Origin of the sequence: Saccharothrix sp. AJ9571, assembly GCF_021725495.1 — a bacterium.
Taxonomy (GTDB): domain Bacteria; phylum Actinomycetota; class Actinomycetes; order Mycobacteriales; family Pseudonocardiaceae; genus Amycolatopsis; species Amycolatopsis magusensis.
Window position 1 is genome coordinate 6413620 of record NZ_CP091382.1, and the last position, 56053, is coordinate 6469672.

Sequence of the window (56053 nt, forward strand, 5' to 3'; positions counted from 1 at the left end):
CCGAAGGGCGATCGTCCCGCCGCGGTGCCTGCACAACGGTCATGTGTGCGTTACCCGACGATCTTCTTGGCGCCGTCGACGAGCTGCTGCCACCCCTGCGCCGCCGGGGTGCCCTGCTCCACGGCCTGCAGCGCGGGCGTGCTCACGTTCTCCTGGATCTGGCCGTCGCCGGGGCCCTTGTACTGCGGCTTGGCGATCTTGCGGGCCTGCGCGGCGAAGAGCTCCCCGGTCTTGGGGTCACCGGCGAAGAACGGCTCGGTCTGCGCGGCCAGTTCCGGTGAGGCGAGCGCCTCGGTCTGGCTGGGGAAGGTGCCCTTGGCCTGGAAGGCCTTCAGCTGCTGGGCAGGCGCGGTGAGCCAGGCGGCCAGTTCGGCGGCCTCCTTCGGGTGCTGCGACTGGGTCGGCACGGTGAGGTAGGAGCCACCCCAGTTGCCGCCACCGCCGGGGAAGGCGTCGGTGACCGCCCACTTGCCGCGATTTTCCACCCCGCTCTGCTCCTTGATCACGCCGATCATCCACGCCGGGCAGGCCTTGGTGGCGAAGGCGCCTTCCTTGAAGCCGCTGTTCCACTCGTTGCTGAACGCGGTCAGCTTCGCCGACTGCCCCTGCTCGACCGCGGCGGTGACCTGGTCCCACGAGCGCTTGATGCCGGGGTTGGCGTCCAGCGTCAGCTTGTCCTCGCGGTTGAGGTAGCCGACCTCCTGCTGGTTCACCATCGCGTTGAAGTTCTGCGCCGCGGAGTCGAACCAGGGCTTGCCCCCGGAGGCCCGCACGTACTCCTGCCCGGCCTGGAAGTAGCTCTCCCAGGTGGCGAACAGCGGTTTGACGCTCTGCGGGTCCGACGGCATGTTGGCCGCCTCCAGCAGGTCCTTGCGGTAGCACATGGCCAGGGGGCCGCTGTCGGTGCCGTAGCCGATCAGCTTGCCGTCCTTGCTCTTGCCCATCTCGAACTTCCACGGCAGCCAGCGGTCGGCACCGGCGTCGGCCGGCCCGATCTGGCTGAGGTCGTTGAACCGGGAGGCCTTGTCCAGCACGTTGGACAGGTGGCCCTCCTCGACCGCCTCGATGTCGGCGAGGCCGGAGCCCGCGCCGAGCTTGGCGATCAGGTTCTGGTGGTGCGGGCCCGCCTTGCCCGACTTGCGCTCGGTGACCTTGATGTTCGGGTGTGCCGCCTCGTACTCCTCCAGCAACCTCTCGTAGCCGAATTCGCCGAAGGTGGCGATCGTCAGTTCGATCGGCCCGCCTGAATCCGCCGGTTCGCCACTGCCGGACGTACCGCACGCGCCGGCCAGCAGGGCCGTCGTCGCCAGCATCGTCGTCAGGGTGAGTAATCTTCTTGGCCGGTTTCGCACTTGCTGCCCCTATTTCCGGATGGGTTTGTTCGCTCGTATGGCGGAGCACTCATGGGAGCGCTCCCAGTGCAGGCGAGTGTGTCCCCGGTCTCGTCGGGTGTCAAGAATCCGTTTCCCGAGCGTTACCCCGCGGCCACCCGGTGGAAGCCTGGGGTCAGGCGGACTCGCGGGTGACCAGCTCGGTGGGCAGGATGACCGGGCTGAGCCGCGTCTCCGGCTCGCGGATCTGCGCGATGAGCAGTTTCGCCAGCTCACGGCCCATCTGCTGGACCGGCTGCGCGACGCTGGTGAGCATCGGATCGATGTTGCGGGCGATGTCGGAGTCGTCGAAGCCGATCACCGCGACGTCGTCCGGCACGCGCCTGCCCGCCGCGCGCAGCGCGCGCAGGGCGCCCGCGGCCATCAGGTCGCTGGCGGCGAACACCGCGTCGACCTGTGGGTCCTTTTCCAGCAGCTCGCGCATCGCGGCTTCACCGCTGGCCTGGCCGAAATCGCCCTGGGCGACCAGGCGGGCGCCACCGCGGCGCCCGCGCAGCGCCGAGCGGTAGCCGCTGAGGCGGTCGATGCCCACGGCCATGTCCTGCGGCCCGGTGATGGTGGCGATGCGGCGGCGGCCCTGCTGGTACAGGTACTCGGTGGCGGCCTTGGCGCCGGAGAGGTTGTCGGCGTCGACGTAGGGCACGGTGCCGATGTCGGAGATCGGCCTGCCGTTGAGCGCCACCGGTGCGCCCGCGGCCACCAGGTTGCGGGGGAGCGGGTCGTCCCCGTGCAGGGAGATCAGCGCGACCCCGTCGACGTGTCCGTTGCGCACCAATTGTTCCACCCGATCGTGTTGCCGGGCGGTGCTCGCCATCATCAACTGCAGTTGCAGCGGGGTGGTCGAGAGTTCCTGGCTCAGCCCGCGGACCAGGCTGCCGAAGAACGGTTCGCCGAACACCCGCGCCTCGGACTCGGAGACCACCAGCAGCACGGTGTCGCTGCGCCGGGTGACCAGGCTGCGCGCGGCGTGGTTGGGGACGTAGCCGAGTTTCTGGATCGCTTCCTGGACGGCCTTGAGCGCGCGCGGGCTCACTTCGAGCGAGCCGTTCACCACCCGGGAGACGGTGCCGCGGGACACGCCGGCCTCCACCGCCACCTGTTCCAGGGTGGGGCGCCCGCTCGTCCGGGCTCGACCAGTACTCGTCATGTTGTGACTCCCCGACTCCGCTTGGGTTCCCGCTGCTGCCCAGCATGATACTGGGAACCCTCCCAGCGCGGTCCGCCTTGACACCCAGCGGAAGGGAAGCCACACTGAAGCGGCTTTGGGAGCGCTCCCATCCTAGTCCCGCCGAGACACTCGGAGGTATGGATGGCGATCAGCAAGCGGCTTGCCGCGGCAGGCGCACTCGCGTGCGCCGCCGTGGTGGCGGTTCCCGGTGGCTCCGCCGCGCAGGCGGAGTCGGCGTTCTATGTGGACCCCGGCACCAACGCGGCCCAGTGGGTGGCGGCGAACCCGGGAGACTCGAGGACACCGGCGATCCGGGACCGGATAGCGAGTGTTCCCCAGGCGCGGTGGTTCACGACCACCAACACGGGCACGGTGCGATCCCAGGTGGACACTTTCGTCGGCGCCGCGGCGGCGGCGGGCAAGGTGCCCATCCTGGTGGTCTACAACGTGCCGAACCGGGACTGCGGCGGCGCGAGTGGTGGCGGTGCGCCGTCGCACCCGGCTTACCGGCAGTGGGTGGACGAGGTGGCGGCCGGCCTGGCCGGGCGCCCGGCGGCGATCGTGCTCGAGCCGGACGTGCTGCCGTTGATGACCAGCTGCCAGACACCGGCCCAGCAGGCCGAAACCAGCGCCTCGATGGCGTATGCCGGAAAGGCGCTGAAAGCCGGCTCGGGGCAGGCGAAGGTCTACTTCGACATCGGGCATTCGGCGTGGCTGGCACCGGGTGAAGCGGCCGCGCGGTTGAAAGCGGCCGACATTTCCGCGAGCGCGGACGGAATCTCGACGAATGTTTCGAACTACCGGAACACCTCCGATGAGATCAATTTCGCGAAGTCCGTTCTTTCCGCGATCGGCGACAGCAGGCTGCGCGCGGTGATCGACACTTCCCGCAACGGCAATGGGCCGGCGGGCAGTGAATGGTGCGACCCGCCGGGACGGGCGGTCGGCACGCCGAGCACCACCGACACCGGAGATGGGCAGATAGCGGCTTTCCTGTGGGTCAAGCTGCCCGGGGAGGCCGACGGCTGCATCGCCGCGGCCGGCCAGTTCGTGCCGCAGCGGGCCTACGAACTCGCCACCGGCTGAGGTCTGAACGCTATGAATGGGGCATTACTTGCAATGACCGCAAGTAATGCCCCATTCATAGCGTTGAAGGGTCCTCGCGTGGTGGGTGCGGTGTTCGCCGTGGGAAATTCCCTCGCTCGGCCTAGTTTAGGCCAAAGGGCTTCCGGATCCAGGCCCGCACGGGTTAGAGTCCTCGTTCTGGGAGCGTTCCCAGGCTCTCCCTGAAGATCATGACAAAGGAGTCATCATGCGTTCTGCCTTCGCTAGAGGCACACCACGCAAACGGCTGATCCGTGGCCTGGCCGCGGCGGTCTCGCTCGCGTCGGCCTCGTTGGTGGTCACCGGTGTCGGGGGTGCGTCGGCGGGAGCCGAGCAGGCCCCGGCGCCCCGGGTGGACAATCCCTACGCCGGTGCCAAGGTGTACGTGAACCCCGAGTGGTCGGCCAAGGCCAACGCCGAGCCCGGTGGGAGCCGGATCGCCAACCAGCCCACCGGTGTCTGGCTGGACCGGATCGCCGCGATCGAAGGCGTCAACGGTGGCATGGGCCTGCGCGATCACCTGGACGCCGCCGTGCAGCAGTCCGGCGGGCAGCCCCTGGTGATCCAGCTGGTGGTCTACGACCTCCCCGGCCGTGACTGCGCGGCGCTGGCCTCCAACGGCGAACTGGGCCCGGAGGACCTCCCGCGCTACAAGGCGGAGTTCATCGACCCGATCGCCTCGATCGTGGCCGACCCGGCGTATGCGAACCTGCGCATCGTGACCACGGTGGAGATCGACTCGCTGCCGAACCTGGTGACCAACACCGGCAGCCGCCCGACCGCCGTGCCCGCGTGCGACAAGATGAAGCAGAACGGCAACTACGTCAAGGGTGTCGGCTACGCGCTGGCCAAGCTCGGCGCGGTCGAGAACGTCTACAACTACATCGACGCCGGCCACCACGGCTGGATCGGGTGGGACGACAACTTCAACGCCTCGGCGCAGCTGTTCCTCGAGGCCGCCAAGGCCGAGGGCAGCACGCCGGCGAACGTGCACGGGTTCATCGCCAACACGGCGAACTACTCGGCGTTGAAGGAGAACAACTTCACCATCAACGACTCGGTCAACGGCACCTCGGTGCGCCAGTCCAAGTGGGTCGACTGGAACCGGTACGTCGATGAGCTCTCCTTCGCCCAGGCGTTCCGCCAGGAGGCGGTCAAGGTCGGCTTCCCGTCCAACGTCGGCATGCTGATCGACACCTCCCGCAACGGCTGGGGCGGCAGCGCCCGCCCGGCAGGCCCGGGCCCGCAGACCAACGTGGACGCCTACGTCAACGGCGGCCGGTACGACCGCCGCATCCACCCCGGCAACTGGTGCAACCAGTCCGGTGCCGGACTCGGCGAGCGGCCGACCGCGGCCCCGGCCTCGGGCATCGACGCCTACGTCTGGATGAAGCCGCCGGGTGAGTCCGACGGTGCCAGCAAGGAGATCCCGAACGAGGAGGGCAAGGGCTTCGACGAGATGTGCGACCCCGCCTACCAGGGCAACGTGCGCAACGGCAACAACCCGTCCGGTGCGCTGGCGGACTCCCCGCTGGCCGGGCACTGGTTCCCCGCGCAGTTCCAGCAGCTGATGCAGAACGCGTATCCGCCGCTGTAGCCACACCCGCGGCCGGGCGGGCCACTGTCCACAGTGGCCCGCCCGGTCCCGTCCCCGCCGGAAGGAGAAGATCGTGTCCACCCGACTTCGCGCCGCCGCACTGGCTTCGGCCTCGGCGCTGCTGCTGACCGGTGCCGCCGGTGTCGCCGCCGCGCACGGCTCGGCCATCGACCCGCCGTCACGCAACTACGGTTGCTGGGACCGCTGGGGTGACGACTTCCAGAACCCAGCCATGGCCACCCAGGACCCGATGTGCTGGCAGGCCTGGCAGGCCAACACGAACGCGATGTGGAACTGGAACGGCCTTTACCGCGAGGGGGTGAAGGGCAACCACCAGGGCGCCATCCCGGACGGGCAGCTGTGCAGCGGCGGGCGCGCCGAAGGCGGCCGGTACAACGCGATGGACGCGGTCGGGAACTGGAAGGCGGCGGACAAGCCGAACAACTTCAAGGTCAACGTCTACGACCAGGCCCTGCACGGTGGCGACTACTACAAGGTCTACCTCACCAAGCAGGGCTTCAACCCGATCACGCAGCCACTGGGCTGGGGCAACCTGGAACTGGTGAAGGAGGTCGGCAAGACCGCGCCGGCCAGCAACACGCTGATCGACGTGAACGCGGGTTCGCGCTCCGGGCGCCACATCGTCTACACCATCTGGCAGGCCAGCCACTCCGACCAGTCGTACTACTTCTGCAGCGATGTGAACTTCACGGGCTGAGGGTGACCCCGGCGGCGCGCAGGTCCCCGAGGACGGGGTGCTCGCCGCCGGTCACCGGGTTCGCGTACGCGGTGGCGCCGAGCGGGACGGTGACCTGGTAACCCAGGCGCACCGCGTCCCGCGCGGTGGCCGCCACGCAGATGTCGGTGGCGATGCCCACGACGGTGACGGACCGCGCCCCGGTCCGGGCGAGCAGCCCGGCGAGCGGGCCGAGTCCGCCACCGCCGTGTCCCTCCTGCGGTTCGAGCACCGGGGCCAGCAGGAACCCGGAGAACCCGCCGCGCTTGCCGGGTCCCTTGTCCACCACCGTGCCCCGCACGTCCAGCCCGGGGTGCAGGGCGAGACGGCCTTCGGGATCGCCCTCGGGCAGGTCGATCGGGGCGTAGTCGCGGGTGTAGAACACCGGCGCGCCCCGATCGGCGGCTTCGGCCACGTACCGGTTGACCTCGGCCAGCACCCCGGGTCCCGCGGGCCCGACGAAGTCGACGAACAGGTTCTGCATGTCCACCACGATCACTGCTTCGCTCATACCGCGACGGTAGGAGCTCCAGCGCGGTGGAGGTCAATCCGCGAGTCGGTCCGGGATGGGCGCCAGCGGGTAGGTCCGCCAGAAGAAGGCGTCCGCGGCGTGCTGGTCCCCGGCGAAGTTGATCGCCTCGGCGATCTTGCGCCCCCGGATCCGGAACGCCAGCGCCCAGGTGATGTCCAGCCCGGCCGGCTGGGTGCTCCAGCCCCGGTGCAGGTCGACCACCCAGTCGCCGTCCGCGGCCAGGAAGATCGGCTGTGCCTGGAAACCCGCGCGGTTCAACTGGGTGAAGAAGGCCAGCACCTCGTCGATCCCGGTCTTGGTACCGGCGAGCGGGTGGTGGCCGGGGATGGTCCAGCGGATGTCCTCGGCGAAGAAGGTGCTCAGCTTCGCCAGGTCCCCGGCCCCGTAGGCGGCGTAGTAGTCCTGGATCAGCTTGACGTTCGGGTGCGTCCGGCTCGGCGCCGCGGTGGCGGTGCCGCCTGCCAGCAGCGAACCCGCCGCGGCCAGGCCCACACCACGCAGCACGTTCGCCCGGGAAATCTCGGTCATCGGTACTCCTGTCGATAGCGCACCCTTGAAGAAGACACCGGATCTTCACCCCGGTCCAAGACCTGTGCCCATAAGCTGAGCGCATAGCTCGAGCTGGAGGGACCAGGATTGGCCGGCGTAGACATCGACACCCGTGTCCTGCGGTACTTCCTCGCCGTGGCCGAGGACCTGAGCTTCACCCGCGCCGCCGAGCGGCTCTACGTCTCGCAACCCGCGCTGAGCAGGCAGATCCGCCAGCTGGAGGCCGACCTGCAGATCCTGCTGTTCGAGCGCACCAGCCGCGAAGTGCGGCTGACGCTGGCCGGTGAGGCGCTGCTGCCCTCGGCGCGGCGGCTCGTCGCGGACTGGCAGACGGCCCAGCGCACCGTGCGCAGCGTGGCCGCCGCCGAACTGCGGGTGCTGCGCCTCGGGTTCGAAGCCACCGGTGCGGGCCCGCTCAGCGCGAAGGCACGCACGCTGTTCACCGAGCGCCACCCCGACGTCACCGTCGAGCCCAAGCGGTTCGACTGGGGCGGCGAGGTGGCCGCCCTGCGCGAGGGCCTGGTCGACATCGCCTTCCTGTGGCTGCCCGCCGACACCACCGGCCTGCACGCGGAGATCGTCGCGGTGGAACCGCGCATGGTCGGCTTCGCCACCGGGCACCGCCTGGCCGCCCAGGAGACGGTGACCATCGGCGACCTGGCCGACGAACCGCTGATGTGGACCAGGAAGGCGCCCCGGCACTGGGTCGACTGGTGGGCGGTCAACCCGCGCCCGGACGGCTCGGAACCCCGGTGGGGCCCGGAGAACGACAACGTCGAGGAGATGCTGGAGAACGTGGCCGGGGGCGCGGCGGTGTGCATCGGCCCGCGCTCGATGGCCACCTACTACGCCCGCCCGGACCTCGGCTGGCGCCCGATCGTCGACGTCGAGCCGCTGCGGATAGCCTTCGCCTGGCCCGCGGCGAGCAACAACCCGCTGGTGGCCGATTTCGCGAAGGTGGTCAGGGAGCTGGCGGCCGCGCAAGCCTGAGCTGGGGCGTGCCCTGGAGCCCGTTCGCGAGGATGACGTCCCGGTAGAACTTCGCGCTCAGCTTCGGCACGCGTTCCTGGGTCGCGTAGTCCACGAACACCAGGCCGAAGCGCTTGCGGTACCCCTCGGCCCACTCGAAGTTGTCGAGCAGCGACCAGAGGAAGTATCCGCGCAGGTCCACACCGGCGGCGATGGCGTCGTGCGCGGCCCGCAGGTGCTCGTCCAGGTAGTCGATCCGGTCGTGGTCGAGCACCTGCCCACCGGTCGGCTCGTCCTCGTACGCGGCCCCGTTTTCGGTGATGTACAAGGGGATCGGCGGGTAGTCGCGGGCCAGCCGGGTGAGCACCCTGGTCAGCCCGGCGCCTTCGACGCTCCAGCCCATGCTCGTCCGCCGCTCGGTGTGCCGGAACCCGAGCCGGGTCAGGCCGAGGTGGGTCGAGGGCGGTTCCACCGGCGGCGCGTCCGGGGTGCCGTAGACGGTCTGCGGGGCGTAGTAGTTGACGCCGAGGAAGTCGATCGGCTGGTGGATCACGCCCAGATCGCCGTCGGCGACGAAACCGAACTTGGTGATGGGGCTCAGGTCCTCCACCACATCGGCCGGGTAGTGCCCGCGCAGCAACGGATCCAGGTACAGCCGGTTGTGCAGCCCGTCGACCCGGCGGGCGGCCTCGGTGTCGTCGGGGTGGCCGGTCGCCGCCGCGGTCGGCGCGAGGTTCAGCGTGATCCCGATTTCGGCGGGCCCGATCGACCGCATGGCCTCCAGTGCCAGCCCGTGCCCGAGCAGCAGGTGGTGCGTGGCGCGGATCGCGGCGGCCGGTTCGGTGCGGCCGGGGGCGTGCAGCCCGCTCGCGTAGCCGAGGAACGCCGAGCACCACGGTTCGTTCAGCGTGATGAACCGCTTGACCCGGTCGGCGAGGAAGTGGTGCACCCCGGCGGCGAAGTCGGCGAAGCGCAGCGCGGTGTCGCGGGCGGGCCAGCCACCGGAGTCCTCCACCGGCTGCGGCAGATCCCAATGGTACAGCGTCACCCACGGCTCGATGCCGCGATCGAGCAGGCCGTCCACGATCCGCGAGTAGAAGTCGATCCCGCGCTGGTTGAGCGGCCCGCGTCCGGCGTGCTGCAGGCGCGCCCAGGACACCGAGAACCGGTAGGCGCCGACGCCGAGCGCGTGGAGCAGCTGCAGGTCCTCGGGGTAGCGGTGGTAGTGGTCGCAGGCGACGTCGCCGTTGTCCCCGTCCGCCGTGCGTCCCGGCTGCGCGGCGAAGGTGTCCCAGATGGACGGTCCGCGTGCGCCGGGTGGCCCGGCGCCTTCGATCTGGTAGGCCGCGGTCGCGGTGCCCCAGACGAAGCCGGGCGGAAACCGGACCTGGTCGCTGCGTGCTGTGGCCATGGCGCGGCGTTCCTCCTTGGACGCGAGGGACAGCTGAACTGGTTCAGTGATCGGCGCTGACTACTGTGTCCCCTGTGCACAACGTAGGCAGCTGATTGCGTTCTAGTCAATGAAAGCGCTTGCTTACCCGGTTAAGTACGCGTTGCTAGACTCGCCGCAGCACGAGCGGGAGGTCTGCTTGAAACGTCCGACCATCGCCGACATCGCCAAGGCGGCCGGGGTGTCCAAGGGGGCGGTGTCCTACGCCCTGAACAACCGTCCGGGGGTCTCGGCCGCCACCCGCAGCCGGATCACCGGCATCGCCGCCGAACTGGGCTGGGCGCCGAGCACCGCCGCGCGGGCGCTGTCCGACGGCCGCGCCGGCGCGTTCGGCCTGGTGATCGACCGCCCGGCGGAAACGCTGGCCGCGGAGCCGTTCTTCATCCGGCTGATCGCGGGTATCCAGGACGAACTCGGCAGCGGCCCGGCCTCGCTGGTGCTGCAGGTGTCCCCGAACCACGACACCGAACTGGAGATCTACCGGCGCTGGCACGCCGAGCGCCGCGTCGACGGTGTGCTGATGATCGACCTGCGTGACGACGACGACCGGGTGGACGCGGTGGCGTCGATGGGCCTGCCCGCGGTGATCATCGGCGGCCCGCTCGGGCGTCCTGGCCTGCCGTGCGCGTGGATCGACGACGTGGCCGCGATCGACGAGGTGCTGGACTACCTGGCCGCGCTGGGGCACCGCCGGATCGTCCGGGTCGCCGGGCCGCGGGAGTTCATGCACACCCGTGTGCGGTCCGAGGCGTTCGAGCGGGCGGCGGAGCGGCTCGGCTTCGAGAGCGCGGAAGTCGTCTACACCGACTACTCGGACGAGGCGGGCGCGAGCGCCGCGCGCCGGGTGCTGGTGTCGCGGTGGCCGCCGACCGCGCTGGTCTTCGACAACGACGTGATGGCGGTGGCCGCGCTGGGTGTCGCCCACGAACTCGGCATCTCCGTGCCGGGAGACATCTCCTTGATCGCCTGGGACGATTCGGTGCTCTGCCGCCTGGTCCGCCCGGCATTGAGCGCGGTGCGGCGGCCGATCGCGGAGTTCGGTGCCTTGGCGGCTTCGCTGCTGCGGCGGGTCGTCGAGGGGGAGACGGTCGCGGACGAGAGCACCGCGCTGCCCATGCTCGTCACCCGTGCCAGCAGCGGCCCGGCTTAGCGCCCCCGGAGCCGGCGTACGCCCTCGAGCAATTCGCCGGGGTCGGCCGCGGCGGCGAAGCTGAGGCGCAGGTAGTCACCGGAGGGCTCGGCCGGGAAGTAGTCGCGACCGTGGCCGACCGCCACCCCGGCGGGCGGGGTGACCGGCCCGGGCAGCCGGACCCACAGGTGGAGCCCGCCGCGGGGGACCCGGTCGACCGTCCACTCCGGAATCTCGCGGTCCAGTGCGGTGGCCAGGGTGGCGCAGCGGTCCCGCAGCGCGGTGGACAGGGCACGCAGGTGCCGTTCCCAGGCCGGGTTGCTGAGCAGTTCGATCGCCGCCTCCTGGAGCGGGCGGGCGATGAAGAAGTCGTCGACCAGGCGCATCGCGCGAAGGCGCTCGGACACCGGCCCGCGGGCCACCAGCGCCCCGATCCGCAGGCTCGGCGAGGCCGGTTTCGTCAGCGAGGTCAGGTACACGACCGTGCCGTCGCGGTCGTCGGCGGCCAGCGGGCGCGGCATCGGAGCGCCGTGGCCGAGGTGGCGGGCGAAGTCGTCCTCGAGCACGAAGGCACCACCGGCGCGGGCCACCGCGACCACCTGCTCCCGCCGGTCGGCCGAGAGGACCGCGCCGGTCGGGTTGTGGAAGGTGGGCTGGCAGTACAGCAGCCGCGCGCCGGTCATCGCGAAGGCCTCGGCGAGCAGGTCCGGGCGGATCCCGTCGGCGTCCATCGGCACGGGGACCGGGCGCAGACCGGCCGCGCGGGCGGCGGCGAGCGCGCCGGGGTAGGTGGGGGATTCGACCAGCACCGGCGAACCCGGCGCGCCGATGGCCCGGAACGCCATCGCCAGCGCGCCCTGCCCGCCCCCGGTGATCAGCACGTCGTCCGGGCTCGCCCCGGCCATCCGCGCGAAGATCGCCCGCAGCGGTGCCAGGCCAGCGGTCGGTGCCCGGTGCCAGGCATCGGGCCGCCTGGCCGCCCTGGCGAGCGCGGCGCCGAGCGCTTTTCCTGGCCACAGCGAGGAATGCGGGTAACCGCCCGCCAGCGGGATCGCGTCCTCGGGTGGTGGACCGTGCAGGCCCGCCACCGAACCGGCCTCCACGCTCCGATCGCCGAGCGCCACCGACTGCCACGAGGTGTCCGGAGCCTCGTCCGCCCGCGCACGGCGTGGCGCGGCGAAGGTGCCGCTGCCGGGCCGCGTGACCACCACACCCTCGGCGGCGAGCCGCGCGATGGCCCTGGTGACCGTCACCGGGCTCACGCCGTGGCGCCGCACCAGTTCGCGGCTGCTCGGCAGCCGCTCGCCCGGGGATGACCCGGCGACCTCGGCCGCGAGGGTCGTCACCAACGCGTCAATACTGCTACTCTCGGACATGAAGCAACAGAGTAGCGCTTTCGCGCGTTCCGCAGAACCGTTCCTCGACATCGCCGCCCTGCGTGCCGACACCCCGGGCGCCGAATCGGTCATCCACTTCAACAACGCCGGGTGCGGGCTGCTCGCCCGGCCGGTGCTGCGAACCGTGGTCGACCACCTGAACCTGGAAGCGAACATCGGCGGCTACGAGGCGTCAGCGCGCAGAGCCGAGCAGGTACGCGACTTCCACGCCGCGGTCGGCGACCTGATCAACTGCGCCCCGGAGAACATCGCGTTCGCCGGCAGCGCCACGCACGCCTACACCAAGGCGCTCTCGGCCATCCCGTTCGAACGCGGCGACGTCATCCTCACCACGCGCAACGACTTCATCTCCAACCAGATCGCGTTCCTGTCGCTGCGCAAGCGGTTCGGCGTGGAGATCCTGCACGCGCCGGACCGGCCGGACGGCGGGGTGGACGTGGAGGTGATGGCCGCGCTGATGCGTTCCCGGCGGCCGCGCCTGGTGGCCGCCACCCACGTGCCGACCAATTCCGGCCTCGTGCAGCCGATCGCCGAGATCGGCCGCCACTGCCGCGAACTGGGCCTGCTCTACCTGGTCGACGCGTGCCAGTCGGTGGGCCAGTTCCCGATCGACGTCGAGGAGATCGGCTGCGACCTGCTGACCGCGACGTGCCGGAAGTTCCTGCGCGGGCCGCGCGGCTCCGGCTTCCTGTACGTCTCCGACCGCGTGCTGCGCGAAGGCTACGAGCCGATGTTCGTCGACATGCACGGTGCCCGGTGGACCGAACCACGCGCCTACCGGTTGCAGGACACCGCCGCCCGGTTCGAAGAGTGGGAATTCCCGTACGCCACGGTGCTGGGCTGTGCGGCGGCGGTCCGCTACGCGCTCGAAGTGGGTATCGAGCCGGTGTCCCGGCGGACTCCCGCGCTGGCGGCGGATTTGCGGGCCCGCCTCGGTGAACTGCCCGGTGTGCGGACCTTCGACCGCGGCCCGAACCCGGCCGCACTGGTCACGTTCGCGCCGTCCGGCGGACAACCGCAGGCGTTGAAGCGAGCCCTCGACGAGCGCGGGATCAATTCCGCGTTGAGCTTCCGCGAGTTCGCGCAGTTCGACTTCGGCGACAAGGACGTCGACTGGTGCCTGCGTCTGTCTCCGCACTACTACAACACCGAGGAAGAGGTGGACAGCGTGGTGGCAGTGGTGGCATCGATCGCCGAAATCATTCCAACGGCCCAGTGACACCGGCGGTCCCGGCTGACTACTGTCCGGAACACGTCTGGGAGCGCTCCCAAGGCGCCCTCCCGACGCTGTGAGGAGTTCCGGTGCGAAAACTGCTCGTGGCAGTGCTGCTCGTGTTCGCCGCCGTGGTGGTGCCGTCCGGATCGGCGCCACCACCGGCGGCCGCCGCCACCGCCGACTGGCTGCACACCGAAGGCAACCGGATCGTCGACGCCGACGGCGACGAGGTGTGGCTCACCGGCGCCAACTGGTTCGGCTTCAACGCCGGGGAACGGGTGTTCCACGGCCTGTGGAGCGCGAACATCGAGCAGGTCACCCGCTCGATGGCCGAACGCGGGATCAACCTGGTGCGCGTGCCGATCTCCACCCAGCTGCTGCTGGAGTGGAAGGCCGGGCAGGCTGGCCAGGCCGGCGCGGTCAACACCTACGTCAACCCCGAGCTGACCGGCAAGACCACGCTCGAGGTGTTCGACCACTTCCTGGCGCTGTGCGAGAAGTACGGCCTCAAGGTGATGCTCGACGTGCACAGCGCCGAGGCGGACAACTCCGGGCACGTGCAGCCGGTGTGGTGGAAGGGCTCGATCACCCCGGAGCTGTTCTACCAGGGCTGGGAATGGGTCACCGCGCGGTACCGCGGCGACGACACCATCATCGCGATGGACGTCAAGAACGAACCGCACGGCACCGCCTCGACCACGCCGCGGGCCAAGTGGGATAGCTCGACCGACCAGGACAACTTCAAGCACGCCTGCGAAACCGCGGGCAAGCGCATCCTGGCGATCAACCCGGACGTGCTGATCCTCTGCGAGGGCAACGAGATCTACCCGAAGGACGGCAAGAACTGGAGTTCGGTCACCGGCACCGACTACCACGGCACGTGGTGGGGCGGGAACCTGCGCGGGGCCAAGGACCACCCGGTGAACCTGGGTGCGAACCAGGACCAGCTGGTGTACTCGCCGCACGACTACGGGCCGCTGGTGTTCGAGCAGCCGTGGTTCAAGAAGGAGTTCGACAAGACCACGCTCACCGACGACGTGTGGCGGCCGAACTGGTTCTACCTCCACGAGAACGGCACCGCGCCCTTGCTGCTCGGCGAGTGGGGCGGACGGCTGGGCCAGGACGCGCGGCAGGACCGGTGGATGACCGCCCTGCGTGACCTGATCACCGAAAACGGCCTGCACCAGACGTTCTGGTGCCTGAACCCGAACTCCGGCGACACCGGCGGCCTGCTGCTCGACGACTGGAAGACCTGGGACGAGACCAAGTACGCGCTGCTCAAGCCCGCGCTCTGGCAGCACGGCGGCAAGTTCGTCAGCCTCGACCACGAGGTGCCGCTGGGTGGCGCGGGCAGTACCACCGGCATCAGCCTGGGGGAGCGCTATGGCGGCGGTGGCGGCACGGACACGGAAGCCCCGGGCGTGCCCGGCGCGGTGGTGAGCACCGCGACCGGCTCGGCGAGCGTCACGCTCGGCTGGGGCGCGGCCACGGACAACGTGGGCGTGCGCGAGTACGACATCTACCGCGGTGGCACCAAGGTGGGCAGTTCCCCGGGCACGTCGTTCACCGACAACGGTCTCGTGCCGAACACCGACTACACCTACACCGTGCGTGCCAGGGACGCGGCGGGCAACGTGTCCGCGCCTTCCGCACCACTGACCGTGCGCACTTCGGCGGCGCCACCGGGCAGCCTGCAGGTGCTCTACCGCGACAACGACGCCAGTCCGTCGGACAACGCCATCCGGCCGGGCCTCCAGGTGGTCAACACCGGACAGTCCGCAGTGGATCTCAAGGGCGTGTCGGTGCGCTACTACTTCACCCGTGACGGTTCCGGAGCGGTCTCGTCCTACTGCGACTGGGCCGCCACCGGCTGCGCGAACCTGAGCACCGCGGTGCACGCAGCCGCGCCCGTGCCCGGCGCCGACGCCTACCTCGAGGTCGGCTTCACCACCGGCACCCTCGCCCCCGGCCAGTCGACCGGGGAGATCCAGCTGCGGCTGGGCAAGAGCGACTGGTCGAACTTCGACGAGACGAATGACCACAGCCACGGCGCGGCGGCCGCCTACACCGCCGCGCCCCGAATTCCCGCCTACCTCGGCGGGACCCGGACCTGGGGAGTCGAGCCATGAGGTGGCTGCTCGCGGCGGCACTGCTGATCCTGTCCACGCTGTCCGGCCCCGCCGCGGCGGCACCGGAACCCGCGGCGGCCACCTGGCGCAACGTGGAGATCGCGGGTGGCGGGTTCGTGCCCGGCATCGTGTTCAGCCCCGCCGAGAAGAACCTGATCTACGCGCGCACCGACATCGGCGGCGCGTACCGGTGGAACCAGGCGGCCGGCCGCTGGATCCCGCTACTGGACTGGGTGGGCTGGGACAAGTGGGGGTACAACGGCGTGGTCAGCATCGCGCCGGATCCGAAGAACGCCAACCGCGTGTACGCCGCGGCCGGTATGTACACCAACAGCTGGGACCCGAACAACGGCGCGATCCTGCGTTCATCGGACCGCGGGGCCACCTGGCAGGTCAGCCCGCTGCCGTTCAAGCTCGGCGGCAACATGCCGGGCCGCGGCATGGGGGAGCGGCTCGCCGTCGACCCGAACGACGGGCGCGTGCTCTACCTCGGCGCGCCCAGCGGCAACGGCCTGTGGCGCAGCACGGATTCCGGGGTGAGCTGGGCGAAGGTGACCGCGTTCCCGAACCCGGGCAACTACGTGGAGGACCCGGCGGACCCGAACGGCTACGCCAGCGACAACCAGGGCGTGGTCTGGGTGACCTACGATTCGCGCTCGGGCACCGCGGGCAGCCCCAGCAAGACCGTCTACGTCGGCGTGGCCGACAAGGAGAACACGGTCTACCGCAGCACCGACGCGGGCGTGACCTGGCAGCGCCTCCCCGGTCAGCCGACCGGCTACCTGGCGCACAAGGGCGTGCTGGACGAAGCGGGCGGCTTCCTCTACCTGGCCACCAACGACAAGGGCGGCCCGTACGACGGCGGCAAGGGTGACGTGTGGAAGTTCGACACCGCCACCGGCGCCTGGACGCGGATCAGCCCGATCCCGTCGGACAGCGGGGACAACCACTTCGGCTACAGCGGGCTGAGCGTGGACCGGCAGCACCCCGGCACGCTGATGGTGGCCACGCAGATCTCGTGGTGGCCGGACATCATCATCTTCCGCAGCACCGACGGCGGCGCGACCTGGACCCGGATCTGGGACTGGGGCAACTACCCCGAGCGGACCCTGCGCTACGAGATGGACATCTCCGCCGCGCCCTGGCTCACCTTCGGCGCGAACCCGGCGCCGCCGGAGACCTCGCCCAAACTGGGCTGGATGACCGAGTCGCTGGAGATCGACCCGTTCGACTCGAACCGGATGATGTACGGCACGGGCGCGACGATCTACGGGACGAAGAACCTCACCGCCTGGGACAGCGGCGGGAAGATCCGCCTCGAACCCACGGCGGGCGGGCTCGAGGAGACCGCGGTGCTGGACCTGATCAGCCCGCCGTCCGGGCCGCCGCTGGTCAGCGGGCTCGGGGACATCGGCGGTTTCCGGCACGACGACCTGGCGAAGGTGCCGTCGAAGATGTTCACCGGCCCGGTGTTCACTTCGACCACCAGCCTGGACTACGCCGAGCTGTCCCCGGGCACCATGGTGCGCGCGGGCAACACCGACCAGTCGCCGCGCGTGGCGTTCTCCACCGATGGCGGCGCGAACTGGTGGGGCGCGACCGAACCGGGTGGGGTGACCGGCGGTGGCACGGTCGCCGCGGCGGCGAACGGCAGCCGGTTCGTCTGGAGCCCGCAGGGCGCGGCCGTGCACTTCTCGGTCGGCTTCGGCAACTCGTGGACGCCGTCGGCGGGCCTCCCGGCCGGTGCGGTGGTCGAGGCGGACCGGGTGAACCCGATGAAGTTCTATGGCCTGTCCTCAGGACGGCTCTACGTGAGCACCGACGGCGGCGCGAACTTCACCGCCGCCGCGACGGTGGACGCGGCGAAGTTCCACGCCGTCCCCGGCCGCGAGGGCGACCTGTGGCTCGCCGGCGCGGGCGGGCTGTTCCACTCGGCCGACTCCGGTGCCACGGTGACCAGGCTGTCCGGTGTGGACAAGGTAGTCAACATCGGCTTCGGCAAGGCGGCGCCCGGCAAGGCCTACCCGGCGCTGTACCTGGTGCGGGAGAACGGGTTCTACCGCTCGGACGACACCGGTGCCACCTGGGTGCGGATCAACGACGACGCACACCAGTACGGCAACGCCGGGGAAGCGGTGACCGGCGATCCGCGGATTTACGGCCGCGTGTACGTCGGCACGAACGGGCGCGGCATCGTCTACGCCGACACCGCCTGATATTTCGGTGGCCCCTGCCAGGCCCGGCCTGGCAGGGTGACCGCCGTGTTCCTTTGGCTGTTCGGCCCGCCCGCGGCGGGCAAGACCTCCGTGGCGCGGGAAATCGCGCGTTCGCACCCCGAGTTCGCGCACCTCGACACCGACCAGATCGGGCTCTGCTACCCGGCCCCGGACGACGATCAGGCGAATCACGGGGTGAAATCCGCCGGCCTGGCCGCGTTGTGGCCGAACTTCCGGGATGCCGGGGCACGCGGCCTGGTGGTCTCCGGGAACCTGCTCACGGCCGAGGACTTCGCCCGCTACCGCATCGACGGAACCCCGATCATCCTGTGCCGCCTGCGCGCCGATCCCGAGGTGCACAAGGCGCGGTTCCTGCGCCGGGGCCGGTTCACCGACCTGGTCGACCGGTGTCTGGAGGAAGCCGCCGCGCTGGACCGCACCGATTTCGCCGACTACACCGTCGACACCACGAATCTGTCCACGACGGACTCGGCCGCGCTGGTGCTGGAGCGGACGGGGTTCGCCCGATGACCGAGGTGATCTGGCTCTACGACCCCGCCGAGCGCGAACAGTCCGCCGAGGCATGGGCGATCTACCGCGACCTGTTCACCAACGGCACCAAGGCGGGCTACATCGACCTGCACGACATCGGCTGGAACGGCGACGAGCGGCTCGTCCGGCGCAATTTCGAAGCGCTGTGGCGGATCTACGCGGCGGCGGGTGCCCGGCACCTGGTCGTCTTCGGGGGAGCGGCCGACGGCGCGGTCGCCCGCGAGTACGCCGAACTGGTGCCGGGCGCGAAGCTCACCGTCCGCCGGGGCGGACGGTGAGCCACCGGGTCTACGCCCACGCGGCGGCGACCGCCCAGCTCACGTCCTGCGCGTAGGACGCCGGGTTGTCGTAGGTGTGCGCGCCTCCGCTGGAAGCGACCCACACCTCGTCCGCGTAGTGCCGGACGTTCGTGCCCAGTTCGTTGATCGACGCCAGCCGCACGGTTCCGGCACCACTGCCCGGCTGCGCGCAGAAGGTCGCGTCACGGTCGAAGATCTCGGTGCCGTCGTCGGCGCCCAGCCGCACCCGGAAGCCCGAGTGCCGCAGGTACTGACCAGGCAGGTTCCGCGACTCCAGCGAGTAGCAGGACGAATCGGCCAGTCCACGCCGGATCACGAACGTCGCGTCCGACTTCAGCAGGGCCGGACTGCCCGCGGTGACCACGTCCGTCCTCGCCAGGCTGTCCTGGTGGCGCAGGTACCGGTCGGTGAACCCGGGCGTGCTCACCTGGAACGACCGCGCCTGGTCCACCGGCAGATCGGCACCGCTGCGCCACAACGGGATCGTCGCCGCCCAGGTGGTGTCCGCGGCGAAGCTGGCGCCGCCGTCCCACGGGTTCGCCCCGTTCGCCCGCGCCAGGTAGACCAGCTCCTGGTGGTGGCGGATGAAGGCGCCCGGCTGGTTGTGCGACTCGAGCGCCGAGGCACCCTGTCCCGCGCGGACGCAGAACGTGGCGTCCCCGGCGAACCCGGCTGATCCGTCGTTCGCGTCGGTCCGGATGCGCGAGCCGGCGTGCCGCAGGTACCGGCCCGGGAAGTTGCGCGATTCGAACGACACGCACGACGAATTCGCCAGCCCCGGCCGCGTCCAGAAGGTGGCGTCCTGCTTCACCAGGTCGTTCGCGGGCACGTCGGTGCGGGCGAGGCTGTCCTGGTGGCGCAGGTACCGGTCGGTGAACCCCGGCGTGGTCACCCGCAGCGAAACCGGTTCGCCGCGTGGGATCGCGGTGCCGGCGGCCAGCGCGAGCACCTGCTGGTTGACCTCCCGCACCCGGGACTCGGTCATCTTCAGCACCTGGCGGTCGTAGGTGTAGAAGCCGTTGATCTCGTTCTCCACGTCGTACGGCTCGGTGTAGACCGACGCGGACAGCCCGCGGGTCTGCACGAACCGGCCGACCTCACGGGTGATCTCGGTGTACCGGTTGGTCAGCGAGGTCTCGTCGGGGAACAGGTCCCCGTAGGCGAATCCCGCGCCCGGCTGCCACTCGTGCCCGGCGATCCGCCTGCCGAGCCCGCCGTACTCACCGAGCACCGCGACGCGGCTCGCCGTGGGCAGGCGGGTGCCCGACGACATCTGGTACGCGTGGTCGTCGAGCACGTCCCCGTTGGCGGGTTCGGGATCCGAGACGCAGCAGTTCGAACCCGAGTTGTGGTTGATCAGCCGGGTGTTGTCGTGCGAGCGCACGAGGTCGACGATGCGCCCGTTGTCGTACTCGCCCCAGCCCTCGTTGAACGGCACCCACTGCACGATCGAGGTGATGCCCTTGAGCTGGTCGACGATCCGCCGCAGTTCGGCCTCGAAGTTGACGTGGCTGACCGCCGAGGTGTCGTCCACCGCGTCCAGCGACGGCATGTCCTGCCAGACCATCAGGCCCAGCCGGTCGGCGTGGTGGAACCAGCGCGCCGGCTCCACCTTGATGTGCTTGCGCACCATGTTGAAACCGAGCGCCTTCTGGCGTTCGAGGTCGAAGCGCAGCGCGGCGTCGGTCGGGGCGGTGTAGATGCCGTCGGGCCAGTAACCCTGGTCGAGGGTGCCGAGCTGGAAGACGAACTTGCCGTTCAGCAGTGGCCGCATCACGCCGCCGACCATCGCCTTGCCCAGTGACCGCATGCCGAAGTAGCCGGTGACCGCGTCCCCGCTGCCGGGCAGCGTGACGCGCAGGTCGTAGAGGAACGGGTCGTCCGGTGACCACAGCCGCGCGTTCGGCACCGGGATCCGCAGGTGCGAGCCGACCGCGCCGGTCGCCGTGCCGACCACCTGGCCGCCGCTGAGCACCTCGGCACGAGCCTGCTGACCGGCCGTTCCCTGCACCACCAGGTCGAGCACACCGGCGGGTACGTCGGGGGTGGTGTCCAGCCGGGTGATGTGCGCGGTGGTGACCGGTTCCAGCCAGACCGTCTGCCAGATGCCCGAGGAAGCGGTGTAGAAGATGCCGCTGGGATCGCGCCGCTGCTTGCCGATCGGGAAGCGGTTGCCGTCGATGGGGGAGTGCACGCCGACGATGATCTCGTTGGGCCCGGCCCGCAGCGCGCCGGTGATGTCGAAGGAGAAGGCGTCGTAGCCGCCGGTGTGCGTGCCGATCTGGGTGCCGTTCACCCACACCCGGGTTTCCCAGGTGACCGCACCGAAGTTGAGCTTGACCCGCCGGCCGTTCCAAGTGGACGGTACGGTGAAGTCGCGCCGGTAGAACATGGTGTCCTCGTGGCGTTTGATGCCGGACAACGCGGACTCGATCGGGTAGGGCACGAGCACGCCTTCGGGCAGGGTCTGCCCGATCGGCGGGGAGTTCAGGTTCGGCGCGCCGGCGAACTCCCAGACACCGTTGAGGTTGAGCCAGTCCGACCGCACCAGCTGCGGCCGCGGGTACTCCGGCAGGGCGTTCGTGGGGGAGACCTGCGAGGTCCACGGGGTGTTCAGCGGAGCCGGTTTGGGCTGCCAGGTCGCGGCCGAGGCGGCCGGGGTGGCCACCACCAGCCCGGCCAGCACGAGCAGCGCGACGAGCAGTGCGTGAGGTCTGCCTTTACCACGTTCTTCGAGACGCTGTAGTGACATTCGGGACCTCCGGGGATTCGGTGGGGACCTATCCGGTGGTGCTCTCCCTGATCCGCAGGGAAAACGGGATGCGCACGTCCTCCGGCGGGGCCGACGCGCCGCCGGTGCCACGGCGGTGGATCAGCTCGACCGCGGCGCGCGCGAGCGCGGTCTTGTCGGGCGCGATGGTGGTGAGCGAGGGCAGGCTGTAGGCGCTCTGCTCGGTGTTGTCGAAACCGGCGACGGCGATGTCGCCGGGCACCGAGCGGCCGCGTTCGAAGGCGGCGCGGACCGCGCCGAGGGCGAGCATGTCGTTGAAGCAGAACACTGCGTCCGGTGGGTCGGGCAGGTCGAGCAGCCGTGCCATGGCTTCGGCACCGTCGCGCTGGTGGTAGCGCGTGGCGGGCGCGATCAGCTCGGGTGCTTCCGGCAGGCCCGCTTCGCCGAGCGCGTCCCGGTACCCCGCCAGACGCTGCGCGGCCGTGCCGCGGCGCGGGTGCTGGCCGATGACGGCGATGCGCGTGCGGCCGAGCCCGGCCAGGTGCCCGACCGCGGTGCGGGCCGCGAGCACGTTGTCGATCCCGGCGTGGTCCATCGGCACGTCGAGGCGGTGTTCCCCGAGCAGGACCATCGGGATCGTGGCGGGATCGGTGAGGTCGCCGGGTTCCAGCGCCTCCGGGCTGATGATCGCGCCGTCCACCAGGTGCGGGCCGAGCGAGGCGAGGGTGTCGCGCTCGCTCTCGCGGGCGCCCTGGGTCTCCTCGATGAGGACGTTCCAGCCGCGTTCGCGGGCCGCGGTGATGATGGCGCCGGCGAGTTCCCCGAAGTACGGGATGCTCAGTTCGGGCACGACCAGTGCGAGGAAGCCGGTGCGCCCGCGCCTCAGGTTCCGCGCGCCGAGGTTGGGGCGGTACCCGGTGGCCGCGAGCGCGTCCTCCACCCGGCGGCGGTTCTCCGGTTTGACGAAGTCGTAGCCGTTGACCACGTTCGAGACGGTCTTCACCGAGACCCCGGCGAGCACCGCGACATCCCGCAGAGTTGCCACCTCGACCCCTTCGCCGCCGGATCGCTCAGCGTAGTCCTTTTACAACGTTGTGCCAACGATGTAAAAGCAGATTGCGGGAGCTTGACAGTATGCTGTTGTTTCGCCAGGCGGCTGCGGTTAGGCTGCCGACATGATCCTCCGCGTTTGGCATGGCTGGGCGGCCGGTGAGCAGGCCGCCGCGTACGAAGAACTGCTCAACACCACCATCGCGCCGGGCATCCTGCGGCGCGGCATCCCCGGGCTGCGCGAGCTGGACGTGCTGCGCGGTGCGTCCGATGTGGACGAAACCGAGTTCGTCACCCTGATGGTCTTCGACGACTGGGCCGCCGTCCGCGAGTTCGCCGGCGACGACCTCGCCGGTTCGGTGGTGCCGCCCGCCGCCCGCGCGTTGCTGTCCCGGTTCGACGAGCACTCACAGCACTTCGAGCTGATCCACCGGCACCGGGCGGACGACTCATCCCGGTGTGCGTAGGGAATCCAGCAGGGTTCGGAGGGTTTCCCTGGCCTGGTGCAGTTCTCCGGCGCTGACACCCGCGCGGTCCAGCAAGCGCTCGCGGGCGTTGTCGGACCGGGCGAACAGTCGCTCGAGCGTGGCGCGGCCGTCTTCGGTCAGCGCGATCAGCGGTGAACGCGCGTGGTCCGGATTGGACAGTGCCTCGGCCTGCCCGGCGTCGAGCAGGTCGGTCACCACGCGCTGCACGCTCTGCGGCGTCAGCCCGAGGCGGCGTGCCGCGCTCGGCACCGTGCGCGGCCCGTCGGAAAGCACGCTGAGCACGTGCCAGCGTGCCGCGGTCTGCCCGGCTTCACGGGCGATGTCCTCACTGGTGCGCCGGGAGATCCCGGCCAGTTCGTACACGTCGGCGATGAGCAGCCGGTACTCTTCCAGTGCGTCGGTCACCCCGCCAGCATAGGGCCGTCACGCCAGCCTGCTGCTGATCTGCTGCACCGCCCAGCCGTTGCCGTCCGGTTCGCTGAAGAAAAAGAAGCCGACGTTGTCCAGTTCCTCGCCCTCGCGGTAGGGGTGCAGCCCGCCGTCCCGGCCGTACACCTGGATCGGGCTGACCGCCGCCCCGAGCCCGGCGGCGTCACCTGCACCACCCGCGTGCCGCCCTGATCGGTGTCGAAGTCGACGCCGAAGCCGAGCCGCTCGCCGTAGAACTCCTTGGCGCGGTCGACGTCGGCGACCGGCAGGCAGATCACTTCGATGGTTCAGTTCACCGGACACTCCCTTCGGCGGTCGCCCTCCAGCCTTCGCGGGCGCTGGGGAATTCCGGCGCCCAGCCGGTGGTCTGGCGGAACTTCGCGTTGCGCACGCGGATCGACCGGGTCAGCGAGGTGAGCCGGTCACCGAGCAGCAGCGCGGCCCGCCCCGGCCCGTGGATCCAGGCCCGGGTGCCCGCCGCTTCGGCCAGTGCGTCGGCGTACTCGCGTTTGGTCAGCGGCTCGTCGTCGACTACGTTGTAGGTGCCCGCGGGCGCGTCCAGCGCGGCGGAGACCGCCCGGCCCGCGTCCGCCATGTGGATCGAGGAGACGTAACCATCGGCGGCGCCGAGTCGCACGGCGATGTGGTGGCGCGCCTGGGCGAGCAGCTGCTCGGAGTGCTCGGCGCCCGGACCGTAGAACCAGCCGAACCGCAGCACGACGCCGACGCCGCCGGATTCGGTGAACCGGTGGGCGCTGTGCTCGGCGGCGATGTTCGAGCGGGCCAGCGGGTAGTGGTCGATCGGGTGGTCCTCGTCGATCCAGTGCGCGCCGTGGTCGCGGTAGAGCATGCTCACCGACTCCTGGACCAGCCGGCCGACCCCCGCCTTGAGCGCTGCATCGGCGACCGCCGCCGAACCCTCGGTCCGCACGCGGGCGCAGTCGGCCCACGCCTTGCGGCTGAGGAACCGGCTCATCGGCGGAATGGCCGAGGCCAGGTTGGCCACCGCGTCGTGCCCGGCGAAGGCGCCGGCCAGCGCCGCCCGGTCGAACAGCGAAACCGGGACGGCTTCGGCCCCCTGCGCGGTGAGGGCCGCCGCCTTCTCCGGCGTCCGCGCCAGCGCGCTCACCTCGTGCCCGGCGCGGAGCAACACGGGCACCGCGTGCCCGCCGATCGCGCCGGTCGCTCCCGTGACGAAGACCCGCATGCGCCCCGACCCTAGCGCCCTCAGCCGAGCAGGTCCGCCATTTCGTCCCGTGCCTGGATGACGATGTCGCGCATGGCGCGCTCGGCCCGGTCGGGCTCGCCGCGGTCGACCGCGAGCGCGACTTCCTGGTGCAGCGCCACGGCCTCCGGCTGCGGCTCCGGCGGCATCAGGCCGTGCCCGGTCCGGCCGGTGAGCACCTCGGCCACCACCGCGGCGAGCTGGGCGAACATCGGGTTGCCCGAGGCGGTCAGCAGCAGGTCGTGGAAGGTGATGTCGTGGCCGAGGAAGGTCCCGAGGTCACGCGCCTTCGCCGTGCTCGCCAGCCGGGAGCCGAGCGCGCGCAACTGGCCACGCTGTTCCGGGGTGGCGCGCAGCGCGGCGAACCGGGCCGCGCTCGGCTCGATCGCGGACCGCAGTTCGGTCAGCGTCCGCAGCGCCGCCTGCCGCCCCGGGCCGTCGAGCTGCCAGCGGATCACCCGCGGGTCGTAGTGGTTCCACTCGCTGTGGTCCCGCACGGTGACCCCGACCCGCCGCTTGCTGGTGGTGAGCCGCATGGTCTCCAGCGCGCGCACCACCTCGCGCGCGACCGTGCGCGACGCGCCGTAGCGCACCTGCAGTTCCTCCAGGCGTAGCACCGAACCGGGGGGTAGTTCACCGCCGGCGATCGCGGTGCCCAGCTCGTCCAGCATCTTCGAGTGCACCCCGTCGGCCATGTGGCGACCGTACCGCACTGACTCGATTAAGTAGTACTTGTCTCTTGATTAAGTAGTACCTATTGGGTCTACTCTCTGCCGCGGACAAGGAGGTCACCGAAATGGCGGTCATCGTGGTGATGGGCGTGGCGGGAGCGGGCAAGAGCACCGTGGGCGCCGCGCTGGCCGAGCGCTTCGGCGTCGAGTACGCCGAGGCGGACGCGTTCCACCCGGCGTCGAACATCGAGAAGATGGCCTCGGGCGTCCCGCTCACCGACGCCGACCGGTGGCCGTGGCTCAAAGCCATCGCGGGCTGGGTGCGCGACCACGCCGCCACCGGGGGCGTGGTCACCTGCTCGGCGCTGAAGCACGAGTACCGGGACGTGCTCCGCGGCGGCGGCGACGTCTGGTTCCTGCACCTCGACGGCGCCCGCGAACTGCTCGCCGCCCGGATCGGCGGCCGCTCGGGGCACTTCATGCCTCCGTCCTTACTGGACTCCCAGCTGGCCGACCTCGGTCCGCTGCGCGCGGGCGAGCGAGGCCGCACCCTGGACATCGGTGCCCCGCCGGAAGAACTCGTGGAAGCCGCGTTCACCGCCTATCGGAAGGACCACCCGTGAACACACTCGCCGCGGCCGCAGGGGGCCACGACTTCCGCCTGCTCGGGGCCACCGTGCTGGCGATCGCGCTGATCGTCGTGCTGATCACCAAGCTGAAGCTGCACCCGTTCCTCGCGCTGATCCTGTCCTCCGGCGTGCTCGGCCTGGTCGCGGGCATGCCGGTGGACAAGCTGATCAAGAGCTTCAGCAACGGGGTCGGCTCGACGGTGGCCTCGGTCGGCGTGCTGATCGCGCTCGGCGCGATGCTCGGCAAGCTGCTCGCCGACTCCGGCGGGGCCGAGCAGATCGTGGACACCATCATCTCGCGGTCGGGGCCGAAACTGCTGCCGTGGGCGATGGCGCTGGTGGCCGCGCTGATCGGGCTGCCGATGTTCTTCGAGATCGGCCTGGTCATGCTGATCCCGGTGGTGCTGCTGGTCTCGCGGCGCAGCGGGCAGCCGCTGCTGCTGCTCGGCATCCCGGCGCTGGCCGGGCTGTCGGTGCTGCACGGCCTGGTGCCGCCGCACCCCGGTCCGCTCGCCGCGGCCGGGGCGCTGAACGCCAACGTCGGCATCACGCTGGCCTTCGGTGTGCTGATCGCGATCCCGACGGTGATCATCGCCGGGCCGCTGTTCGGCAGGCTGGCCGCGCGGCTGGTGCCGGACGCGCAGGCACCCGAGCACCTGATCCCGGAGTCGGTGGGGGACACCGAGCAGAACACCCGGCGTCCCAGCTTCTTCGCCACCGTGGGCACCGTGCTGCTGCCGGTGGTGCTGATGATGGGCAAGGCGCTCGCGGACATCCTGCTGGACAAGGAGAACCAGCTCCGGCGGGTGCTCGACTTCATCGGCGACCCGCTGGTCGCGCTGCTGGCCGCGGTCCTGGTCGGCATGCTCACCCTCGGGCGCGCCGCCGGGTTCACCCGCGGCCGGATGTCGGGCACGCTGGCCGATTCGCTCGGGCCGATCGCCGGCATCCTGCTGATCGTCGGCGCCGGTGGCGGGTTCAAGCAGACGCTGGTGGACGCGGGCGTGGGTGACGTGATCACCGAACTGGCCACCGGGGCGAACTTCTCACCGCTGCTGCTGGGCTGGCTGGTCGCGGTCGCGATCCGCCTGGCGACCGGCTCGGCCACCGTGGCGACGGTCTCGGCGGCCGGTATCGTCGCGCCGCTCGCGGCCACTTTGGACCCGGCGCACAGCGCCCTGCTGGTGCTCGCCATCGGCGCGGGCTCGCTGTTCTTCTCGCACGTCAACGACGCCGGGTTCTGGCTGGTGAAGGAGTACTTCGGCATGTCGGTCGGGCAGACGGTGAAGAGCTGGTCGATCATGGAGACGGTGATCTCGGTGGTGGCGATCGTGCTGATCCTGCCGCTAGGCGCCCTGCTGTAGCCACAGTCCGAACCCCACACTCACGCACCCGAACCCCACGTTCGCGGACGAGTCCCACACTCGGGTAGCCGAGTCCCACTTCAGGCATCCGAGTTCGACGTTCAGGCACCCGAACTCCACGTTCAGGTAGCCGAACTCCACGTTCAGACTGCTGAGTCCCACACTCGGGCAGCCGGGTTCGACCTTCGGGCAGGCGAGTCCCGTGCCTCCCGAACGCAGAACTCGGCTGCCTGAACGCAGGACTCAGCTACCCGAACGTGGGATTCGGATGCCTGAACGTGGGGTTCGGCTGCTCGAACGTGGGACTCGTGGACGTGAACGTGGGGTTCGGCTGCTTGAGCGTGGAGTTCGGGTGCGTGAGCGTGGGGTTCGGGTGTTTGAGTGGGGGACTCGCGTATGAGCGGGGAGGGTCAGAGGGGGATTTCTTCCAGGACTTCGGTGGCCAGGGTGGAGGCGGTTTCGGAGTACCGGTTGGCCAGCCGGTGGAAGAGTTGCTCGGCGCGGATGGCGGGCCAGTCGGGTGCCAGGTGTTCGGCGGGCAGGTGGGGGTCCTGCCGGACCAGTTGCAGCCAGTCGGTGTGCAGGACCAACTGCCGCGCCAGGTCGTCCGGGAACGAGGGCAGGGGAGCGGCGGGTTCCCACCGGCTGAGGAAGGCGCGGTACCGCGTCGCGATGGCGTCGACGTCGAAGGCGCGGTGGACCAGGTCGGCCGACTCGGTGGGCTTCGCGTGCTGGGCGGTGAACACGTTGACGTTGTCCGCCAGGTGCAGGCCGTCGACGATCGAGGCGGCGTCCTTGGTGCCCGGCGCGATCCACAGGCCGTTCTGCAGCGGCCCGAACCCGGCCCACACCAGGCGTGAGCGCAGGTCGTGCCGGTCGCCGCGGCGGGTGTCGGGCAGGGAAAAGCCGACCAGGGTCCAGTTGCCGTCCCAGTCGCGGTTGACCGCGCCGGTCTGCCAGATGCGCCTGCTGCCGTCCTCCAGCACCCCGGCCGCGCGGCTGGTCAGTCCGAAGTAGACCCGGCGGCCCCGGCGGTGGCGGGTGAGCAGGCCGCGCTTGACCATCCGCGTCAGCGTCGAGCGGACCGCCTCCTCCGAGATGCCCACCCGCCCGAAAACGGCGATCACGCTGCCCGAGTAGACGGCGGTGCCCCGGCCCATCACGTGCAGGCCCAGGAAGCTGAACATCAGTGACTGCGGCCGGGCCGAGTAGCTCAGCGCGGAGTCACCGGGATCACTTGCCGTCACGGCCCCAGCGTAGACGTCGATCATTGTTGGGCACAATCTTGACGCCCGTCACGAGCGCGACCTATGTTGGAGCGCGATCCGCAGGGAGGCCATGGTGAACCTCGGCGAACTCGTCGCCATCGACGTGCACACGCACGCCGAAATCTCGAAGGACGGCCACCCGTCGCTGAGCCCGGAGCTGCTCGGTGCCTCCGCCGACTACTTCAAGGCACACGGCCACCGCCAGCCCACGATCGCCGAAATGGCCGCCTACTACCGCGAACGCCGGATGGCCGCGGTGGTGTTCACCGTGGACGCCGAGCACGCCACCGGCCACCCGCGGATCGCCAACGAAGAGGTCGCGCAGAGCTGCGCCGAACACGCCGACGTGCTCATCCCGTTCGCCAGCATCGATCCGTGGAAGGGCCGGGCCGGGGTGCGGGAGGCGCGCCGGCTGGTGGCCGAGCACGGCGTGCGCGGGTTCAAGTTCCACCCCAGCATCCAGGGTTTCGCGCCGAACGACCCGATGGCCTACCCGCTGTACGAGGCGATCGAGGAACTCGGCGTGCCCGCGTTGTTCCACACCGGGCAGACCGGCATCGGCGCCGGTGTGCCCGGCGGGGGCGGCATCCGCCTGAAGTACTCGAACCCGATGCTGGTCGACGACGTGGCGGTGGACTTCCCGGAGCTGCGGATCATCCTCGCGCACCCGTCGTTCCCCTGGCAGGACGAGGCGCTCGCGGTGGCCACGCACAAACCGTTCGTCTACATCGACCTGTCCGGCTGGTCGCCGAAGTACTTCCCGCCGCAGCTGGTGCGCTACGCCAACTCGCTGCTCAAGGACAAGGTGCTCTTCGGCTCGGACTACCCGGTGATCACCCCGGACCGCTGGCTCGCCGACTTCGAAAAGCTGGACATCAAGCCCGAAGTCCGCCCGCGGATCCTCAAGGACAACGCGGCGAAGCTGCTCGGGCTCGCCGGAGACGACCCAGACCCAGACGGCAAGAGGTAGCACCCCCGACGACGAGGGAGTTCCGCCATGTCCGAGAGCCCGGCCGCGCCGACCCCACCGCACGATCCCGTCCAGCTCCGGCGCGCGGTCGCGTCGAGCTTCCTCGGCAGTGTGATCGAGTACTACGACTTCCTGCTCTACGCCACGGCCTCGGCGGTGGTGTTCGACAAGGTCTTCTTCTCCTCGCTCGAGCCGTTCGCGGCCACCATCGCCAGCCTCGGCACCTTCGCCACCGGTTACCTGGCGCGCCCGCTGGGCGGGGTGCTGTTCGGGCACTTCGGCGACCTGCTCGGCCGCAAGCGGATGCTGCTGCTGACCATGACGCTGATGGGCGTGGCGAGCTTCCTGATCGGGGTGCTGCCGACCTACGCGCAGGCCGGCGCGCTCGCCCCGATCGGGCTGGTGCTGCTGCGGGTGATCCAGGGGATCTCGGTCGGCGGTGAGTGGGGTGGCGCGGTGCTGATGTCGGCCGAGCACGCGCGCAGCAGGCGCGGGCTGTGGGCCAGCTTCACCAACGCCGGCGCGCCGTGCGGCATGGTGCTCTCCACCGCCGCGCTGAGCGGCACCGGGGCGATCGTCGGCCAGGAGGCGTTCCTCGCCTGGGGCTGGCGGATCCCGTTCCTGCTCAGCATCGCGCTGCTCGCGGTCGGCCTGTTCGTCCGGCTGAAGGTCGAGGAAACGCCGGTGTTCCAGGCGGTGCGCGACGACGGCCGCAAGCGCGTCCCGGTGCTCGACGTGTTCCGCGAGTACCCGCGCGTGCTCGCGCTCAGCGTGGGCGTCGGCCTGGCCGCGTTCGTCGCGCAGTCGACGCTGACCACGTTCGTGGTGGCTTACGGCGTGCAGGAAGGCCATGCGCGGCAGAGCGTGCTGAACGCGCTGACCATCTCGTCGGCCTGCGCGGTGGTGGGCATCCTCGGCTGGTCGGCGGCGTCGGACCGGTTCGGCAGGCGGCCGATCGTGCTGGCGGGCGCGCTGGCCATGGCGGTCTACGGCTTCCTGCTGTTCCCCTTGGTGGCCGCCGGGAACGGCGCGCTGCTGATCCTCGCGCTGGTGATCGGGCAGGCGGTGATCCACCCGATGATGTACGGCCCGCTGGCCGCGTTGTACACCGAACTGTTCAGCACCGAGAACCGCTACACCGGGGCCTCGCTGGGCTACCAGCTCGCCGGGCTCGGCGCCGGGTTCGCGCCGCTGCTGTTCGCCGAACTGCGCCGCGGCCCCGGGACGGCGGCGATCTCGTGGATCATCGCGGGGTTCTGCGTGCTCACCGTGGTGTGCGTGCTGGCGCTGAAGGAGACCAGCCGCCAGGATCTGAGCGGGGGCGCGGTGCCGGAGCCCGCCTCCTGAGGCGGGAGGGCACATGCTCGACGAAGGACTGGGGACGTGGCCGGTGCGGCGGGCGCGGATGTCGCCCGGCCGCACCGCGTTCGTCCACGATGGACGGTCGATCACCTACGCCGAGTTCGCCGGCCGCACCGCATCCGTGGCGGCGTACCTGGCCGGGCGCGGGGTGTCGGCTGGCGACCGGGTCGCCTACCTGGGGCCGAACCACCCGTCGTTCGCCGAGGCCATGTTCGCCGCGCACCGGCTCGGCGCTGTCTTCGTCCCGCTCAACTTCCGCCTCACCGCACCGGAACTGGCGTACGCGCTGGCCGACTGCGGTGCCCGGCTCCTGCTCCACGCGCCGGAGTACGCCGGGATCGCGGCGCAACTGGACGTCGACGCGGTCCCGGCGGACACCGCGTACGCCCAAGCCACCCCGATCGACACCGTGGTCCGCCCGGACGACATCGCGCTCATCCTCTACACCTCCGGCACCACCGGGCGGCCCAAGGGCGCGATGCTCAGCCACGCCAACCTCATCTGGAACACCTACAACCTGCTCGTCGGCGTGGACGTCACCGCCGACGAGGTGACACTGGTGTCCGCGCCGCTGTTCCACGTCGCGGCACTCGCCCAGACGCTGCTGCCCACGTTCATCAAGGGCGGCTGCTCGGTGCTGACCAGGGCGTGGGAGGTCGACGCCTGCTACGACCTGATCGAGCGGCACCGCGTCACGATGGCGTTCGGCGTGCCGACGATGTTCGCCGCGCTGGCCGCGTCACCGCGCTGGGCCACGGCCGACCTGTCCTCGTTGCGGACGCTGTTGTGCGGTGGGGCTTCGGTGCCGCTCGCGCTCGTGCGGACCTACCAGGATCGCGGGCTGGTGTTCTGCCAGGGTTACGGGCTCACCGAGACCGCGCCGGGCGGGACGTTCCTGGAGGCGGGGGAGAGCCTGCGCAAGGCTGGTTCGGCCGGGGTCGCGGTGTTCTTCGGTGACGCCAAGGTGGATGCCCCGCCGGGCGAGCCCGGTGAGGTGTTGCTCAAGGGCCCCAACGTATCGCCGGGCTACTGGAACAATCCCGAGGCGACCGCGGCCGCGCGCACCGAGGACGGCTGGTTCCGCTCGGGCGACGTCGCCACGGTCGACGCGGACGGGCACTTCCACATCATCGACCGGCTCAAGGACATGTTCGTCTCCGGCGGCGAAAACGTCTACCCGGCCGAAGTGGAGGCGGCACTCCAGGAGCACCCGGCCGTCGCGGAAGCGGCCGTGATCGGCGTGCCGGACCCGAAGTGGGGCGAGGTGGGCAAGGCTTTCCTGGTGTGCCGCAGCGAAGTGTCCGAGCCGGGACTGCGGGACTTCCTGCTCGGCAGGCTCGCCAAGTACAAGATCCCGGTGACCTTCGAGGTGGTCGAGGCGTTGCCCCGCACCGGATCCGGCAAGATCCGCAAGGCGGAGCTGCGCCGCTCGGCCGAGGGTGCGCGGGAACAGTGACGGCCCGGCGTGCCTGCCGAACCGGGAGACGGTGTCCTCCTCGGTTTCGAGCCGCTGCCGCACGGGTTCGGATGACTGACGCACGAACGCCACCGCGCGAACCGGGGCCCGGCCCGCGCGGTGGCGTTCGTGGTCGTCTGCGTCAGCGCGTGCCGACGCAGACGTTGGGCTTCAGCGTGATCGAGTGGTCACCGCCCCAGTGGGCGCCGGTGCCGACCACGCGGTGCGTGGCCCAGGTGTTGGTGCGCGGGTTGTACCGCGTCCACGCGATCTTCTGCGAAGTGGACGGCAGCAGCGTGCCGTAGATGACGTCGCCGCCCGGTGAGACGAGTTGGGCGTAGCCGCTCCAGTTGCCCGGCGTCACCTGCTCGCGCTGCACCCACGCCTGGGTGGCGTGGTGGTAGTGGAAGCGGATGAGCGCCCCGGCGGTGGTGCGGCCGTAGAGCACGCCGTCACCGGCGGCGGTGATGGAGTTGAAGCGGCCCCAGCCGGTGTCGAGCACCACGCCGGCGTCGTTCTGCCAGCGCTTGGCCGCGGTGTCCCAGACGAACAGGCGCAGGTCACCGTTGGGGTCGATGCGGTAGATCCGGCCCTTCTCGTCCACGGTGAGCTTGTCGCGGTTGGCCGCGGACAGGTAGTGCTGCCAGCCGGTCCCGACCCGCTCACCGCCGATGAAATCCCAGCTCGGCACGTTCCACAGGCGCAGGTCGCCGTCGTTGAACGGGTCGGTGGCGCCGGTCTTCTGGTGCACCGACCAGACGACGTCCGGTCCGGCCTTGAGCGTGCCGGGCACCGAGAACCCGTAAGTTCCGACCGAGGGCCAGTAGTCGACGCCGTCGAGCGCCGGGATCAGGGTGCTGTTGGGCGTGCGGACGTTCTGGGCGTACTTCACCGCGCCCGCTTTGGTGGAATAGAACCTGGTGAAGATCGAGCACTCGAGGAACTGGTCGGGGTTGTGCTGGCCGAACCAGTCGAGCAGGTCGTCCACCCGGGTCTCCACGGAACCGCTGCGGGTCTCCGACGAGCCGAAGCAGCCCTTCTGCCAGGACGTGCTGTGGACGCCCGCCAGTTCGGGCTCCCACTGGTCACCCCGGTAGGCGGGGCCACCGGCGTCACCGCGGCAGGTGTCCGACGCGCCCGAGACGGTGAACGTGGTGTCCGAAACCGAGGAGACCGCGGTGCCGGCGATGTGCTGCTTCAGCGGCACCCAGTCGGTGGCGGTCCGGCCGAACCCGGCGAGCTGCAGCGTCTCCGCCTGCTGCGGCGGCCGGGACGGCAGCCGCGCGCCGCCGAGCCCGGAACGCGTTTCGAGCTTGGCGAAGACCAGGTCGCGATCCTCGCGGGGCTTGAGGTCGATGATCCGCTGGCTCAGCAGGTACGTCCCGCCACCGCCTTTCGCCTGCACCGCGCCGTACCAGAACTCGGCGGTGGCGGGCCTGCTCGGCGGTCCCGGGTTGATCCGGAAGCCCTGCGCCGGGTTCTCGGCGAAGCAGCTGGCGGCGGTGACGAGCCACTGGTCGGAGATGAGCGTGCCCGAACAGGAGCGGAAGTTGTCGCCGATGGTGATGCGTGCGGTGTGCCAGTACGGCTCGCCGTAGGCGCCGGTGGGCGTGCCGTTGGTGACCGCGGCGGCCGGTACGGCCAGCAGCGCCGCGATCGCGGTCGAGGCGGCCAGCGCCGCCACCGACCGTCTCGCGTATCTCTGGGTTCTCATGGTTTCCCTTCCCCAGTCGTGTGGTTGATCGGGCCCTAGGCGGGCTGGCCGTTGACCCAGGAGTGCGAGCGGTGGCCCATCGCGGGCGCGCTGGCCACGCCCTGCAACACGGCGGCCATGCTGTCCGTGCCGAGGTTGCGCGGGGCTTCGTTCTTCCAGTACTGGACCACCTCGAAGTCGGGGTAGTCGTCACCGCCGATGTAGCTCCTGGTGCCGACCTGCTCGTCGATCTTGACCTCGACCCGGCCGTTGACCTGGAACAGCGGCAGCAGCCCGTTGAGCCCGGTGTAGTCCGCGGCCAGGTAGCCGTTCTGCTGGATGCGGACCCGCAGGTCGTTGTCCCCGCCGGGGCGGATCGGGTGGGCGGGGAAGACCCGGTCGGGCATGCGCACCGCGCCCCCCGGCGACCAGATGTAGCCGCCTTTCTTGGTGGACTTGGTGACGGTGTAGCTGACCTTGCCGGTGTCGGTGTCCCAGGCCGCGATGATGCGCGCCGAGGCGCCCGGGTCCATCGAGAAGCCGCGGTCGTCGCCGTCGAGCAGGCCGAAGGCCGCGTCGTCGGAGTGGATGAAGAACCGCATGATGATGATCCCGCGGCCGGGCATCTTGGCGCTGGTGTCCCACACCTGGCGCACGTCATCGGCCGGGACACCGCCGAAGAAGTTGCGCATCGCCGCGTCGTAGTTGGGGTCGTTGGGCCGCGGGGGCTGCCCCGGCGCCGGTTCGGGCTTGCGGGCGGCGTCCTCGGCCCGCCTGCGGGCTTCTTCCTCCTGTCGTTCGAGTTCGGCCGCCCGGTCGGCGGCTTCACGGGCCAGCCTGGCCGCCTCGGCGGCGGACTTGCCCGCCGCCAGCGCGTCCGCCCGTGCGCGGTCGGCGGCTTCCTTGGCGGCGTTCGCCGAACCGGTGGCCTTGTTCGCCGAGTCCTGGGCGCTGATCACCGACTGCTGGGCCTGACCGGCGCTGCGGTGCGCGGCCGCTTCGGCTTCGCGGGCCAGCTGGGCCGACCGGGCGGCGTCGGCCGCCGAGCGCTCCGCCTGGTCCGCGGAAGCCGCCGCCTGTGCGGCGTACTCGCCCGCTTGGATCCGGGAGGTCTCGGCCTGGTTCGCGTACTGCGCGGCTTGGTCCGCGGCGTGGCGGGCGGTCGCGGCGTAGCTGAGCGCGAGGAACGCGTTCTGCCGGGCACCGGCCGCCGACCTCGACGCGGCGGCCAGGTAACCACCGATCTCGGCCACGTGGGCCGCGGTGTCCGCGTCCCGCTGCTGGGCCTGGTGCAGTCCGACGGTGACGAAGGTGCGCACGTAGGTGTCCGGACCGGACAACGCCGCCTGCGCCGAGGCCTTCACCTCGGGGCCGCCGGTGTTGAGCGCCTGCCCGACCAGCACGGCGTCGTCGGCCCGCCGGGCGGTGTGCTGCCCGACCGCGAGGAACTCGCGCACCTGCTCGATCGTGCCGCTCAGCGCCCGCTGGGCACCCGCGCGCACCCCCGGCCCGCCTTCGTTCATGATCCGGGCCAGCTCGATGCGGTCGTCGTCGTCCTTGCCGGGGTAGTACCGGGTGCGCAGGAACTGCTTGACCTGGTCGTGGCTCGCGGCCAGCACGCCCAGCGCGGCGGTGCGCTGCGCCGGTTTGCCCGCGGAGTCGGCGATGGCACCCACGCTGGCCCGGTCGTCCCGCTCGGTGGCCGTGGCCAGCGCGGAGCGCACGAACTCGGTGACATCGGTTTCGGTGCCGGTCAGGGCGAACTCCGCGGCGTCCTGTACCCAGGGACCGCCGGTCTTGGCCAGCCGCGCGGCCACCTTCCGGCCGTTCGAGACCACCAGCGCCGGGGCGGCCGCCGGGTCCCTCGCCTGGTCCAGCAGGCGCTGGGCCTCGGCGTCCAGTCTGGCCTGCTGTCCCGCTTCCCAGGCCGCGGCCGCGGCGCGATCGGCTTCCGCCTGCTTCGCCGTCCGCGCCTCGCGCACCTGCCTGTTCTGCTGGACGAGCAGCCGCTCGGAGTCGGCCTTGCGGGCCACGGTGCTGACCTTGTTCGCCGTGGTGACCGCACCTTCGGCCTGGTCGGCGGCGAGGTCGGCCGCGTCCGCCGCGGCCTGCGCCTTGTCCGCCTGCCCGGCGGACTCACCGGCGTGCAGGTAGGCCTGGTACGCCGCGTCACCGGCGGCGGTGGCGTGCTGGGCCGCCTGGTTCGCCGCGTCGCGCGACTCCGCCGCCGCGGCCGCCGCCTCCTGCGCGATGGCCTTGGCCACGTTCGCCGCCCTGGTCGCCTCCGCGGCCGCCTGCTTGGCCCGTTCCCCGGCGCGCCTGGCCTCCTCGGCGCTGGCTCCGGCCTGCTGGGCGTAGTTCCCGGCCTGCAGCGCCGCATCCGCCGCCGCGGTGGCGTTGGCCGCCGCCGATCCGGCCGCCTGCGCCGCGGTGGCCGCCGCGTTCGCCGCGGTCACCGCCGCGTCCGCCGCCTGCGCCGCCACCCGCGCGTCCTGCGCGACCCGGTGTGCTTCCACCGACGCCTGCCGCGCGGCCTCGGCGTGCTGCCGGTCACCGGCCGCGGCCTGTGCCGCCTTCCGTGCCTTGGCCGCGGTCTGGCTGGCCAGCGACGCCGCTTGCGACGCCTGTCCCGCCGCGTTGGCCGCCACCCTGGCCGCGTCGTTCGCGGCCCGGGAAGCTTCCCCAGCCACCTGCGCGGCCTGGGCGGCCCGCCCGGCGGCGTCGGCCGCCCGCCCGGCGGCGTTGCCCGCCCGGATCGCCGAATCCTGCGCCGCCTGCGCTTCGCGGGCCGCGGTCTCACCGGCCTCCTTGGCCAGCCTCGCCGCCTCGACGGCCTTGCCGGAGGCGTCCCTGGCCACCTCGGTCTGCTGCGCGGCCTGGGTTCCGGCTTCCTTGGCCAGATCCGCCAGCTGCGCCACGGAGAGCGTCTCGTGATCGCGTGCCGCCGCGACGAGGTAGCCGTCGAGCAGGAAGGCCCGCACCTCTTCGATCGAGCCGTTGAGCGCGGCCTGCGCCGCCCGGTTCACCGCCGGGCCACCGGCGTTCATGATCTGCCCGACCCGCACCCGGTCGTCGTCGTCCTTGGCGGTCTGGCGGCCGGTGCCGAGGAAGGTCATCAGCTGCTGGACCGTGCCGCTGAGCGCCTGCTGCGCCGCCGCCTTCACCCCGGGGCCACCGGTGTTGATCAGCTGCGCGATCTGCACGCGCATGTCGTCCTCCCACGGGCGTTGCCACCCGGAGGCGAGGAAGGTGCGCAGGGTCTCCGCCGAACCGCCGAGCGCGGTCTGCGCGGCCCGGCGCACGCCGGGCCCGCCTTCGGCGAGCATCTGCCCGACGCGCGCCCGCAGGTCGTGTCCCTCGGCCACGCCGAACCCGGTGGCCAGGAACACGCGCACGTCCTCGTCGGTGCCCGCGAGCGCGGTCTCCGCCGCCCTCGCCACGCCGGGACCACCGGCCTTCATGATCGAAAACGCCACCGCGCGATCGGTCAGCGCGGTCTGCGCCGACGGTGGCTGGGCCGCGGTGGCCTGCGCGGGGGCCACCAGCAGCGACACCGCGGTCATCGCCGCCAGCGGCAGCGCCAGCACCCGTCTCGGTAATCGTCTCGGTCTCGCCATCTCGATCCTCTCGCTCCTGGGCAGCACAATGTGCGGGAAATGTCAGAGAATTGAAAAGAAAACGGCTCGGCGGTCCAGCCCCCGTGCGGGGCGGGATCAGCCGCCGAGCTAAATGAAAGTAGCAGCAGACCCGGTACCGGCAATCGGCCGAATGGCTTATCGCCAGTTCGGCTGCGGTGATGGCATTCTGGCCGTTGTTCGAATCTCTTCCCCGCCTATGCCGAAGGAAAACAACCATGCCATCATCGAAACTGCCCTCGGGCGCCAAAGTCGCGCTGACCGCACTGCTGGCCGGGGCCGCGGTGGCCGGGGCCACCGGTCTCGCCGGGGCCGCGGGCGGTGGCGGGGCGGCGCCGGCCGTGCCCGCCCTGCAGGTCGCGGCGGCACCCGCGGCCGACGCCCCCACGCACCTGGTCGAGGACTTCCTCCACCCCAACGCCGAGGAGATCCTGGCCGAACGCGGCATCGTGGTCGGCCGGGGCGACGGGCACATCACCCTGGCCGACTGCGGGGAGAACACCCTGATCCAGCTCAGGAGCCGGGCGGCGGGGGACGTCTGCTTCCGGGCGGTCGGCAAGGTCGGCTACCTGAGCATGCAGGTCCCCAGCGTCTACCTGATCTACGGCGGCGACAAGAACCTCAGCGCCAAGCTCACCGCGGCCAACGGCCAGTCCAAGACCTACGACGTCGCGGCCGGGCTCTGGAAGCCGGTCGGGGAAAGCGACACCGGGGTGGAAGCCGCGCTGATGGAGTTGCGCATTGTCTGAAGTTTCCGCCGCCGCGACGTCGGCCGGGAATTTGACGAAAATTTGTAGTGGGAAGTTCGGCTTGACGACTGTTCTCCGGATTCGCTAGAAAGGCGGTGGGCACCAGGAAAACAATTTTCCGGAAAGCATCGGGAGTCGTGATCACCAGCAACGGGAACGGCCGCCGCGCACTTGTCGTCGGCCTGGGCATCAGCGGTCTTTCCACGGCGATCCGGCTGCGGCGCGTCGGCTGGGAGCCGGTGCTCGTGGAACGGGCCCCGGCCCGCCGCACCGAGGGGTACTTCCTGGGCCTGTTCGGCGCGGGCCTGGCCGCGGCGGAGCGGCTGGGCTTCCTGGGAGACCTGGCCGACCGCGCCAGCCGCGGCGGCACCACCTACGAGGTGGACCGGTCCGGCCGGGGCCGCCGGTCCGTGGGCTTCCACGAACTGCCCGGCACGCCGCGGGTGCTGCTGCGCGGGGACGTGGAGGCGGCGGCGTTCCGGGCGCTGCCGCCCGGCGTGGAGATCCGGTTCGCCACCGAGCCGGTCGCGCTCGAGCAGGACCCCGGCGGTGTCGAGGTGACCCTGCTCGACACCGCGACCGGCCGGCTGGGCACCGAACGGTTCGACCTGGTGGTCGGCGCCGACGGGGTCCGCTCGGCCGTGCGCGAGCTGCTCTTCGGGCCGGTGGACGCCCACGTGCGGCGGCTGAACTACATGGTGGGCGCGGTGAAACTGGCACGGCCGGTGCCCGGCTTCGAGCCGGGTGACGGCGCGGTGCTCGCCGAGGTCGGCCGGTCGATGTGGTTGTTCCCCTTCACCGGCACCACCCCGGCGGCGTTGTTCTCCTACCGCACCACCGATGTGGCCGCGGAGTTCACCGCCCCGCCGATCGACCGCCTGCGCGCCGCCTTCGGCCCGGAACCGCCCGGCGGGCTGCTGGCGGCGGTGCTGGCCGAGTTCGAGCGCGCCGAGCGGCCGTTGTTCGACTCGGCGGAGCAGATCCGATTGGACCGCTGGCACCACGGCCGCGTGGTGCTGCTGGGCGACTCGGCGTGGTGCATGACCCTCTACTCGGGCATGGGGGCGTCGGCGGGCATGGCGGCCGCGCAACTGCTCGGCACCCTGCTGGCGCACCACCCCGGCCGCGTCGACCTCGCCCTGCGGGACTGGGAGCACCGCCTGCGCCCGTTCGTCACCTACCACCAGCGGGAGGCGCTCAAGCAGCGGCAGTTCTTCACCCCGGCGAGCCGGTTCCAGCGGGTCGCCCGGTCCACGGTGCTCCGCGGGCTGAAGTCACCGCGTACCGGTGGTTTCTTCCGCCGGGTGCTGGACACCACCGCGGCGAAGGCGCAGCGGATGAAGGCGCTGGACATCAGCGCACCGGTGGCACCGGAGCCCGTGCGGTGACCGGGCGCCGGTGCCACCGGGTCAGGCGGAGGCGGACCAGGAGCGCAGCCGCTCGTCGAGCCCGATCCGGAAGCCCACGCCGCGCACGGTGTGGATCACCGAGGTCAGGCCGAGCTTGCCGCGCAGGCTGCTCACGTGCGTGTCGATGGTGCGGCTGGAGCGGGCCCACTCGTCGTTCCACACCACGTACATGATCTCCCGCCGGGTGAACACCCGGCCCGGTTCCGCCGCGAGCAGGTGCAGCAGGTCGAACTCCTTCCTCGTCAGCTCGACCTGCTGCTCGCCGACCCGCACCTCGCGGCTCTGCGGGGTGATCCGCAGCGGCCCGTGGACGATCTCGTCCGGCCGCGGGCCCCCGCGGCCCACCGCGGCGTGGATCCGCTGCAGCAGTTGCCTGCCGTCGAACGGTTTGGGCAGGAACGCGCTCAGCCCGCTGCACAGCCCGAGCACCCGGTCGAGGTCGGAGTCGTGGCCCGCCGTCCCGATGATCGGGACGGCGGAACCCGCCCGGATCCGCCGGCACGCTTCGTAGCCGTTCAACGCCGGCACGTCGAGGTCGAGCACCACCACGTCGGCGAACGGCGCCCAGGCCACCACCGCCGACTCGTTGTCTACTTTGGATACTTCGTGGCCCTGCTGCCGCAGGGTGACGGCGATCGCGGCCACCCGCTCCGGATCGCCGTCGGTACACAATATCCGCGCCACAGATCCCCCAGTGGATCGCAGTTGGATTAACGTTTCGGACGATAGCAGAACCGCAGATCACGGCGGCCGGAGAAGGCGGGTGGCCACCGGGCGCTTTGCCAAGATCTGACACAAGGTTGCGGCAAGGTTCCGGCAAGTTCGTTGACCACTTCCGCGCCGCCGTGCCAGCCTGGGTGAAATCCACCTATCCCTTTTCACAGGAGGCTGAAATGGTGCTGCCCACACCCGGGGCTCACACCCCGGACCGGGAGCTGGCGGACCGCCTGGAGTTGCGCGAGCTGGCCGACCGCTACCTGGTGTCGCTGGACCGGTACACCGGCGACGACTGGTGCGCCCGGGTGTTCACCGAGGACGTGCGCGCGCGGTTCCCGCTGGGCGAGTTCCACGGGCTCGCCGGGCTGGCCGAGTTCCACGCCCAGGGCCGCAGCCGGTTCGAGAAGACGCTGCACACCGGGTCCACCGTGCTGGTCGAGCCGGACGGGGACGTGGCGCGGGTACGCGCCCACCTGGTCGCCGTGCACGTGCCCGAGGTCGCTCGCCCGTCGGTGCACTTCACCCTCGGTGGCTACTACGACGCCGAGGCGGTGCGCGGGCCGGACGGCTGGCGCTTCCGCGTGCTGGAGTTCCACCCGGTGTGGGTGGGCGGTGACGCGGAATTGCCGGAGGTGTTCACCGGCGATTCCCTGCCGCTTTCCTGACCCCGAATTGTCATTTCCTTGAATCGGTGCGCATTGACCCGGCATTCATGAACCGGTGAGAATTGATCGCACCGTCACCGCCGTCCGGCGAAACCGTGAAATCGAGTCCGGGAAGTCACAGCATGAACCTGCGCGAAAAAGTCATGCCCATGCGGGCGGGTGAACCGGCGGCGACCGCCGCGCTGGCGCTCGACCGGGCGATCTCCTTCATCCGGTCCTGTGTGGACAGTGAGGACCGGATGCTGTCGCGGGTGGCGTTCGACCCCTCCTTCGCCCGCTCGCACCGGATCGGCGAAGCCCGCGCGGCGATCCGCCGGGAACTGGGGGTCGACGTCGGGTTCGACTTCGGCGACGACCTGTCGACGGTGATCCTCGGCCTGTCGCTGCTGCCGCCCGAGGAGGACGTGCTGGCGCGCGGTTTCGCCCGGCTGCTCGACCGCGGCCGGGCGGGGCACCGCATCCGGTTGTTCACCGAGGCGGGCAGCTTCCCGGCGGACACCGACTGCACCGCGGTCGCCGCCCAGGGCCTGCTCGACCAGGAACTGCTCACCGGTGCCGAACTCTCGGCCTTCGCGAACGAACTGCTGCGCGCCGCCGCGCCACCCGATGACGACGGGCGCGACGCGGCACCGGTGCTGCCGGGGGTGGTCACCGTGTACTGGGACGACGGGAAGCTGGTCCGGGGGCGCAAGCACGACCCGGTCGTCTGCGCGAACGTCCTTTGTGTACTCAAGGAGGCGGCGCGGCAGGGACTGGTGCGGGCGGACGAGGTGATCGAGGCGACCCAGCGCTACGTGGCGGACCACCTGCTCTCCGGTGCCTACCGCGACGGCAGCCGGTACTACCCGTACCCCGAAGCGTTCCTGCACTCGGTTTCCCGGCTGGCCGGCCGGTTCGCCGACTGCCGGGAACCCCTGGCCGGCCCGCTCGCCGCCGCCCTGCGCGAACTGGAGGCGGACGGGGGCGCCGACCGGGACCGGTCGATCAACGTGGCGCTGCGCACCATCACCGCGGTGAACACCGGGGTGCACGACGGCCAGTCCGCCCGGCGGCAGCTGCTCGCCGGACAGCAGGACCAGGACGGTGCCTGGCCGGCTTCGCCGTACTACCGGCTCGGGCGGTTCCCGGTCTACTTCGGCTCCCGCGCGCTGTCCACCTTGTTCGCGGCCAGCGCACTGCGCCTTTCGCAGCCTGCCGGGAACGGGGGTGCGCGGTGAAGGACACCGAACTCGACGCCGCGGGCATCCGCCACCCGCTGGACCGCGACGCCTACCGCAAAGCCAGCGAACTGCTCCGGCGCCAGGCCAGGACCCGCGGTTCCGGCACGGCGATCCGCTTCATGTTCCCGCCGTCGAACCGCCCGTACTTCGAAGTGCTGTTCGCGTTCATCACCTACGTCGACGACATCGTCGACGTCCGCGAGCACAGCACCGAGATCCGGGCACGGCGCCTGGCGGAATGGGAAGCGGCCTTCTCGGCGGCGGTGAAGGAAGAACTGCCTGCCACGGCCTCTTCCCGCGACGAGGAGTCCGACAACGCGATCGCCCGCGCCTTCGTGCACCTGATGCGGACGTGGGACCTGCCGCTCGACGAGGTGCCCCGGTGGGTGCAGGGCCAGCGCGACACGCTGACCGTGACCGAATACCGCACCCGCGGCGAGCTCCAGCGGTTCATCGACACGGTGACGCTGATGCCCGCGGTGTGGGCGAACCGCCTGCTGGGCAACGAGAGCGAGGAGGCGGCCGAGCTCTGCCGCGGGGCGACCACCTCGTTCCAGATGATCGACTTCCTGTGGGACCTGCGCGAAGACCTCGAACTCGGCTGCCTCTACCTGCCGGTGGAGAGCCTGACGGCGGCGGGGCTGAGCCGCGCGGAGCTCGAAGCCCGGCTGCGCGGTGGCCGTCCCGGCCAGGCGCTGCGGGACCTGCTGGCCACCGAGGTGCGGCGCGTCCGGGAGGGCTTCGACCGGGCCCGGCCGTGGCCGGCGCTGCTGCCGGTCACCTCCCGCACCTTCATCGAGTGGGAGTTCGCGCTCAACGAGCTGCGGCTGGTCGCGCTGGAACGGGACCCGGTGGCACACCTGGAGCCCGGCTACCGCGCGCCGGCTTCGTTCAAGGCGAGTGCGCTCGCCCGGACCTATCGCGACATCACCAAGGCGGCGCTCGAGCGGAAGGGGTACCAGTGGTGAAGCACGATGTGCTGGTGGTCGGCGGCGGGCCGGTGGGCCTGATGCTGGCCGGTGAACTCCGCCTCGGCGGCGCGGACGTGGTGGTGCTCGAGTCGCTGACCGTCCCGAGTGGACAGTCTCGCGGCCTCGGGTTCACCGCCCGCGCCACGGAGGTGTTCGGCCAGCGCGGCCTGCTGGACCGCTTCGGCGTGGTGGAAACCGCCGCGCAGGGCCACTTCGGCGGCATCCCGCTGGACTTCAGCGTGCTCGAGGGCGCGCACTTCGGCGCCAGGGGCATTCCCCAGCACCGGGTCGAGGCGGTGCTCGAACAGTGGGCCGGGGAACTGGGCGCGCGGATCCTGCGCGGGCACACCCTCGTCGAGCTGTCCGACACCGGGGACGGCGTGGCGGTGGTGGCCGAGGGACCGGACGGCCGGGCCGAGTTCTCCGCCACTTACCTCGTCGGCTGCGACGGTGGCCGGAGCACGGTCCGCCGGCTGGCCGGGTTCGACTTCCCCGGCACGGAGGCGACCAGGGAGATGTACCTGGCCGACGTGGCGGGCTGTGACATCCGGCCGCGCTTCATCGGGGAACGGGTGGCCGGTGGCATGGTGATGGCCGCGCCGCTGGGCGACGGGGTGGACCGGATCATCGTCTGCCCGCTGGGCCTGTCCCCGCGCGAGGGCGAACCCGGCTTCGCCGAGATCGCCGACCGCTGGCAGGAGCTCACCGGGCAGCGCCTGCACGACGCCGAGGTCCGGTGGCACAGCCGGTTCACCGACGCCACCCGCCAGGTCACCACCTACCGGAAGGGCCGGGTGCTGCTCGCGGGCGACGCGGCGCACATCCACCTGCCCGCCGGCGGGCAGGGGCTCAGCCTCGGCGTCCAGGACGCGGTGAACCTCGGCTGGAAGCTCGCCGCGACCGTGCGCGACACCGCGCCCCCCGGCCTGCTCGACACCTACCACGCCGAACGCCACCCGGTCGGCGCCCGGGTGCTGCGGAACACCCTCGCCCAGGGACTGCTCTACCTCAGCGGCGAGGAGATCGACCCGCTGCGCGCGATCACGGCCGAGCTGATGGCGATCCCGGACGCCGCCCGGCACCTGGCGGGCATGGTGAGCGGCCTGGACATCCGTTACGACGCCGGGGACGGCCCGCCGCCATTGGGGATGCGGATGCCGGACGTGCCGCTCGACCACCGGACGACGGTGGCGGAACTGCTGCACGGCGGGCGCGGGGTGCTGATCGACAGCACCGAATCGGCGGAGTACGCCGCGGCCGCCGCCCGCTGGGCCGACCGGGTCGACGTCGTGGCCGCCCGGCCGCTCGCGCACACGCCGTCGGGCTGGCCCGCCGGGCTGGACGCGGTGCTGCTGCGCCCCGACGGCTACGTGGCCTGGACCGGCACCTCGGACCTGGAAACCGAACTCGGGCGCTGGTTCGGCGCGCCCCGGCAGGTCCCGGCGGGGGTGACGGGGTGAACGGGCACAGCACGCTGATCGTGGCGCGGATGGACGCGGCCTCGAGCGCCGAGGTCGCCGCCCTCTTCACCGAGTTCGACCGTGGCGAGACCCCCGGGCTGATGGGCACCCGGCGGCGGCAGTTGTTCCACTACCGCGGCCTGTACTTCCACCTACAGGACTTCGACGGCGACGAAGGGGCCGAACGGATCGAAGCGGCCAAAACCCGGCCCGAGTTCGTCCGGATCAGCACCGAGCTCAAGCCGTTCATCACCGCCTACGACCCGCAGACCTGGCGGTCGCCGAAGGACGCCATGGCCGAACGCTTCTACCACTGGCCGGCGGAGCGGTCCGGATGAGCGCACGGGTGGTGATCACCGGCATCGGGGTGCTCGCGCCCGGTGGCACGGGGACCGGGCCGTTCTGGGACCTGCTCAGCTCCGGCCGGACGGCGACCCGGCTGATCAGCGCGTTCGACCCGGCGCCGTACCGGTCCCGGACGGCCGCCGAGATCGACTTCGACCCGGCCGCGGCCGGGCTCACCCCGCGGCAGGCCCGCCGGATGGACCGCGCCGCGCAGCTCGCGCTGGTCGCGGCCAGGGAAGCCGTGCACGACAGCGGGATCGACCTCGGCGCGCTCGATCCGGGGGAGCTCGGCGTCACGCTGGGCACCGCGGTCGGGGCCACCACCGGGCTCGAAGCGGAGTACCGGGTGGTCAGCGACGAGGGCAGGCTGTTCGAAGTCGACCACCGGTACGCCGTGCGGCACCTGCACAACTTCCTGGTGCCGAGTTCGTTCGCCGCGGAGCTGGCGGTCGAGTTCGGCGCGGAGGGGCCGGTGTCGGTGGTGTCCACCGGCTGCACCTCCGGCCTCGACGCGGTCGCGCACGCGGCCGGGCTGATCCGGGAAGGCTCGGCCGAGGTGGTGCTCGCGGGCGCCACCGACGCGCCGATCTCACCGATCACGGTGGCCTGCTTCGACGCGCTCAAGGCGACCACCCCGCGCAACGACGACCCGGAGCACGCCTCCCGCCCGTTCGACGCCACCCGCAACGGGTTCGTGCTCGGAGAGGGCGCGGCGGTGTTCGTGCTGGAAAGCCTCGACCACGCCAGGAAGCGCGGGGCGGTGGTGCACGCCGAGTTCGCCGGGTACGGCACGCGGTGCAACGCCCACCACATGACCGGCCTGCGCCAGGACGGCGCCGAGATGGCCGAAGCCATCACCGCGGCGCTGGACGAGGCGCGGATCGCTCCCGAGGAGGTCGACTACGTCAACGCCCACGGTTCGGGCACCCGGCAGAACGACCGGCACGAGACCGCGGCGTTCAAACACGCGCTGGGCGGGCACGCCCGCCGGACGCCGGTCAGCTCGATCAAGTCGATGATCGGGCACTCCCTGGGCGCCATCGGCGCGCTGGAGATCGCCGCCTCGGTGCTGGCCATCCGGCACGACGTGGTGCCGCCGACGGCGAACCTGCACCGGCCGGACCCGGAGTGCGATCTCGACTACGTGCCGCTGACCGCCCGCCCGTGGCGCACCGACACGGTGCTCAGCGTGGGCAGCGGTTTCGGCGGCTTCCAGAGCGCCGTGGTGCTCCGGCAGGTGGCGGCGTGAGCGCCGCGGTGTTCACCGGGATCGGCGTGACCGCGCCGAACGGGCTCGGCACCGAGCAGTACTGGGCCGCCACCCTGGCAGGCCGCGGCGGGATCGGGCCGGTGCGCCGGTTCGACGCCTCGGGTTACCCGGCGACCCTGGCCGGGGAGGTACCGGGGTTCGAAGCCGCCGACCACCTGCCGGGGCGGCTGCTGCCGCAGACCGACCACATGACCCGGCTCGCCCTGGTCGCCGCGGACTGGGCGCTGGCCGATTCCGGGATCCGGCCCGGTGACCTGCCCGCCGGGGAACTGGGCGTGGTCACCGCCAGTTCGGCGGGCGGGTTCGAGTTCGGCCAGCGGGAACTGCAGAAGCTGTGGCGCCACGGCGGCGACCACGTCAGCGCCTACCAGTCGTTCGCCTGGTTCTACGCGGTCAACACCGGGCAGATCTCCATCCGCCACGGCCTGAAGGGGCCGGGCGGTGTGGTGGTCACCGAGCAGGCAGGCGGGCTCGACGCGCTCGGGGAGGCCCGGCGACGGGTGCGCCGCGGCAGCCGCGTGATCGTCTCGGGCGCGGTCGACGGCGCGCTGTGCCCGTGGGGCTGGGTGGCCCTGTCCGCGGACGGGCGGGTGAGCACCGGCTCCGATCCGGGCACCGCCTACCTGCCCTTCGACCGCCGGGCCGCCGGGTACGTACCGGGCGAGGGTGGCGCGATCCTGGTGCTGGAGGACGAAAACTCGGCGCGCGACCGCGGCGCGCCGAAGATCTACGGCGAACTGGCCGGCTACGCGGCGACCTTCGACCCGCCGCCGGAGCGCGGCAGGCCGCCCGCCCTGCGCCGGGCGATCGAAAAGGCGTTGCGCGACGCCGGGATCCAGCCGGGCCAAGTGGACGCGGTGTTCGCCGACGCGGCCGCGATCCCGGCCGAAGACCGCGCCGAGGCCGACGCGATCACTGCGGTCTTCGGCGCGCACGCGGTGCCGGTGACCGCGCCCAAGGCGCTCACCGGCCGGCTGGCCGCCGGTGGTGGCTCGCTCGACGTGGCGACCGCGCTGCTGTCGCTGCGGGACGGCGTGCTGCCTGCCACCGCCGGCGTGCTCCCCGAACCCGGTCACCGGATCGACCTGGTGACCGGCAGTCCGAGAACCGCCGATCTGCGCACGGTGGTGGTGCTCGCCCGCGGTGCGGGCGGGTTCAACTCGGCGGTGGTCCTGCGCAACCGGCGACGGAACGAGGAGACCGGAGAACCATGCTGACCCTGGACGAACTGAGGAACTTCCTGCGCGAGAGCGCGGGGGAGAGCGACCTGCTCGACGGCGACATCCTCGACGTCGAATTCGAGTCGCTCGGCTACGACTCGATCGCGCTGATCGAAACCGTGGCGCGGATCGGCCGCGAGCACGGAGTCCGCCTCGACGACGACGCGGTGACGACCGTGCGGACCCCGCGGGAACTGCTGGACCTGGTCAACTCCGTGCGGGCGGGCTGAACCGGTGGGCGAGCACAGCGGCCGGACGGCCATCGTCACCGGCGCCACGAGCGGGATCGGGTACGCCATCGCCGAACTGCTCGCCGAACGCGGGGCGCGGGTGTTCCTGTGCGCCCGTGACGGCGAAGCGGTCGGCGCCACGGTGAAGCAGCTGCGGGACCGAGGGGGCGAAGCCGACGGCGTCGCCTGCGACGTGCGCTCCCCGGAGCAGATCCGGTCCTTTGTGGACTCGGCCGTGCGCCGCTACGGCCCGATCGACATCCTGGTGAACAACGCCGGGCGCGGCGGCGGCGGGGTGACCGCCGAGATCGCCGACGACCTGTGGTTCGACGTCATCAGCACCAACCTGCACGGCGTCTTCCTGATGACCAGGGACGTGCTCTCGGCCGGGGGCATGCGCGAGCGGGCGTGGGGCCGGGTCATCAACATCGCCTCCACCGCCGGCAAGCAGGGCGTCGTGCTCGGCGCCCCGTACTCGGCCTCCAAGCACGGCGTGGTCGGCTTCACCAAGGCGCTGGGCAACGAACTGGCCCCGACCGGGATCACCGTCAACGCGGTGTGCCCCGGTTACGTGGAAACCCCGATGGCCCAAGGGGTCCGGGCGCGCTACGCGGCGTTCTGGGACACCTCCGAGGAGGCCGTGCTGGCGAAGTTCGAGGCGAAGATCCCGCTCGGGCGCTACTCCACCCCGGCGGAGGTGGCCGGGCTGACCGGTTACCTGGTCTCCGACACCGCCGCCTCGATCACCGCGCAGGCGCTCAACGTCTGCGGCGGGCTCGGCAACTTCTGATGCGCACCCACCCGAAGGAGGACCATGACCGCCACCCGTGAGGTGGAGCACGAGATCACCGTCGCGGCCCCGGCCGCGGCGGTCTACGCGCTGGTGGCCGACGTCGGCGACTGGCCGCAGGTGTTCGGTCCCACCGTCCACGTCGAGCACCTGGACCGCGCGGCGGAGGGCCGCGGTACCGAACGCCTGCGCATCTGGGCCACCGCGAACGGTACGGCCAAGGGCTGGACCTCACGTCGCGAGCTGGACCCGGACGGCTTGCGGATCGACTTCCGGCAGGAGGTCTCGCAACCGCCGGTGGGCGCGATGAGCGGTGCCTGGGTGATCGAGCCGCGGGCCGAGCGGGAGTGCCACGTCCGGCTGCTGCACAGCTACCGCGCCGCGAGCGGGGATCCGGCCGACCTCGCCTGGATCGACCGGGCGGTGGACCGCAACAGCGACGCCGAACTGGCGGCGCTGCGGCGCCACGCCGAGCACGGAGACCCGGTGTTCACCTTCGCCGACACCGTGTCGATCGACGGCCGCGCGGAAGACGTCTACGACTTCCTGAACGAGGCGCGGCACTGGCCGGAGCGGCTGCCCCACGTCGCGCGCGTCGAACTGGACGAACCGGTGGCAGGGCTGCAGACGCTGGAAATGGACACCGAGGCCCGAGGCGGTTCGCGGCACACCACGAAGTCGATCCGGGTGTGCCTGCCGCACCGGCTGATCGCCTACAAGCAGATCGGGTTGCCCGCCCTGCTGAGCCTGCACACCGGGCAGTGGACGATCGAGCCGGAAGACGGGGGAGTGCGGGTCACCTCGCGGCACAGCGTGCGCCTCGACGAGGCCAACATCGAACCGGTGCTGGGCGCGGGCACGGGGCCGGCGCAGGCGGAGGAGTACATCCGGACCGCGTTGAGCACGAACAGCCTGGCCACCCTCGGGCACGCGAAGACCTTCGCCGAGGGGCGCTGACCGTGTCCGCCCGGGTGCTGGTGGCCGGCGCCGGCCCGGTCGGCCTGCTGCTCGCCACCGAGCTGCGGCTGGCCGGGGTGCCGGTGGTCGTGGCGGACCGGCTGGCCGAGCCCATGGCGGAGTCCCGCGCGGTCCTGCTGAACCCGCGCACCGTCGAGTCGCTGCGCGAACGCGGGTTCTCCGGGCTGCTGGCCGAGGCCGTGCCGGAGTCCGGTGGTCACTTCGCCGGCCTGTCACTGGCGCACGCGGTGGACGGTGGCCAGGGGTATCTGAAGGTGCCGCAGTACCGGACCGAGGCGGCGCTGACCGCGCGGGCGCGGGAGCTGGGGGTGGAGATCCTGCGCGGCCACGAGCTGACCGGGCTGGAGCCGGACGAGCACGGCGTGACCGCCTGGTTCGGCGAGACCGCACTGCGGGCCGGGTACCTGGCCGGCTGCGACGGGCAGGACGGCGCCGTCCGGCGGCTGGCCGGGATCGAGGCCGTCGAGGTGCCACCGAGCAGGGAAATCCTGCGCGCGGACGTGCTCGGCCTGCGGGTACCCGATCGCCGGTTCGAGCGGCACCCGCGCGGGGTGGCGGTGGCGGCCACGCGTGACGGGCGGACACGCCTGATGGTGCACGAACACGGTGGCCGGGTCCGGGGCGCGCCACCGGGGTACCGGGAGCTGGCGGCGAGCTGGCAGCGGGTGACCGGGGAGGACGTCTCGGCGGGCGAGCCGGTGTGGGTGGACGCCTTCGACAACACCCGCGTGCTGGCCACGCACTTCCGGCGGGGCCGGGTCCTGCTGGCCGGGGACGCCGCGCACCGGCACCTGCCGGTCGGCGGGCAGTCGCTGAACACCGGTCTGCAGGACGCGCTGAACCTCGGCTGGAAGCTCGCCGCCACCGTGCTGGGTACCGCACCGGCCGGACTGCTCGACACCTACCACGACGAACGGCATCCGGTGGCGGTGCGCACCCTGGACCTGGTCACCGCCCAGGAGACGCTGCTGTTCGGCGGCCCCGAAGTGGCGCCGATGCGCTCGGTGCTCGCCGAACTGCTCGGCCTGCCCGCGGTCGGCGCGCACCTGGCCGGCGCGATCGGCGGGCTGGACGTGCGGTACCCGGGCACCGGTCCCCGGCTGCCGGAAACCCGCCTGGCGACCGGGGAGTCCACAGTGGACCTGCTGGCCGCGGGGCGCGGGCTGCTGCTCGACCGGCCCGGCGAGCGGGTGCTGGTCCGGCCCGACGGGTACGTGGCCTGGGCGGGTACCGAGGCCGGGGGCCTGACCGCGGCTCTGCGCCGCTGGTTCGGCGCGCAGCGGCCACCGATCGCACGGGGGGAAGCAGGATGAGCACGGTAGCGCTGGACACCGGGATCACCGAGCAGGGCCGGGAGGTCGCCCAGCGGGTCGACGACCGGCTGCGCGAGGTGCTGACCCGCGACCGGGAGCGGTACAGCCAGGTCACCCCGCACGCCAGGGACGTGATGGAGGCGCTGCTGATCGCCGTGCTGGGGGGCGGCAAGCGGCTGCGGCCCGCCTTGGCCCACCTCGCCTTCACCGGAGCGGGCGGGGCGCCGGGGGACGAGAGGATCATCGACGTCGGTGCCGCGCTGGAACTGCTGCACGCCGGTTGCCTGGTGCACGACGACGTGATGGACGATTCGCCGGTCCGGCGCGGCCTGCCCACCACGCACGCCGCCTTCGAACGGCGGCACGCGCTGGCCGCGTACGCGGGGGAGAGGCGGCGGTTCGGCGAGGGCGTCGCCACCATCGTCGGTGATCTGGCCTTCTTCTACGCCATCGGGCTGCTGCGCGGGGCCGGACCCGACGCGCAGCAGGTGTTCTTCGAGATGGCCGTGGATGCCGGGATCGGGCAGTACCTCGACCTGCTCGCCGCCGCGGGGCCCGCCGAAACGGCCCCGGACCCGCTGGTGATCGCGCGGTACAAGACCGGGCGGTACACGGTGGAGGGCCCGCTCCGGCTCGGCGCGGCGCTGTGCGGGCGGCTGGCCGAACTCGATCCGGTGTTCACCGCCTTCGGCAGGCCCGCCGGGCTGGCCTACCAGTTGCGCGACGACCTGATCGGCGCCTTCGGGGACCCGGCGGCGACCGGCAAACCGGTGGGGGACGACCTGCGGCAGGGCAAGCGGACGCTGTTGCTCGCCGTGGCACGCCGCCGCGTGAGCGAGCCCGCGGCCCGGGACCTGCTCCGGCGCGCCGGGGACGGCGGGCTCACCGAGGCCGAGGTGCCACTGGTGCAGGAACTGCTGATCGACGCCGGGGCGCGGGAGCAGGTGGAGCGCACGTGTGCCGCGCTGGCCGAAGACGCCGTCGGCGCGCTGGCCACCGCGGACATCGGTGACCGGGCGAAGGCGGCGCTGACCGGCTTCGCCACGCAGGTCGCCCGGCCCGCCTGAGCGAGGAAGGCCCCCGGGCCCGCGCCCGGGGGCCTTCGCTCATTCGATCACGGTGCGTGTCCCGGCCAGGGAGACCTGCTGCGCCAGCACGTCCATGCCCCCGTCCACGGTGAGCACCTGGCCGGTGGCCGCGACCAGCGAGCCGTCGGCGAACGCGGCGATCACCCGCCCGACGTCGTCGGGCTCGAGCATCCGGTCGAGCACCGACCGCTCGCGCAGGTACTGCCGCAGCTCCGGGGTGTTGACCTTGGCGCTGGCGTCGGTGCGCACCGCCCCCGGCGCGATCGTGTTCACCGAGATGCCGGACAGCCCGGCGTGCCCGGCGACGTGCCTGCTGAAGCTGTTGAGCGCGGCCTTCGCCGCCGACTGCGCCACGCTGCCCGCCGCCGCGTCGGCGTCGATGCTGGAGACGTAGACGATGCGGCCGGACCCACGCGGCCGCATCAGCTCGAGCGCGCGCTGGGTCAGGAAGAACACCCCGGCCAGCTCGCTGTTCACCTTGGCGGAGAAGGTTTCCCAGCTCAGTTCGTCGAGCTGGACGAACGGGGGGTGCGCGGTGTTCGCGTTGCACACCAGCGCGTCCAGCCTGCCGCGGGTGTCGCGGATGTGCGAAACCATGCGCGCCACCGCGTCGCCGTCGCAGACGTCGGCCTGGAACGGCTCGGCCGAGCCCCCCGCCGCTTCGATCGCGGTCACCACTTCCTTGGCCGCCGCCTCCGCGCGCAGGTAGTTGACCACCACGTGGTGGCCGCGCGCGCCGAGGACGCGCGCGGTCGCCGCGCCGATGCCCCGGCTGGAGCCGCTGACCAGTGCGACCTTCCGTTCCGCGGTCACAGGGTGTCTCCCGGCCGGACATCGAGATCGACCCGGTAGACCACCGGCCGCGGGGTCACGTGCAGCCCGGGGTCGTCGATCATCCGCTTGATGGAAGCCCGCCATTCCGGATCGGCCCGCGCCGCGTCGAATTCGCGCCCGCTGCGCCATTCGGCGACATTGATGAAACCGAGTTCGGCGCGTTCGGTCAGCGAGTGGTACATCCGCGCGCGCAGGAAACCCGGCTGCCGCGCCATCACCCGCGCGTTGTCCTTCCAGCGTTCGAGGAAGAGCTCGGATTCGCCCGGGGGCACGGTGAACGCGTTGATCAGCGTCACCGGTTCGTCCACATCGGATTCGGTCAGATCCACCTGCGCGGTCAAGGGAACGCTCCTCGCTGATCGAAGGTGCTGGGTAGGGTCGGCGAGGCGACCGTAACACCGGTGCGAGAAAGCGAACTGGGAGTTTACCGCGGCCTGACAATCATTTGTCGCCGTTCTCACGCCCATTCCATTGACCGTCGTGCGGGCGGATCGGCAGAGTTGGCCGCGGAATCTTCCGGGTGGAAATGGGGCACTACACGATGACCGATCCTTCGATGCTGCTGCCGATGGTGGCCGGCTACATCCCGGCGAAGGTGCTGCAGACGATCGCCGAACTCGGGGTGCCGGACCACCTGGCGGGCGGCGGGCGCACCGCGGCCGAACTGGCCGGGCTGACCGGGACCCACGCGCCTTCGCTGACACGCGTGCTCCGGGCCGCGGCCGTTTTCGGCGTGGTCCGCAGCGAAGGGGACGAGTACGCACTGACCGGGCTGGGCGAGTTGCTGCGCTCGGACGTGCCGGGCTCGCTGCGCGAGTTCGCCGTGCTGACCGGGGGCCACGAGGCCTGGCGCTCGTGGGGCGAACTGGCGCACAGCGTGCGCACCGGCGAGCCCGCGTTCGAGGCCGCTTTCGGCACCGGCTGGTTCGACCACCTGGACGCCGAGCCGGAAAAGGCGGCGCGGTTCGCCAGGGCGATGGCCTCGGCCACCGCGCTCGCCGCGCCGGACATCGCCGGGCACTGCGACCTCACCGGGATCGGCACGCTCGCCGACATCGGTGGCGGCAACGGCCTGCTGCTGTCCCGGCTGCTCGTGGCACACCCGGAACTGAAGGGCGTGCTCGCCGATTCCGCCGCCGGGCTGGACGACGCCGCGCGGTTGCTGGCCGAGGCCGGTGTGGCGGACCGCTGCGAGGTGGTCCCCACCGACTTCTTCGACTCGGTGCCCGCCGGGCTGGACGCCTACCTGCTCAAGAGCATCGTGCACGACTGGCCGGACGAGCGGGCAGGCCGGATCCTGGCGAACTGCCGCGCGGCCATGCGGCCGGACTCCGTGCTGCTGCTGGTCGAACTGGTGCTGCCCGGTGCCGGGGACCCGGTGCCGAACGTGCAGGCGGTGATGAGCGACCTCAACCTGATGGTCGGCACCGGCGGCCGCGAACGCACCGCGGCCGAACTGCACGCGCTGCTCGCCGCGAACGGGTTCGAGCCGGACGTCACGACACCCTGCGGGCAGAGCGGGTTCAGCGTGCTGCGAGCCCGCCCGGCGCGATGAGCGGCACCGAGGAGCCGGTACCCACCGGCCGCCTGCGCCGGGCACTGCCGCTGGCCGCGCTGACCGGGCGCACCGCGGGCGGCGCGGTGGTCGCCGCGCTGCAGGGCAGGCAACGCCGGGACGCCGCGCGCGAGCGCGCCGCCGGCCGGTACGCCGACCTGCTCGGGAAGTCCCGCGGCGTGCTGATGAAGGCCGGGCAGATGCTGTCGTTCCTGTCGCTGGACCCGGAGGGCTCGGACGAATCCGTCCAGGCGGCCTTCAGGCGGCTGCAGTCCGGCGCTCCGGCGATGCCGTGGGCGGAGGCGGCGGCCGTGCTGGAAAGCGAACTCGGCGGGTCCGTCGAGCGGTTCTTCGCCGAGTTCGACACCGAGCCGCTGGCCGCCGCGTCGATCGGGCAGGTGCACCGGGCCCGGCTCGCCGACGGCAGGCCGGTCGCGGTCAAGGTGCAGTACCCCGGGATCGCCGAGGCGGTCCGGGCCGATCTGGCCAACGTGGAACTGCTCACCGCCTTCCTGCGCGTCCGCGGTGTGCTCAGCCGCGGTATGCCCGCTGTGGACACCCGGGCGCTGATCGAGGAGATCGGCGGCCGGATCGGCGAGGAGGTGGACTACCGGGCGGAGGCGGCGAACCAGCGGCGGTTCGCCGAGGCCTACGCCGGTCACCCGTTCCTCCGGGTGCCCGCGGTGTTCGGCGAGCTGTCCACCGGCCGGGTCCTGACCACGGAACTGGCCGAGGGCCGGTCCTGGACCGAGGCCACCGGGTGCCCGCAGCACCTGCGCGACCGGTGGGGGGAGGCGATCTTCCGCTTCCTGTGGGGCAGCCTGCGTGAACTCGGCGTCGCCTACGCCGACCCGCACCCCGGCAACTACCTGTTCCACGACGACGGCTCGGTCACCTTCCTGGACTTCGGGTGCGTCAAGGAGTTCACCCCGGACCGGCTGGCGCAGATCACCGCTTTGCAACGCGCCGGAGCCGACGGAGACGCCGACGGGGTGTGGCGGGCTTCGCTGGCACTGGGTTCGCTGCGGGAGACCGGCGGCCCGGGCCCGGCGGAACTGCACGACTGGATGTCCGCCCAGTTCCGGCCGCTGACCGGGGAGCAGCCGTTCACCTACACCCGGGAGCACGCCGCCACGGTCAACCGGCGGATGTTCTCCCCGTTCGGGCCGTACGGCGCCGTGCTGAAGAAGCTGACCATGCCGCCGCACACGTTGTTCCACTCCCGGATGGACGCCGGCATCACCGCCATCCTCGGCGCGCTGGAGGCCACCGCCGACTGGGCGGCGATCCTGGCGGAACTGGACGGACTGGGCCCGCCCGCCACCGAGTTCGGCGCCCAGGCGGCCGGATTCCGGGCCGGGCACGCATGAGCGGCGTGCGGTTCGACGAACGGCTCGACGCGCTCGTGGTCACCTCCTTCCCCCTGGCGCGGCAGGTGCTCCACGGGCCGGGGTGGGTCAGCGACCTGGCAGCCAACCTGCGCCTGCTGGCGGGCATGGGCGGGGCCGAGGACCTGCCGCCGCTGATGGCGACCATGCTGGAGCTGTTCGCGGACGGGCCGGTGCACGACCGGTTCCGCGAACTGGTGGCGCCGAGCTTCTCGGCGAAGCGGATCGAGGCGCTGCGCCCGTGGATCGCGGAGATCGCCGCCGCCGGGGTCTCCGGCGTGTCCGAAGTGGACGGTCCGGTCGACCTGCTCGGCCTCCTGGCCCACCCGGTGCCCGTGGCGGTGATCGCCGGGCTGCTCGACGTGGGCCAGGAAGGCGCCGAACTGATCAGCGAAACGGCGCCGCGGCTGACCGCCGTGCTGGAGAGCGACCCGGACGAGGAGCAG

General features: G+C 71.6%; 52 protein-coding genes and 1 pseudogene (2 of these 53 running past the window's edge). 33 read left to right on the forward strand and 20 right to left on the reverse strand.

The window, feature by feature from the left end:
* From L3Q67_RS29730 to L3Q67_RS29740, 3 genes are all read right to left on the reverse strand, one after another.
* Window positions 1-43 carry the 5' portion of a carbohydrate ABC transporter permease gene (locus L3Q67_RS29730; RefSeq protein ID WP_499184734.1) on the reverse strand. Its footprint begins 938 nt before the window's first position, so the window shows 43 of its 981 coding nt (coding positions 1-43); the start codon lies at window positions 41-43; the stop codon falls past the left edge of the window.
* Between the two features lie 7 nt (window positions 44-50).
* Window positions 51-1313: an ABC transporter substrate-binding protein gene (locus tag L3Q67_RS29735; RefSeq protein ID WP_499184735.1), complete on the reverse strand. Its 1263-nt coding sequence runs from the start codon at window positions 1311-1313 to the stop codon at window positions 51-53.
* A gap of 193 nt (window positions 1314-1506) precedes the next feature.
* Window positions 1507-2487, reverse strand: a complete 981-nt coding sequence (locus L3Q67_RS29740) for a LacI family DNA-binding transcriptional regulator (protein WP_282767862.1) — start codon at window positions 2485-2487, stop codon at window positions 1507-1509.
* Between the two features lie 213 nt (window positions 2488-2700).
* Here L3Q67_RS29740 and L3Q67_RS29745 point away from each other — a divergent pair, with 213 nt between their 5' ends.
* From L3Q67_RS29745 to L3Q67_RS29755, 3 genes are all read left to right on the forward strand, one after another.
* Entirely contained in the window at window positions 2701-3645 is a 945-nt protein-coding gene (locus L3Q67_RS29745; RefSeq protein ID WP_499184736.1) for a glycoside hydrolase family 6 protein, read from the forward strand.
* A gap of 226 nt (window positions 3646-3871) precedes the next feature.
* Window positions 3872-5260 carry a glycoside hydrolase family 6 protein gene (locus tag L3Q67_RS29750; RefSeq protein ID WP_499184737.1) on the forward strand — a complete coding sequence of 463 codons (1389 nt, stop codon included), beginning with the start codon at window positions 3872-3874 and terminating at the stop codon, window positions 5258-5260.
* Between the two features lie 73 nt (window positions 5261-5333).
* A complete protein-coding gene (locus L3Q67_RS29755; RefSeq protein WP_499184738.1) occupies window positions 5334-5978 on the forward strand; it encodes a lytic polysaccharide monooxygenase auxiliary activity family 9 protein in 645 nt (214 codons plus the stop codon).
* On the opposite strand, the gene L3Q67_RS29760 is transcribed toward L3Q67_RS29755, so the two are convergent.
* Window positions 5968-6507, reverse strand: coding sequence for a cysteine hydrolase family protein (locus L3Q67_RS29760; RefSeq protein ID WP_499184739.1), 540 nt, complete (start codon window positions 6505-6507; stop codon window positions 5968-5970). The two genes, L3Q67_RS29755 and L3Q67_RS29760, sit on opposite strands and share 11 nt — an antisense overlap.
* Window positions 6508-6540: 33 nt before the next feature.
* Window positions 6541-7056, reverse strand: coding sequence for a nuclear transport factor 2 family protein (locus L3Q67_RS29765; RefSeq protein WP_499184740.1), 516 nt, complete (start codon window positions 7054-7056; stop codon window positions 6541-6543).
* Window positions 7057-7164: 108 nt separating this feature from the next.
* Here L3Q67_RS29765 and L3Q67_RS29770 point away from each other — a divergent pair, with 108 nt between their 5' ends.
* Entirely contained in the window at window positions 7165-8067 is a 903-nt protein-coding gene (locus L3Q67_RS29770) for a LysR family transcriptional regulator (RefSeq protein ID WP_499184741.1), read from the forward strand.
* Here the strand turns inward: L3Q67_RS29770 and L3Q67_RS29775 are convergent.
* Window positions 8039-9457, reverse strand: coding sequence for a glycoside hydrolase family protein (locus L3Q67_RS29775; protein ID WP_499184742.1), 1419 nt, complete (start codon window positions 9455-9457; stop codon window positions 8039-8041). The two genes, L3Q67_RS29770 and L3Q67_RS29775, sit on opposite strands and share 29 nt — an antisense overlap.
* Window positions 9458-9635: 178 nt before the next feature.
* On the opposite strand from L3Q67_RS29775, the gene L3Q67_RS29780 reads away from it, so the two are divergent.
* On the forward strand, window positions 9636-10646 hold the full coding sequence (locus L3Q67_RS29780) for a LacI family DNA-binding transcriptional regulator (protein ID WP_499184743.1): 1011 nt from the start codon (window positions 9636-9638) through the stop codon (window positions 10644-10646).
* On the opposite strand, the gene L3Q67_RS29785 is transcribed toward L3Q67_RS29780, so the two are convergent.
* Window positions 10643-11971: an aminotransferase-like domain-containing protein gene (locus tag L3Q67_RS29785; protein WP_499184744.1), complete on the reverse strand. Its 1329-nt coding sequence runs from the start codon at window positions 11969-11971 to the stop codon at window positions 10643-10645. The genes L3Q67_RS29780 and L3Q67_RS29785 overlap by 4 nt on opposite strands.
* 28 nt (window positions 11972-11999) lie before the next feature.
* On the opposite strand from L3Q67_RS29785, the gene L3Q67_RS29790 reads away from it, so the two are divergent.
* The 5 genes from L3Q67_RS29790 to L3Q67_RS29810 all read left to right on the forward strand — a co-directional run bounded on the left by L3Q67_RS29790 (window position 12000) and on the right by L3Q67_RS29810 (window position 18413).
* Window positions 12000-13241 carry an aminotransferase class V-fold PLP-dependent enzyme gene (locus L3Q67_RS29790; protein ID WP_499184745.1) on the forward strand — a complete coding sequence of 414 codons (1242 nt, stop codon included), beginning with the start codon at window positions 12000-12002 and terminating at the stop codon, window positions 13239-13241.
* 83 nt (window positions 13242-13324) lie between these two features.
* A complete protein-coding gene (locus L3Q67_RS29795) occupies window positions 13325-15367 on the forward strand; it encodes a cellulase family glycosylhydrolase (protein WP_499184746.1) in 2043 nt (680 codons plus the stop codon).
* Window positions 15364-17583, forward strand: coding sequence for a beta propeller repeat protein (locus tag L3Q67_RS29800; RefSeq protein WP_499184747.1), 2220 nt, complete (start codon window positions 15364-15366; stop codon window positions 17581-17583). The genes L3Q67_RS29795 and L3Q67_RS29800 overlap by 4 nt, the downstream gene beginning before the upstream one ends.
* Window positions 17584-17628: 45 nt before the next feature.
* Window positions 17629-18114, forward strand: coding sequence for an ATP-binding protein (locus L3Q67_RS29805; protein WP_499184748.1), 486 nt, complete (start codon window positions 17629-17631; stop codon window positions 18112-18114).
* Window positions 18111-18413: a hypothetical protein gene (locus L3Q67_RS29810; RefSeq protein ID WP_499184749.1), complete on the forward strand. Its 303-nt coding sequence runs from the start codon at window positions 18111-18113 to the stop codon at window positions 18411-18413. Before L3Q67_RS29805 ends, L3Q67_RS29810 begins: the two co-directional genes overlap by 4 nt.
* A 10-nt stretch (window positions 18414-18423) precedes the next feature.
* Here the strand turns inward: L3Q67_RS29810 and L3Q67_RS29815 are convergent, their stop codons facing one another.
* Both L3Q67_RS29815 and L3Q67_RS29820 read right to left on the reverse strand, forming a co-directional pair.
* Window positions 18424-21186 carry an AbfB domain-containing protein gene (locus tag L3Q67_RS29815; RefSeq protein ID WP_499184750.1) on the reverse strand — a complete coding sequence of 921 codons (2763 nt, stop codon included), beginning with the start codon at window positions 21184-21186 and terminating at the stop codon, window positions 18424-18426.
* Between the two features lie 28 nt (window positions 21187-21214).
* Entirely contained in the window at window positions 21215-22210 is a 996-nt protein-coding gene (locus L3Q67_RS29820; protein WP_499184751.1) for a LacI family DNA-binding transcriptional regulator, read from the reverse strand.
* A gap of 130 nt (window positions 22211-22340) precedes the next feature.
* On the opposite strand from L3Q67_RS29820, the gene L3Q67_RS29825 reads away from it, so the two are divergent.
* Window positions 22341-22682, forward strand: a complete 342-nt coding sequence (locus L3Q67_RS29825) for an antibiotic biosynthesis monooxygenase family protein (RefSeq protein WP_499184752.1) — start codon at window positions 22341-22343, stop codon at window positions 22680-22682.
* Here L3Q67_RS29825 and L3Q67_RS29830 read toward each other — a convergent pair.
* From L3Q67_RS29830 to L3Q67_RS29850, 5 genes and pseudogenes are all read right to left on the reverse strand, one after another.
* Window positions 22665-23108: a MarR family winged helix-turn-helix transcriptional regulator gene (locus L3Q67_RS29830; protein ID WP_499184753.1), complete on the reverse strand. Its 444-nt coding sequence runs from the start codon at window positions 23106-23108 to the stop codon at window positions 22665-22667. The genes L3Q67_RS29825 and L3Q67_RS29830 overlap by 18 nt on opposite strands.
* 18 nt (window positions 23109-23126) lie before the next feature.
* Complete coding sequence (locus tag L3Q67_RS29835) at window positions 23127-23258, reverse strand: hypothetical protein (RefSeq protein ID WP_499191800.1); 132 nt, start codon at window positions 23256-23258, stop codon at window positions 23127-23129.
* A 71-nt stretch (window positions 23259-23329) separates the two neighbouring features.
* Window positions 23330-23410: pseudogene (locus tag L3Q67_RS29840) on the reverse strand (glyoxalase); the annotation flags it as partial.
* 14 nt (window positions 23411-23424) lie between these two features.
* On the reverse strand, window positions 23425-24339 hold the full coding sequence (locus L3Q67_RS29845) for an NAD-dependent epimerase/dehydratase family protein (protein ID WP_499184754.1): 915 nt from the start codon (window positions 24337-24339) through the stop codon (window positions 23425-23427).
* Between the two features lie 20 nt (window positions 24340-24359).
* The gene (locus L3Q67_RS29850) at window positions 24360-25028 is read right to left on the reverse strand and encodes a FadR/GntR family transcriptional regulator (protein ID WP_499191675.1); all 669 of its coding nucleotides are present in this window, start codon (window positions 25026-25028) and stop codon (window positions 24360-24362) included.
* A 125-nt stretch (window positions 25029-25153) separates the two neighbouring features.
* Here L3Q67_RS29850 and L3Q67_RS29855 point away from each other — a divergent pair, with 125 nt between their 5' ends.
* Window positions 25154-25651 (forward strand): gluconokinase, encoded by a 498-nt coding sequence (locus tag L3Q67_RS29855; RefSeq protein ID WP_499184755.1) that lies wholly within the window; start codon window positions 25154-25156, stop codon window positions 25649-25651.
* Complete coding sequence (locus L3Q67_RS29860) at window positions 25648-27021, forward strand: GntP family permease (protein WP_499184756.1); 1374 nt, start codon at window positions 25648-25650, stop codon at window positions 27019-27021. The genes L3Q67_RS29855 and L3Q67_RS29860 overlap by 4 nt, the downstream gene beginning before the upstream one ends.
* Before the next feature lie 410 nt (window positions 27022-27431).
* On the opposite strand, the gene L3Q67_RS29865 is transcribed toward L3Q67_RS29860, so the two are convergent.
* Entirely contained in the window at window positions 27432-28268 is an 837-nt protein-coding gene (locus L3Q67_RS29865; RefSeq protein WP_499184757.1) for a PaaX family transcriptional regulator, read from the reverse strand.
* Between the two features lie 94 nt (window positions 28269-28362).
* Here L3Q67_RS29865 and L3Q67_RS29870 point away from each other — a divergent pair, with 94 nt between their 5' ends.
* Genes L3Q67_RS29870 through L3Q67_RS29880 form a run of 3 tightly spaced genes read left to right on the forward strand, consistent with a single transcriptional unit; the run spans window position 28363 to window position 32077 of the window.
* On the forward strand, window positions 28363-29259 hold the full coding sequence (locus tag L3Q67_RS29870) for an amidohydrolase family protein (protein WP_499184758.1): 897 nt from the start codon (window positions 28363-28365) through the stop codon (window positions 29257-29259).
* Between the two features lie 27 nt (window positions 29260-29286).
* Complete coding sequence (locus L3Q67_RS29875; protein ID WP_499184759.1) at window positions 29287-30606, forward strand: MFS transporter; 1320 nt, start codon at window positions 29287-29289, stop codon at window positions 30604-30606.
* Window positions 30607-30619: 13 nt separating this feature from the next.
* The gene (locus L3Q67_RS29880) at window positions 30620-32077 is read left to right on the forward strand and encodes an acyl-CoA synthetase (protein ID WP_499184760.1); all 1458 of its coding nucleotides are present in this window, start codon (window positions 30620-30622) and stop codon (window positions 32075-32077) included.
* A 142-nt stretch (window positions 32078-32219) separates the two neighbouring features.
* Here the strand turns inward: L3Q67_RS29880 and L3Q67_RS29885 are convergent, their stop codons facing one another.
* A complete protein-coding gene (locus L3Q67_RS29885; RefSeq protein ID WP_499184761.1) occupies window positions 32220-33791 on the reverse strand; it encodes a tachylectin-related carbohydrate-binding protein in 1572 nt (523 codons plus the stop codon).
* A 35-nt stretch (window positions 33792-33826) separates the two neighbouring features.
* The gene (locus tag L3Q67_RS29890) at window positions 33827-37387 is read right to left on the reverse strand and encodes an ALF repeat-containing protein (RefSeq protein WP_499184762.1); all 3561 of its coding nucleotides are present in this window, start codon (window positions 37385-37387) and stop codon (window positions 33827-33829) included.
* Between the two features lie 236 nt (window positions 37388-37623).
* Between L3Q67_RS29890 and L3Q67_RS29895 the strand changes: the two genes are divergently transcribed.
* Together L3Q67_RS29895 and L3Q67_RS29900 are read left to right on the forward strand one after the other, a co-directional pair.
* Window positions 37624-38154, forward strand: coding sequence for a hypothetical protein (locus tag L3Q67_RS29895; RefSeq protein WP_499184763.1), 531 nt, complete (start codon window positions 37624-37626; stop codon window positions 38152-38154).
* 137 nt (window positions 38155-38291) lie between these two features.
* Window positions 38292-39542 (forward strand): Rossmann-fold NAD(P)-binding domain-containing protein, encoded by a 1251-nt coding sequence (locus L3Q67_RS29900; RefSeq protein ID WP_499184764.1) that lies wholly within the window; start codon window positions 38292-38294, stop codon window positions 39540-39542.
* Window positions 39543-39563: 21 nt separating this feature from the next.
* On the opposite strand, the gene L3Q67_RS29905 is transcribed toward L3Q67_RS29900, so the two are convergent.
* Window positions 39564-40247, reverse strand: a complete 684-nt coding sequence (locus tag L3Q67_RS29905) for a response regulator transcription factor (protein ID WP_499184765.1) — start codon at window positions 40245-40247, stop codon at window positions 39564-39566.
* Window positions 40248-40456: 209 nt separating this feature from the next.
* Here L3Q67_RS29905 and L3Q67_RS29910 point away from each other — a divergent pair, with 209 nt between their 5' ends.
* The 12 genes from L3Q67_RS29910 to L3Q67_RS29965 all read left to right on the forward strand — a co-directional run bounded on the left by L3Q67_RS29910 (window position 40457) and on the right by L3Q67_RS29965 (window position 51809).
* Window positions 40457-40945 carry a nuclear transport factor 2 family protein gene (locus tag L3Q67_RS29910; RefSeq protein ID WP_499184766.1) on the forward strand — a complete coding sequence of 163 codons (489 nt, stop codon included), beginning with the start codon at window positions 40457-40459 and terminating at the stop codon, window positions 40943-40945.
* A 122-nt stretch (window positions 40946-41067) separates the two neighbouring features.
* The gene (locus L3Q67_RS29915) at window positions 41068-42162 is read left to right on the forward strand and encodes a hypothetical protein (protein WP_499184767.1); all 1095 of its coding nucleotides are present in this window, start codon (window positions 41068-41070) and stop codon (window positions 42160-42162) included.
* Window positions 42159-43133: a phytoene/squalene synthase family protein gene (locus L3Q67_RS29920; RefSeq protein ID WP_499184768.1), complete on the forward strand. Its 975-nt coding sequence runs from the start codon at window positions 42159-42161 to the stop codon at window positions 43131-43133. Before L3Q67_RS29915 ends, L3Q67_RS29920 begins: the two co-directional genes overlap by 4 nt.
* Window positions 43127-44596: an FAD-dependent monooxygenase gene (locus L3Q67_RS29925; RefSeq protein ID WP_499184769.1), complete on the forward strand. Its 1470-nt coding sequence runs from the start codon at window positions 43127-43129 to the stop codon at window positions 44594-44596. Before L3Q67_RS29920 ends, L3Q67_RS29925 begins: the two co-directional genes overlap by 7 nt.
* Complete coding sequence (locus L3Q67_RS29930; protein WP_499184770.1) at window positions 44593-44934, forward strand: TcmI family type II polyketide cyclase; 342 nt, start codon at window positions 44593-44595, stop codon at window positions 44932-44934. Before L3Q67_RS29925 ends, L3Q67_RS29930 begins: the two co-directional genes overlap by 4 nt.
* Complete coding sequence (locus L3Q67_RS29935; RefSeq protein WP_499184771.1) at window positions 44931-46190, forward strand: beta-ketoacyl-[acyl-carrier-protein] synthase family protein; 1260 nt, start codon at window positions 44931-44933, stop codon at window positions 46188-46190. Before L3Q67_RS29930 ends, L3Q67_RS29935 begins: the two co-directional genes overlap by 4 nt.
* The gene (locus L3Q67_RS29940; RefSeq protein ID WP_499184772.1) at window positions 46187-47428 is read left to right on the forward strand and encodes a ketosynthase chain-length factor; all 1242 of its coding nucleotides are present in this window, start codon (window positions 46187-46189) and stop codon (window positions 47426-47428) included. The genes L3Q67_RS29935 and L3Q67_RS29940 overlap by 4 nt, the downstream gene beginning before the upstream one ends.
* Window positions 47422-47661: an acyl carrier protein gene (locus L3Q67_RS29945; protein ID WP_499184773.1), complete on the forward strand. Its 240-nt coding sequence runs from the start codon at window positions 47422-47424 to the stop codon at window positions 47659-47661. Before L3Q67_RS29940 ends, L3Q67_RS29945 begins: the two co-directional genes overlap by 7 nt.
* A gap of 4 nt (window positions 47662-47665) precedes the next feature.
* The gene (fabG, locus tag L3Q67_RS29950; RefSeq protein ID WP_499184774.1) at window positions 47666-48451 is read left to right on the forward strand and encodes a Rossmann-fold NAD(P)-binding domain-containing protein; all 786 of its coding nucleotides are present in this window, start codon (window positions 47666-47668) and stop codon (window positions 48449-48451) included.
* 24 nt (window positions 48452-48475) lie between these two features.
* Window positions 48476-49408: an aromatase/cyclase gene (locus L3Q67_RS29955; RefSeq protein WP_499184775.1), complete on the forward strand. Its 933-nt coding sequence runs from the start codon at window positions 48476-48478 to the stop codon at window positions 49406-49408.
* A 2-nt stretch (window positions 49409-49410) separates the two neighbouring features.
* On the forward strand, window positions 49411-50742 hold the full coding sequence (locus L3Q67_RS29960) for an FAD-dependent monooxygenase family protein (protein ID WP_499184776.1): 1332 nt from the start codon (window positions 49411-49413) through the stop codon (window positions 50740-50742).
* Window positions 50739-51809 carry a polyprenyl synthetase family protein gene (locus L3Q67_RS29965; protein ID WP_499184777.1) on the forward strand — a complete coding sequence of 357 codons (1071 nt, stop codon included), beginning with the start codon at window positions 50739-50741 and terminating at the stop codon, window positions 51807-51809. Before L3Q67_RS29960 ends, L3Q67_RS29965 begins: the two co-directional genes overlap by 4 nt.
* A 39-nt stretch (window positions 51810-51848) precedes the next feature.
* Here L3Q67_RS29965 and L3Q67_RS29970 read toward each other — a convergent pair whose 3' ends face one another.
* Together L3Q67_RS29970 and L3Q67_RS29975 are read right to left on the reverse strand one after the other, a co-directional pair.
* Window positions 51849-52643 (reverse strand): Rossmann-fold NAD(P)-binding domain-containing protein, encoded by a 795-nt coding sequence (locus L3Q67_RS29970; protein ID WP_499184778.1) that lies wholly within the window; start codon window positions 52641-52643, stop codon window positions 51849-51851.
* Window positions 52640-53005, reverse strand: coding sequence for an antibiotic biosynthesis monooxygenase family protein (locus L3Q67_RS29975; protein ID WP_499184779.1), 366 nt, complete (start codon window positions 53003-53005; stop codon window positions 52640-52642). Before L3Q67_RS29975 ends, L3Q67_RS29970 begins: the two co-directional genes overlap by 4 nt.
* Before the next feature lie 200 nt (window positions 53006-53205).
* Here L3Q67_RS29975 and L3Q67_RS29980 point away from each other — a divergent pair, with 200 nt between their 5' ends.
* The 3 genes in view from L3Q67_RS29980 to L3Q67_RS29990 are tightly spaced (each overlapping or abutting the next) and all read left to right on the forward strand, a layout consistent with a single transcriptional unit that may run on beyond the window.
* Window positions 53206-54219 (forward strand): class I SAM-dependent methyltransferase, encoded by a 1014-nt coding sequence (locus tag L3Q67_RS29980; protein WP_499184780.1) that lies wholly within the window; start codon window positions 53206-53208, stop codon window positions 54217-54219.
* Window positions 54216-55589: an ABC1 kinase family protein gene (locus L3Q67_RS29985; RefSeq protein WP_499184781.1), complete on the forward strand. Its 1374-nt coding sequence runs from the start codon at window positions 54216-54218 to the stop codon at window positions 55587-55589. The genes L3Q67_RS29980 and L3Q67_RS29985 overlap by 4 nt, the downstream gene beginning before the upstream one ends.
* Window positions 55586-56053: the 5' portion of a cytochrome P450 family protein gene (locus tag L3Q67_RS29990; protein ID WP_499184782.1), read on the forward strand. The gene runs 651 nt beyond the window's last position; the window shows 468 of its 1119 coding nt (coding positions 1-468); the start codon lies at window positions 55586-55588; the stop codon falls past the right edge of the window. Before L3Q67_RS29985 ends, L3Q67_RS29990 begins: the two co-directional genes overlap by 4 nt.

Excerpts from the sequence above, each read along its gene's own strand:
- L3Q67_RS29800 (WP_499184747.1), top strand. The coding sequence starts at position 15,364 with ATGAGGTGGCTGCTCGCGGCGGCACTGCTGATCCTGTCCACGCTGTCC.
- L3Q67_RS29985 (WP_499184781.1), top strand. The coding sequence starts at position 54,216 with ATGAGCGGCACCGAGGAGCCGGTACCCACCGGCCGCCTGCGCCGGGCA.
- L3Q67_RS29875 (WP_499184759.1), top strand. The coding sequence starts at position 29,287 with ATGTCCGAGAGCCCGGCCGCGCCGACCCCACCGCACGATCCCGTCCAG.
- L3Q67_RS29745 (WP_499184736.1), top strand. The coding sequence starts at position 2,701 with ATGGCGATCAGCAAGCGGCTTGCCGCGGCAGGCGCACTCGCGTGCGCC.
- L3Q67_RS29810 (WP_499184749.1), top strand. The coding sequence starts at position 18,111 with ATGACCGAGGTGATCTGGCTCTACGACCCCGCCGAGCGCGAACAGTCC.
- L3Q67_RS29935 (WP_499184771.1), top strand. The coding sequence starts at position 44,931 with ATGAGCGCACGGGTGGTGATCACCGGCATCGGGGTGCTCGCGCCCGGT.
- L3Q67_RS29735 (WP_499184735.1), bottom strand. The coding sequence starts at position 1,313 with ATGCTGGCGACGACGGCCCTGCTGGCCGGCGCGTGCGGTACGTCCGGC.
- L3Q67_RS29845 (WP_499184754.1), bottom strand. The coding sequence starts at position 24,339 with ATGCGGGTCTTCGTCACGGGAGCGACCGGCGCGATCGGCGGGCACGCG.
- L3Q67_RS29965 (WP_499184777.1), top strand. The coding sequence starts at position 50,739 with ATGAGCACGGTAGCGCTGGACACCGGGATCACCGAGCAGGGCCGGGAG.
- L3Q67_RS29850 (WP_499191675.1), bottom strand. The coding sequence starts at position 25,028 with ATGCTGGACGAGCTGGGCACCGCGATCGCCGGCGGTGAACTACCCCCC.
- L3Q67_RS29880 (WP_499184760.1), top strand. The coding sequence starts at position 30,620 with ATGCTCGACGAAGGACTGGGGACGTGGCCGGTGCGGCGGGCGCGGATG.
- L3Q67_RS29815 (WP_499184750.1), bottom strand. The coding sequence starts at position 21,186 with ATGTCACTACAGCGTCTCGAAGAACGTGGTAAAGGCAGACCTCACGCA.
- L3Q67_RS29895 (WP_499184763.1), top strand. The coding sequence starts at position 37,624 with ATGCCATCATCGAAACTGCCCTCGGGCGCCAAAGTCGCGCTGACCGCA.
- L3Q67_RS29955 (WP_499184775.1), top strand. The coding sequence starts at position 48,476 with ATGACCGCCACCCGTGAGGTGGAGCACGAGATCACCGTCGCGGCCCCG.
- L3Q67_RS29775 (WP_499184742.1), bottom strand. The coding sequence starts at position 9,457 with ATGGCCACAGCACGCAGCGACCAGGTCCGGTTTCCGCCCGGCTTCGTC.
- L3Q67_RS29855 (WP_499184755.1), top strand. The coding sequence starts at position 25,154 with ATGGCGGTCATCGTGGTGATGGGCGTGGCGGGAGCGGGCAAGAGCACC.
- L3Q67_RS29890 (WP_499184762.1), bottom strand. The coding sequence starts at position 37,387 with ATGGCGAGACCGAGACGATTACCGAGACGGGTGCTGGCGCTGCCGCTG.
- L3Q67_RS29915 (WP_499184767.1), top strand. The coding sequence starts at position 41,068 with ATGAACCTGCGCGAAAAAGTCATGCCCATGCGGGCGGGTGAACCGGCG.
- L3Q67_RS29910 (WP_499184766.1), top strand. The coding sequence starts at position 40,457 with ATGGTGCTGCCCACACCCGGGGCTCACACCCCGGACCGGGAGCTGGCG.
- L3Q67_RS29790 (WP_499184745.1), top strand. The coding sequence starts at position 12,000 with ATGAAGCAACAGAGTAGCGCTTTCGCGCGTTCCGCAGAACCGTTCCTC.
- L3Q67_RS29750 (WP_499184737.1), top strand. The coding sequence starts at position 3,872 with ATGCGTTCTGCCTTCGCTAGAGGCACACCACGCAAACGGCTGATCCGT.
- L3Q67_RS29885 (WP_499184761.1), bottom strand. The coding sequence starts at position 33,791 with ATGAGAACCCAGAGATACGCGAGACGGTCGGTGGCGGCGCTGGCCGCC.
- L3Q67_RS29945 (WP_499184773.1), top strand. The coding sequence starts at position 47,422 with ATGCTGACCCTGGACGAACTGAGGAACTTCCTGCGCGAGAGCGCGGGG.
- L3Q67_RS29765 (WP_499184740.1), bottom strand. The coding sequence starts at position 7,056 with ATGACCGAGATTTCCCGGGCGAACGTGCTGCGTGGTGTGGGCCTGGCC.
- L3Q67_RS29825 (WP_499184752.1), top strand. The coding sequence starts at position 22,341 with ATGATCCTCCGCGTTTGGCATGGCTGGGCGGCCGGTGAGCAGGCCGCC.
- L3Q67_RS29760 (WP_499184739.1), bottom strand. The coding sequence starts at position 6,507 with ATGAGCGAAGCAGTGATCGTGGTGGACATGCAGAACCTGTTCGTCGAC.
- L3Q67_RS29980 (WP_499184780.1), top strand. The coding sequence starts at position 53,206 with ATGACCGATCCTTCGATGCTGCTGCCGATGGTGGCCGGCTACATCCCG.